Source organism: Acidovorax sp. SDU_ACID1, assembly GCF_045291395.1.
Classification (GTDB): domain Bacteria; phylum Pseudomonadota; class Gammaproteobacteria; order Burkholderiales; family Burkholderiaceae_C; genus MR-S7.
Genome location: NZ_CP152342.1, coordinates 5,094,493 through 5,151,279, shown reverse-complemented (window position 1 = coordinate 5,151,279; position 56,787 = coordinate 5,094,493). Strand labels below are relative to the sequence as shown.

General features: G+C 69.2%; 53 protein-coding genes and 2 pseudogenes (2 of these 55 cut by a window edge). 42 read left to right on the top strand and 13 right to left on the bottom strand.

The window, feature by feature from the left end; translation table 11 throughout:
• The 6 genes and pseudogenes from AAG689_RS24980 to fliF form a co-directional block, all read right to left on the bottom strand.
• Positions 1-276: the 5' portion of a flagellar hook-length control protein FliK gene (locus tag AAG689_RS24980; protein WP_406624247.1), read on the bottom strand. Its footprint begins 1,086 nt before the window's first position; 276 of the gene's 1,362 nt are visible here — the first part of the coding sequence; the start codon lies at positions 274-276; its stop codon lies beyond the left edge, outside the window.
• A 2-nt stretch (positions 277-278) separates the two neighbouring features.
• Positions 279-752, bottom strand: a complete 474-nt coding sequence (gene fliJ / locus AAG689_RS24975; RefSeq protein WP_020230938.1) for a flagellar export protein FliJ — start codon at positions 750-752, stop codon at positions 279-281.
• Positions 753-768: 16 nt separating this feature from the next.
• Entirely contained in the window at positions 769-2,175 is a 1,407-nt protein-coding gene (gene fliI / locus AAG689_RS24970) for a flagellar protein export ATPase FliI (protein WP_406624246.1), read from the bottom strand.
• Positions 2,165-2,893 (bottom strand): FliH/SctL family protein, encoded by a 729-nt coding sequence (locus tag AAG689_RS24965; protein ID WP_406624245.1) that lies wholly within the window; start codon positions 2,891-2,893, stop codon positions 2,165-2,167. The genes fliI and AAG689_RS24965 overlap by 11 nt, the downstream gene beginning before the upstream one ends.
• A gap of 18 nt (positions 2,894-2,911) precedes the next feature.
• Complete coding sequence (gene fliG, locus AAG689_RS24960) at positions 2,912-3,907, bottom strand: flagellar motor switch protein FliG (protein ID WP_406624244.1); 996 nt, start codon at positions 3,905-3,907, stop codon at positions 2,912-2,914.
• Positions 3,908-3,937: 30 nt separating this feature from the next.
• Positions 3,938-5,634: pseudogene (fliF, locus tag AAG689_RS24955) on the bottom strand (flagellar basal-body MS-ring/collar protein FliF).
• Between the two features lie 177 nt (positions 5,635-5,811).
• On the opposite strand from fliF, the gene fliE reads away from it, so the two are divergent.
• The gene (fliE, locus tag AAG689_RS24950; protein ID WP_406624243.1) at positions 5,812-6,126 is read left to right on the top strand and encodes a flagellar hook-basal body complex protein FliE; all 315 of its coding nucleotides are present in this window, start codon (positions 5,812-5,814) and stop codon (positions 6,124-6,126) included.
• A gap of 123 nt (positions 6,127-6,249) precedes the next feature.
• Here the strand turns inward: fliE and AAG689_RS24945 are convergent, their stop codons facing one another.
• A complete protein-coding gene (locus tag AAG689_RS24945; protein WP_406624242.1) occupies positions 6,250-6,567 on the bottom strand; it encodes a flagellar protein FliT in 318 nt (105 codons plus the stop codon).
• Between the two features lie 16 nt (positions 6,568-6,583).
• Positions 6,584-7,030, bottom strand: a complete 447-nt coding sequence (gene fliS, locus AAG689_RS24940) for a flagellar export chaperone FliS (RefSeq protein WP_406626404.1) — start codon at positions 7,028-7,030, stop codon at positions 6,584-6,586.
• Positions 7,031-7,307: 277 nt separating this feature from the next.
• Between fliS and AAG689_RS24935 the strand changes: the two genes are divergently transcribed.
• From AAG689_RS24935 to AAG689_RS24815, 25 genes are all read left to right on the top strand, one after another.
• Positions 7,308-8,177: a flagellin gene (locus tag AAG689_RS24935; RefSeq protein ID WP_406624241.1), complete on the top strand. Its 870-nt coding sequence runs from the start codon at positions 7,308-7,310 to the stop codon at positions 8,175-8,177.
• 143 nt (positions 8,178-8,320) lie between these two features.
• Positions 8,321-9,700 carry a flagellar filament capping protein FliD gene (gene fliD / locus AAG689_RS24930; protein ID WP_406624240.1) on the top strand — a complete coding sequence of 460 codons (1,380 nt, stop codon included), beginning with the start codon at positions 8,321-8,323 and terminating at the stop codon, positions 9,698-9,700.
• A gap of 169 nt (positions 9,701-9,869) precedes the next feature.
• Positions 9,870-10,745, top strand: a complete 876-nt coding sequence (locus AAG689_RS24925; RefSeq protein WP_406624239.1) for a flagellin — start codon at positions 9,870-9,872, stop codon at positions 10,743-10,745.
• Positions 10,746-10,852: 107 nt separating this feature from the next.
• Positions 10,853-11,668, top strand: coding sequence for a hypothetical protein (locus tag AAG689_RS24920; RefSeq protein WP_406624238.1), 816 nt, complete (start codon positions 10,853-10,855; stop codon positions 11,666-11,668).
• Positions 11,669-11,739: 71 nt separating this feature from the next.
• On the top strand, positions 11,740-14,493 hold the full coding sequence (locus tag AAG689_RS24915) for a glycosyltransferase (RefSeq protein WP_406624237.1): 2,754 nt from the start codon (positions 11,740-11,742) through the stop codon (positions 14,491-14,493).
• A 24-nt stretch (positions 14,494-14,517) separates the two neighbouring features.
• A complete protein-coding gene (rfbF, locus tag AAG689_RS24910) occupies positions 14,518-15,291 on the top strand; it encodes a glucose-1-phosphate cytidylyltransferase (RefSeq protein ID WP_406624236.1) in 774 nt (257 codons plus the stop codon).
• Entirely contained in the window at positions 15,276-16,364 is a 1,089-nt protein-coding gene (rfbG, locus tag AAG689_RS24905) for a CDP-glucose 4,6-dehydratase (protein ID WP_406624235.1), read from the top strand. The genes rfbF and rfbG overlap by 16 nt, the downstream gene beginning before the upstream one ends.
• A gap of 61 nt (positions 16,365-16,425) precedes the next feature.
• Positions 16,426-17,745, top strand: coding sequence for a lipopolysaccharide biosynthesis protein RfbH (gene rfbH, locus AAG689_RS24900; protein ID WP_406624234.1), 1,320 nt, complete (start codon positions 16,426-16,428; stop codon positions 17,743-17,745).
• A 10-nt stretch (positions 17,746-17,755) separates the two neighbouring features.
• The gene (locus AAG689_RS24895) at positions 17,756-18,865 is read left to right on the top strand and encodes an N-acetylneuraminate synthase family protein (RefSeq protein ID WP_406624233.1); all 1,110 of its coding nucleotides are present in this window, start codon (positions 17,756-17,758) and stop codon (positions 18,863-18,865) included.
• Between the two features lies 1 nt (position 18,866).
• Positions 18,867-20,672: a thiamine pyrophosphate-binding protein gene (locus AAG689_RS24890; protein ID WP_406624232.1), complete on the top strand. Its 1,806-nt coding sequence runs from the start codon at positions 18,867-18,869 to the stop codon at positions 20,670-20,672.
• Positions 20,669-20,992, top strand: coding sequence for a hypothetical protein (locus tag AAG689_RS24885; protein WP_406624231.1), 324 nt, complete (start codon positions 20,669-20,671; stop codon positions 20,990-20,992). The genes AAG689_RS24890 and AAG689_RS24885 overlap by 4 nt, the downstream gene beginning before the upstream one ends.
• A complete protein-coding gene (locus tag AAG689_RS24880; RefSeq protein ID WP_406624230.1) occupies positions 20,992-21,783 on the top strand; it encodes an FkbM family methyltransferase in 792 nt (263 codons plus the stop codon). The genes AAG689_RS24885 and AAG689_RS24880 overlap by 1 nt, the downstream gene beginning before the upstream one ends.
• 61 nt (positions 21,784-21,844) lie before the next feature.
• A complete protein-coding gene (locus AAG689_RS24875) occupies positions 21,845-22,798 on the top strand; it encodes an NAD-dependent epimerase/dehydratase family protein (protein WP_406624229.1) in 954 nt (317 codons plus the stop codon).
• Complete coding sequence (locus AAG689_RS24870) at positions 22,795-23,664, top strand: class I SAM-dependent methyltransferase (RefSeq protein ID WP_406624228.1); 870 nt, start codon at positions 22,795-22,797, stop codon at positions 23,662-23,664. The genes AAG689_RS24875 and AAG689_RS24870 overlap by 4 nt, the downstream gene beginning before the upstream one ends.
• On the top strand, positions 23,661-24,422 hold the full coding sequence (locus tag AAG689_RS24865; protein ID WP_406624227.1) for an HAD family hydrolase: 762 nt from the start codon (positions 23,661-23,663) through the stop codon (positions 24,420-24,422). The genes AAG689_RS24870 and AAG689_RS24865 overlap by 4 nt, the downstream gene beginning before the upstream one ends.
• Positions 24,304-26,295, top strand: coding sequence for a hypothetical protein (locus AAG689_RS24860; protein WP_406624226.1), 1,992 nt, complete (start codon positions 24,304-24,306; stop codon positions 26,293-26,295). The genes AAG689_RS24865 and AAG689_RS24860 overlap by 119 nt, the downstream gene beginning before the upstream one ends.
• Positions 26,296-27,808: 1,513 nt before the next feature.
• Complete coding sequence (gene motA, locus AAG689_RS24855; protein ID WP_406624225.1) at positions 27,809-28,669, top strand: flagellar motor stator protein MotA; 861 nt, start codon at positions 27,809-27,811, stop codon at positions 28,667-28,669.
• Positions 28,670-29,608, top strand: a complete 939-nt coding sequence (motB, locus tag AAG689_RS24850; protein WP_406624224.1) for a flagellar motor protein MotB — start codon at positions 28,670-28,672, stop codon at positions 29,606-29,608. It abuts the gene before it with no gap.
• Positions 29,609-29,672: 64 nt separating this feature from the next.
• Complete coding sequence (gene cheY, locus AAG689_RS24845; RefSeq protein ID WP_024001779.1) at positions 29,673-30,059, top strand: chemotaxis response regulator CheY; 387 nt, start codon at positions 29,673-29,675, stop codon at positions 30,057-30,059.
• A 2-nt stretch (positions 30,060-30,061) separates the two neighbouring features.
• Positions 30,062-30,691 (top strand): protein phosphatase CheZ, encoded by a 630-nt coding sequence (locus tag AAG689_RS24840; protein ID WP_406626403.1) that lies wholly within the window; start codon positions 30,062-30,064, stop codon positions 30,689-30,691.
• Between the two features lie 154 nt (positions 30,692-30,845).
• The gene (locus AAG689_RS24835; protein WP_406624223.1) at positions 30,846-32,006 is read left to right on the top strand and encodes a flagellar biosynthesis protein FlhB; all 1,161 of its coding nucleotides are present in this window, start codon (positions 30,846-30,848) and stop codon (positions 32,004-32,006) included.
• Positions 32,003-34,084 (top strand): flagellar biosynthesis protein FlhA, encoded by a 2,082-nt coding sequence (gene flhA / locus AAG689_RS24830; protein ID WP_406624222.1) that lies wholly within the window; start codon positions 32,003-32,005, stop codon positions 34,082-34,084. Before AAG689_RS24835 ends, flhA begins: the two co-directional genes overlap by 4 nt.
• Positions 34,081-35,619, top strand: a complete 1,539-nt coding sequence (flhF, locus tag AAG689_RS24825; protein WP_020229435.1) for a flagellar biosynthesis protein FlhF — start codon at positions 34,081-34,083, stop codon at positions 35,617-35,619. Before flhA ends, flhF begins: the two co-directional genes overlap by 4 nt.
• A complete protein-coding gene (locus AAG689_RS24820) occupies positions 35,609-36,403 on the top strand; it encodes a hypothetical protein (protein ID WP_406624221.1) in 795 nt (264 codons plus the stop codon). Before flhF ends, AAG689_RS24820 begins: the two co-directional genes overlap by 11 nt.
• Positions 36,404-36,407: 4 nt before the next feature.
• On the top strand, positions 36,408-37,124 hold the full coding sequence (locus AAG689_RS24815; protein ID WP_020229433.1) for an RNA polymerase sigma factor FliA: 717 nt from the start codon (positions 36,408-36,410) through the stop codon (positions 37,122-37,124).
• A gap of 224 nt (positions 37,125-37,348) precedes the next feature.
• On the opposite strand, the gene AAG689_RS24810 is transcribed toward AAG689_RS24815, so the two are convergent.
• The 3 genes from AAG689_RS24810 to flgA all read right to left on the bottom strand — a co-directional run bounded on the left by AAG689_RS24810 (position 37,349) and on the right by flgA (position 38,860).
• Positions 37,349-37,711, bottom strand: coding sequence for a hypothetical protein (locus tag AAG689_RS24810; RefSeq protein WP_406624220.1), 363 nt, complete (start codon positions 37,709-37,711; stop codon positions 37,349-37,351).
• 41 nt (positions 37,712-37,752) lie between these two features.
• Positions 37,753-38,073, bottom strand: coding sequence for a flagellar biosynthesis anti-sigma factor FlgM (gene flgM / locus AAG689_RS24805; protein ID WP_020229431.1), 321 nt, complete (start codon positions 38,071-38,073; stop codon positions 37,753-37,755).
• Between the two features lie 82 nt (positions 38,074-38,155).
• Positions 38,156-38,860, bottom strand: a complete 705-nt coding sequence (gene flgA, locus AAG689_RS24800) for a flagellar basal body P-ring formation chaperone FlgA (protein ID WP_406624219.1) — start codon at positions 38,858-38,860, stop codon at positions 38,156-38,158.
• Between the two features lie 175 nt (positions 38,861-39,035).
• Here flgA and flgB point away from each other — a divergent pair, with 175 nt between their 5' ends.
• The 12 genes and pseudogenes from flgB to AAG689_RS24740 all read left to right on the top strand — a co-directional run bounded on the left by flgB (position 39,036) and on the right by AAG689_RS24740 (position 50,827).
• The gene (gene flgB, locus AAG689_RS24795) at positions 39,036-39,452 is read left to right on the top strand and encodes a flagellar basal body rod protein FlgB (RefSeq protein ID WP_020229429.1); all 417 of its coding nucleotides are present in this window, start codon (positions 39,036-39,038) and stop codon (positions 39,450-39,452) included.
• Between the two features lie 20 nt (positions 39,453-39,472).
• Positions 39,473-39,877 (top strand): flagellar basal body rod protein FlgC, encoded by a 405-nt coding sequence (flgC, locus tag AAG689_RS24790; protein ID WP_020229428.1) that lies wholly within the window; start codon positions 39,473-39,475, stop codon positions 39,875-39,877.
• An 18-nt stretch (positions 39,878-39,895) separates the two neighbouring features.
• A complete protein-coding gene (locus AAG689_RS24785) occupies positions 39,896-40,558 on the top strand; it encodes a flagellar hook assembly protein FlgD (RefSeq protein ID WP_020229427.1) in 663 nt (220 codons plus the stop codon).
• A gap of 34 nt (positions 40,559-40,592) precedes the next feature.
• Positions 40,593-41,873, top strand: coding sequence for a flagellar hook protein FlgE (gene flgE / locus AAG689_RS24780; protein WP_406624218.1), 1,281 nt, complete (start codon positions 40,593-40,595; stop codon positions 41,871-41,873).
• Positions 41,874-41,898: 25 nt separating this feature from the next.
• Entirely contained in the window at positions 41,899-42,639 is a 741-nt protein-coding gene (locus tag AAG689_RS24775; protein ID WP_406624217.1) for a flagellar basal body rod protein FlgF, read from the top strand.
• 12 nt (positions 42,640-42,651) lie between these two features.
• Positions 42,652-43,434 carry a flagellar basal-body rod protein FlgG gene (gene flgG, locus AAG689_RS24770; RefSeq protein WP_020229424.1) on the top strand — a complete coding sequence of 261 codons (783 nt, stop codon included), beginning with the start codon at positions 42,652-42,654 and terminating at the stop codon, positions 43,432-43,434.
• Between the two features lie 17 nt (positions 43,435-43,451).
• A pseudogene (locus AAG689_RS24765) lies at positions 43,452-44,137 on the top strand (flagellar basal body L-ring protein FlgH).
• 141 nt (positions 44,138-44,278) lie between these two features.
• A complete protein-coding gene (locus tag AAG689_RS24760; protein WP_406624216.1) occupies positions 44,279-45,424 on the top strand; it encodes a flagellar basal body P-ring protein FlgI in 1,146 nt (381 codons plus the stop codon).
• Positions 45,424-46,371, top strand: coding sequence for a flagellar assembly peptidoglycan hydrolase FlgJ (gene flgJ / locus AAG689_RS24755; protein WP_406624215.1), 948 nt, complete (start codon positions 45,424-45,426; stop codon positions 46,369-46,371). Before AAG689_RS24760 ends, flgJ begins: the two co-directional genes overlap by 1 nt.
• 11 nt (positions 46,372-46,382) lie before the next feature.
• Positions 46,383-48,311 carry a flagellar hook-associated protein FlgK gene (flgK, locus tag AAG689_RS24750; RefSeq protein WP_406624214.1) on the top strand — a complete coding sequence of 643 codons (1,929 nt, stop codon included), beginning with the start codon at positions 46,383-46,385 and terminating at the stop codon, positions 48,309-48,311.
• A gap of 2 nt (positions 48,312-48,313) precedes the next feature.
• A complete protein-coding gene (flgL, locus tag AAG689_RS24745) occupies positions 48,314-49,582 on the top strand; it encodes a flagellar hook-associated protein FlgL (RefSeq protein ID WP_406624213.1) in 1,269 nt (422 codons plus the stop codon).
• Positions 49,583-49,621: 39 nt separating this feature from the next.
• Positions 49,622-50,827, top strand: coding sequence for an HDOD domain-containing protein (locus AAG689_RS24740; protein ID WP_020229418.1), 1,206 nt, complete (start codon positions 49,622-49,624; stop codon positions 50,825-50,827).
• A gap of 49 nt (positions 50,828-50,876) precedes the next feature.
• Here the strand turns inward: AAG689_RS24740 and AAG689_RS24735 are convergent, their stop codons facing one another.
• Positions 50,877-51,734: a LysR family transcriptional regulator gene (locus tag AAG689_RS24735; protein WP_406624212.1), complete on the bottom strand. Its 858-nt coding sequence runs from the start codon at positions 51,732-51,734 to the stop codon at positions 50,877-50,879.
• 80 nt (positions 51,735-51,814) lie between these two features.
• On the opposite strand from AAG689_RS24735, the gene AAG689_RS24730 reads away from it, so the two are divergent.
• A complete protein-coding gene (locus tag AAG689_RS24730) occupies positions 51,815-53,269 on the top strand; it encodes a nitronate monooxygenase (protein WP_406624211.1) in 1,455 nt (484 codons plus the stop codon).
• Between the two features lie 26 nt (positions 53,270-53,295).
• Here AAG689_RS24730 and AAG689_RS24725 read toward each other — a convergent pair whose 3' ends face one another.
• Positions 53,296-54,735 (bottom strand): PLP-dependent aminotransferase family protein, encoded by a 1,440-nt coding sequence (locus AAG689_RS24725; RefSeq protein WP_406624210.1) that lies wholly within the window; start codon positions 54,733-54,735, stop codon positions 53,296-53,298.
• Between the two features lie 113 nt (positions 54,736-54,848).
• Between AAG689_RS24725 and AAG689_RS24720 the strand changes: the two genes are divergently transcribed.
• The 3 genes in view from AAG689_RS24720 to AAG689_RS24710 are tightly spaced (at most 24 nt apart) and all read left to right on the top strand, a layout consistent with a single transcriptional unit that may run on beyond the window.
• Positions 54,849-55,448 carry a LysE family translocator gene (locus AAG689_RS24720; RefSeq protein ID WP_406624209.1) on the top strand — a complete coding sequence of 200 codons (600 nt, stop codon included), beginning with the start codon at positions 54,849-54,851 and terminating at the stop codon, positions 55,446-55,448.
• Positions 55,445-56,368 (top strand): DMT family transporter, encoded by a 924-nt coding sequence (locus AAG689_RS24715; RefSeq protein WP_406624208.1) that lies wholly within the window; start codon positions 55,445-55,447, stop codon positions 56,366-56,368. The genes AAG689_RS24720 and AAG689_RS24715 overlap by 4 nt, the downstream gene beginning before the upstream one ends.
• A gap of 24 nt (positions 56,369-56,392) precedes the next feature.
• Positions 56,393-56,787, top strand: the 5' portion of a protein-coding gene (locus AAG689_RS24710; RefSeq protein WP_406624207.1) for a PLP-dependent aminotransferase family protein. Its footprint extends 787 nt past the window's final position; the window shows 395 of its 1,182 coding nt (coding positions 1-395); it begins with the start codon at positions 56,393-56,395; its stop codon lies beyond the right edge, outside the window.

Genomic DNA, 56,787 nt, shown 5'->3' with positions numbered 1-56,787 from the left:
TGCCGCTTCCACCGTTCCCGCCGGATCAGGGGCTTCCCCCTGCGGGTCGGGCAGCGCGGTGAACACCTCTTCCGCCAACCCATCCTCCTCGGCTGGCGCCGCAACCAGCCCCTCGACCTCTCCCAAGGCCGCCAGCAGCAGCGCGAAGCCGGCGCCCTGCGCCGCCGCGTGCTGCGCGCCATCCTGGCCTGCTGCGGACTTGGCCCCGGCGCCGCGCGCTGCGCGCGCTTCATGGGTGCCGTGCTGGCCCGGGGAAGAAATGCGGTTCTGTTCCATGGTCATTGCTCCTGATGCGTTTCCCCCATGCCCGCACGGCCCATGCGGCCAAAGAGCAGGGAGGCACGCTCGTCGGTTTCCTTTTGTTCACGGCGCTGCTGCTGCAATTCCAGCGCGCGGCGGCGGTGCTCCAGCGCCTTGCGCAGGCTGGACAGGCGCAGTTCGGCCTCCAGCAGCGCCTGTGCGGCCTTCTCCACGCGCTGCTCCTGCCCGCCCACCACGCCGGTCTGCAGGCCGATGGCGTGCTCCAGGCGGCCCATGAAGTGGTAGTGGTGGAACATCACCTCGGGCTGCACGGCCGTGTCGGCGCGCATGCCCCAGCGCCCCTGCGTCTCGGCGGCATAGCCTTCGAGCTGGTCGAGCTGCGCCTGCGCGGCTTCGCGCGCACCGCGCACGTCCTGCAGGGTCTGGCGGGCCGCGTCGCGGCGGCGCTCGGCCATCTCGACCGCGACCAGGAAGGCGTTCAATGAGGCCATGGCGCCCTTGCCTCCGTCAGCCCGCAGGCTCCAGGGCCGCGTCCATGGCCTCGATGCTCGATTCCATCGGCGCGGCCTCGAACATGTCCTGCTGCAGGAAGGCCTCCATGCCGGGCTGCAGGCGGATCGCTTCGTCGAGCTGCGGGTCGGAGCCGCTCATGTAGGCGCCCACCTGGATCAGGTCGCGGCTCTTCTGGTAGCGCGAATAGAGCGCGCGGAAGCGCCGCGCCAGGTCGAAGTGCTCGCGCTGCACCACGTTGTGCATGACGCGCGAGGCCGACTGCTCGATATCGATGGCCGGGTAGTGCCCACTCTCGGCCAACGCTCGCGAGAGCACGATGTGCCCGTCCAGAATGGCGCGCGCCGCATCGGCGATCGGGTCCTGTTGGTCGTCGCCCTCGGACAGCACGGTGTAGAACGCGGTGATCGAGCCCACGCCGTTCAACCCGTTGCCGCTGCGCTCCACGAGCGCGGGCAGCTTGGCGAAGCAGCTCGGCGGGTAGCCCTTGGTGGCCGGCGGCTCGCCGATGGCCAGGGCGATCTCGCGCTGCGCCATGGCGTAGCGGGTGAGCGAGTCCATGAGCAGCAGCACGTGCCGCCCCTGGTCGCGGAAATGCTCGGCGATGGCCGTGGCGTAGGCCGCACCCTGCATGCGCAGGAGCGGCGGCGCGTCGGCCGGCGCGGCCACGACCACGGCGCGGCCGCGGTCGCTCTCGCCCAGGATGTCTTCCACGAACTCCTTGACCTCGCGGCCGCGCTCGCCGATGAGGCCGACCACGATCACGTCGGCCTGGGTGTAGCGCGCCATCATGCCCAGCAGCACGCTCTTGCCCACGCCGGAGCCCGCGAACAGTCCCAGGCGCTGGCCCCGGCCCACGGTGAGCAGCGCGTTGATGGCGCGCACGCCGGTGTCGAGCGGCTCGCGCACCGGGTCGCGCTCCATGGCGTTGATGGGACTGCGGTCCAGCGGTTCGGCGCTCACCTGCGCAAGCGGGCCGCCATGGTCCAGCGGCTGGCCCTGCGAATCCACCACGCGCCCCAGCAGGCCGTCGCCCACCGGCAGGCGCAGCACGCCCGCGCCCGATGCCGTGCCCGCGGCCGGCCCGCCGCCCAGGCGCAGCGGGGGCACATAGGCCTCCGCCGGCGTGACGCTGGCACCGCTGGACAGGCCATGGATGTCGCCCGCGGGCATCAGGAAGGCCTTGTCGCCCGCGAAGCCCACCACCTCGGCCAGCACCGGCTCCTGCCCGTCCATGCGCACCTGGCACTGCGAGCCCACGGGCACGCGCAAGCCGGCGGCCTCCAGCACCAGACCGGTCAGGCGGGTGAGCGTGCCGCGCGACTCCAGCGGCAGGTCCTGCGCCAGGCGCCCACGCGCCTCGGCAACGAAGCCACCCCAGGCGTCGCGCCCTTCAATCGCCATGGCCGCTCTCCGCCCAGGCCGACGCCAGTCCCAGCGCCGCGATGGCGCGGCGCCAGCGTTTGTCGAGCGAGCCGTCCACCACCGCACCGCCGGACTCCACGCTGCAGTCGCCGGGCTGCACGGTGGCGTCCGGCAGCCACTGGATGCGCGCCGCGCCGAACTCGCCGCGCAGCGGCTGCTCCAGGGCGGCCCAGTCGGCGGGGTTCAGCCGCACCGTGGCCGGCCGCCCCTCGCTCACCAGCATGTCGAGCGCCTCGCGCACCACGGGCAGCATGGCCCGGGGATTGCCCGTGATTTCCTGGCGCACCACCTGGCGCGCGATGTCGCATGCGAGTTGCAGCACTTCCTGGGCCAGGCCCTGCTGCAGGCCTGCGAGGCTGGCTTCCACGGCCTGGGCCAGGCCCGCCAGGCGTTCGGCGGTCTCGCGTCCCTGGCCGGACACGTAGTCGTCCATGCGCTGCTGCCACTGCAAATGGGCCTGCTCCTGCCCCTCGGCCAGGCCGCGCGCATAGCCTTCTTCGCGCGCCTGCTGCACCAGCGACTGGTGCTCGGCCTCGTCGACGCCCGGCGGTGCGGGCGGCACCTCGGACGGCCCCGCGTCGGGCTCGGCGATGGCGGCATGCAGCACCTCGGACCCATCGACGGAGCCGAACTGCCAGCGCGTGACGTCGCCGATCTCCTCACTCGGGATGAAGCGGGTGTAATGGCGCGCCGTCATGGCCGCGCCCCTTCATGTTCAGACGAACGCATCGTCGCCTCCCCCGGCCAATGCGATCTGGCCCTCGTCGGCCAGGCGGCGCACCGTCTTGAGGATTTCCTTCTGCTGCGCCTCGACCTCGGACAACCGGATCGGCCCGCGCGACTCCAGGTCCTCGCGCAGCGCCTCGGCGGCCCGGCTGGACATGTTGGAGAGGAATTTCTCGCGCAGCTCGGGCTGCGCGCCCTTGAGCGCCACCACCAGGGTTTCGGACGCCACCTCGCGCAGCACCGTCTGGATGGCACGGTCGTCGAGCTTCATCACGTCGTCGAACACGAACATCTTGTCCATGATCTTCTGGGCCAGGTCCACGTCGTAGCCGCGGATGCTCTCCAGCACCACCCCGTCCACGCCGGAGCCCAGCAGGTTGATGATGTCGGCCGCCGCCTTGACGCCGCCCAGCGAACTCTTGCGGATCTTGTCGCCGCCGGCCAGCACCTTGAAAAGCACCTCGTTCAGGTCCTTGAGCGCCGTGGGCTGGATGCCCTCCAGCGTGGCGATGCGCAGCAGCACTTCGCTGCGCTGGCGGTCGGTGAGCTGCATCAGGATGGCGGAGGACTGCTCCGGGTCCAGGTGCACCAGGATGGCAGCCACGATCTGCGGGTGCTCGTTGCGCAGCAGCTCGGCCACGGAGAGCGGGTCCATCCACTTGAGGCTCTCGATGCCCGACACGTCGCCGCCCTGCAGGATGCGGTCGATCAGCAGCGCAGCCTTGTCGTCGCCCAGGGCGCGCTTGAGCACCGCGCGCACGTAGTTGCTGGTGTCGGACACCAGCAGGCTCTGCGCCGCCGCGTCGTTGGTGAAGCGGTTGATGACTTCGTCCACCTTGTCCTTGGAAATGGTGCGCATGCGCGCGATGGTCTCGCCGAGCTTCTGCACCTCCTTGGGGGACAGGTGCTTGAAGACCTCGGCCGCTTCCTCCTCGCCGAGGGACATCAGCAAAATGGCGGCGTCGTTCAGGCCCTGCTCATCCATACCAGACTCGTTCTCGGTTGCGGGCCGGCATCAATCGCCGTTGACCCAGGTTTTGAGAATGTTGGCCACGGCCACGGGGTTTTCCTTGGCCAGCACGCGCGCCTCGTCCAGGCGCTGCTGCTCGACCGTGGGCGGCAGCTCCTGCACCTGCGCCGGGGCGGGCAGCGCGGGGCGCTGCAGTTCCTCGGACTCGATAGCGTTCACCTGGCCGCCCGGCTGCTGCGCCGTCGCGGCGGGGGCACGCGACTTCAGCGCCGGCCGCACCAGGCCCAGCAGCAGCAGCGCCACCGCCAGCGAGATGCCCACGGGCCAGCCCAGGGTCTTGGCCAGCTCGACCACCTCGGGCTGCTTCCACAGCGGCAGGTCGGCCTGCACCACTTCTTCCACCAGGAACGGCGCGTTCATCAGGTTCACCGAGTCGCCGCGCTCCTTGCTGAAGCCGATGGTCTCGCGCACCAGGGCCGTCATCTGCTCGACCTGCTCGGGCGTGAGCGCCTTGTTCACCGTCGGCTTGCCCGGCCCCTCGCTCGCGGGCTGGTAGTTGACCACCACGGCCGCGCTCACGCGCCGGATGGCACCGCTGCCGCCGCGCGTGACGCGCGTGGTCTTGTCCACCTCGTAGTTGGTGATGGACTCGCGCTTGCCCAAGGGCTGCCCCTGCGCACCCTGTTGCTGCTGGCCGTTCACGGCGGTAGGCGGGGGTTGGCGCCGTTGATGGGCGCGGTGGAATTCTGCGGTGGCTGGTTGCTCACGGCGCCAGGCACGCCGGCGGGCGGCTGCGCGCCCTGCACGCCCGTGCTCTCCACGATCTGCTGGCTGCGCACGGCGCTGGAGTCAGGCGTCAGGTTGGGACGGTGCTGCTCCACGGTGGATTCGGTCTGGCTGAAGTCCACCTCGGCCGTGACCTGCGCCTTGACGTTGTTCTTGCCCACCACGGGCTCCAGGATGTCCAGGATGCGGCGCGTGTACTGCTGCTCGATCTGCTGCACGTAGGCGAGCTGCTGCGCGTCCGCGCTGGCGCCGGCGGCGCCGTCGGGCGACTGCGACAGCAGCTTGCCCGTGTCGTCGAGCACGCTCACTGCCGAGGGTGCGAGCTCGGGCACGCTGGAGGCCACGAGGTGCACGATGCCGGCGAGCTGCGTGCGGTCCAGAAAGCGCCCCGGATACAAGCTCACCAGCACCGAGGCCGAAGGCTTCTGCTGTTCCCGGAAGAAACCGTTCTGGTTGGGCAGTGCCAAATGCACGCGCGCGCTCTGCACCGAGGCCAGCGCCTGGATGGAGCGGGTCAACTCCCCCTCCAGTCCGCGCTGGAAGTTGAGCCGCTCCTGGAACTGCGTCATGCCGAAGCGGTTGGCTTCCATCAGTTCGAAGCCCGTCACCGAACCCTTGGGCAGGCCCTGCGTGGCCAGGCGCAGGCGCACGTCGTGCACGCGCTCGGACGGCACCAGGATGGCGCCGCCCCCCTCGGCGTACTTGTAGGGCACGTTCATCTGCGACAGCTGGGCCACGATGGCCCCGCCATCCTTGTCGTTCAGGTTGGCGAACAGCACCCGGTAGTCGGGCTGGCGGCTGAAGAAAATCGCTGCCACCACGCCGGCCACGAGCAGCGCCGCTGCGGCGCCCAGGCGCAGGCGCGCGGACCGGTCGAGGGACGCGAACCGCTGCGGCCAGGACGGCGCGGCAGCGGCAGGCGGAGCGACGGGAAGTTCGGCAACGGCGGAGGACATCGTGTTTTCCATGCAAGGCGGACGCCGGGCAGGATGGCGGCGGTGCGGCGATTATTGAATAGCCCCCCTCCCCCGTTCACCGGATAAGGCGCGCCTTTGTCCATCATTTCCCCCGGCCGCGCCGCGGCCCGCCCGCCTACGATCGCACCATTCCTGAACCCTTGCCACACCACCGCCATGGATCTGCGCATCGCAAGCACCAACCTCCCCCTGACGGGCACGCAGGTGGCGCGCCGCGCCACCGCGCCGCAGGAAGGAGGCACGCAGGACGTCGGCTTCTCCCACGCCTTCAAGAGCGCCCTGCAGTCCGTGAGCGCCGCCCAGGACCGTTCCAGCGACCTGCAGCGCGAGGTGCAGCTGGAAAACCCCAACGTGAGCATCGAGGAAACCATGGTCGCCATGCAGAAGGCGCAGATCGGCTTCCAGGCCACGCTGCACGTGCGCAACCGCATGGTGCAGGCCTATACCGACATCATGAACATGCAGGTCTGATGCTACTTTATTGATAGCTGCCAGCGCTTGCCACATAAGCGCCAGAGCCATTTTTCATCTATAAAATAAAAGCCGGCCACCTCGCGGTGCCGGCTTTTTTCACAGGCATACGCCCGGGCGCCCTCAGTGCATCACCTGCGGTTGCCCGTCGAACATGTGCTCGAACTGCGCCATCCACGGCTCGGCCAGGATGCGGATCTGCGCGTCGTTGCGCAGGATGCGCTGCATGATGCGCGCCTTTTCCTTGCGGTGCTCGGGCAACAGTTCCTGTTGCTGCGAGGTATAGCGCAGCTGCTCGATCAGCACTGCGCAGGCCCCCTCGTAGCGCACCACCCCGTCCCAGTCGCGCAGTTTGGCGGCCTCCAGCATCTTGGCGCTGCTTTCCTCGATGGCCTTGTAGAAGTCGATCAGCATCCCGGGGTCTGCCTTCCTGGTGGTCATTTCCATATCTGTGCGGTCAGGCACGCGCCTGCCCCCCGATTTCGTTCCAGCCATCCATGACCGGCTGGAGCACCCGCAGCACTTCCTCGACGATGGCGGCGTCGCCCTGGGCGTTGGCCTGGGTCAGGCGCAGCAGGCAGTAGGAATAGAGCCGGTGCAGGTTGGCGGCCAGCTCGCCGCCGGCGCGCATGTCCAGCCCGGCCAGCAGCCCCTCGTCGAGCAGACGCATGGACTTGTCGATCAGGCGCACCTTGGTGTTCACGTCGCCCCGCTCGATCGCACCCTTGGCGCCGACCAGGCAGGAGCGCAATTCGGCATACAGAAGACCGATCAGGCCATGCGGCGATGCGCTCAAGACCTGGGAATTCAAGTCCACCTGCCGGTAAGCGGCGGCGGAGGCCCTGGCGCCGGGGGGTGTACATGCGAGATCCTTCCATTGTCTTGTCCGTGTTCTGTCTCTTATCGGCCATCTCGCTTCCAAATTAAGCCCCGCAAAGCAAAAAAGTGAGCAAGGCATGCCCGGGCATCGAAGGCATCCCCAATGATGGCCTATCCGGGCCGCTTCCAAGGGGACGATAAGCCCGCCAAAACGCCGACAAGTCCACGCTTTGGAGCGGGACTAAAGTTTTTCCTGTAACACCCGATAACAGGAACAACGAGCTCAACGGCTCGTCGCCAGAGGCGCAGAGAAGCACCCCTGGCACCGGGCAAACCCCTGATCCACTGCCAAGGAGCTTTTTATGTCGATGATCATCAACTCCAACATCGCTTCGCTGAATGCCCAGCGCAACACCATCCAGTCGTCCAACAGCCTGAGCACGACGATGCAGCGCCTGTCCTCGGGCCTGCGCATCAACAGCGCCAAGGACGACGCCGCCGGCCTGGCCATCGCCGACCGCATGAACACCCAGATCCGCGGCATGAACGTCGCCATCCGCAACGCGGGCGACGCCATCTCCATGGCGCAGGTGGCAGAAGGCGGCCTCTCGGCCATGAACGACATGCTGCAGCGCATGCGCGACATCGCCGTGCAGGCCTCGAACGCGCCGAACTCCACCGGCTCCGGCGCCGTCTCCGGCGGCGACATCCAGAAGCTGAGCAACGAATACGAGCAGCTGGGCAAGGAACTCAACCGCATGCTGAGCGCCACCCAGTTCAACGGCGAGCAGATCCTGCAAACCACCGGCAACTACACCTTCCAGGTGGGTGCCAATGCCGGTGCCGAGAACCAGATCACCATCAACAGCGGAGACATCAGCCTGAACGGCGACACCGCCTTCAGCGGCGTGACGCAGGGCACCAATTCCGCCCTGGTGACCAGCGCGGCCAGCGGCAACATCGCAGTGATCTCGGCGCTGGACAATGCCCTGTCCGCCGTGAACGGCCGCCGCGCCACGCTGGGCGCGCTGCAAAGCCGCTTCGAGAACACCGTGAGCTACCTGCGCACGGCGGTGGAAAACCAGTCGCAAGCCCGCAGCCGCATCATGGACGCCGACTTCGCCGCCGAAACGGCCAACCTGAGCCGCACGCAGATCCTGCAGCAGGCCGGCACCGCCATGATCGCCCAGGCCAACCAGTTGCCCCAAGGCGTGCTGTCGCTGCTGCGCTGACCGCCGCCCTCCGGGCCGCGCAGTCCGAAGAAGCCGGGGGGCCAGCAGGCCCTTCGGTTTTTTCCGCTTTTCGGGCTTTTGGCCTTCTTCAACGTGTGGCATAACGGCAAAATCACATCCAACCACCGGCAAAGGACCAGGACATGGCAGGCTTTTCATCCCTCGGCATCGGCAGCGGTCTGAATGTCGACAGCATCATCACGCAGACGATGAAGCTGGAGCGCCGCCCCCTGGACCTGCTCCAGGCCAAGATCAACGGCACCAGCACCCAGATTTCCTCCTACGGGCAGATCAAGTCGGCCATGTCGGCGCTGTACGACGCGGCCAAGGGCCTGACCGATCTCGACACCTGGCGCGGCAAGCAGTTCACCACCGGCGACAAGAGCTTCGTCACCGGCTCGGCCACGAGCGCGGCCACGGCGGCCGGCTTCTCGCTGGAGGTCAACAGGCTTGCCAAGGCGCAATCGCTGGCGTCGGGCAGTTTCGCCAGCGGCAGCGCGATGGGCGCCGATGGGCAGATCACCCTGCAAAAAGGCCGCTGGGACGCGGCGGGCACCAGCTTCGCAGCAGACAGCAGCGGCGCGGTGAACATCGCCATCTCCGCCACCGACACGCTGGGTGACGTGGCGGCCAAGATCACCCAGTCGGGCGCGGGCATCACCGCCGTGGTGGTCAAGGACGGGCAGGGCGAGCGGCTGCTGGTGCGCAGCACCGAGACGGGTGAGGAGAACGGTTTCTCCATGTCGGCATCGGGCGGCGGCGCGCTGTCCAGCCTGGACGGGCAGGCCATGGAGCGCACCGCAGCCGTCGATGCCGAATTCGTCATCAACGGCATGACCGTCACCTCTGCCTCCAACACGGTCAAGGACGTGGTGCCGGGCGTGACGCTGAACCTGCTGAAGCCCACCACATCCCCCGTCGAGATTTCGGTCGGCTCCGACAAGGACGCCATCAAGGGCAAGCTCAAGTCCTTCCAGGAAGCCTTCAACAAGCTCAATTCGCTGCTGCGCAACCTGACGGCCTACGACACGGACAGCAAGACCAGCCAGCCCCTGCAGGGCGACAGCACCGTGCGCAGCCTGCAAAACGCGATGAGCAGCCTGATGCAGCAATCCGGGCTCGATGGCGCGACCCTCGCCTCGCTGGGCCTGGAGATGAAGCTCGACAGCAGCTTCAAGAACCCCACGCTGTCGCTGAACGACTCCAAGCTCGATGCCGCCTTGAACGACCTGCCCAAGCTGGAGCGGGTGCTCACCGGCGACGGCGCCACCGACGGCCTGATCACGCGCATCCGCGATTTCGCCTTCGCCGCCAACGGCGTCAACGGCGACATCACCACCCGCACCAAGGGGCTGGAAGCGCTGAAGAAGAGCAACGAGAGCGCGGTGGAGGCCATGGAGCTGCGCCTGACGCAGCGCGAGCAGAACCTGCTCAAGCAGTACCAGGCGCTGGACGCCAAGATGTCCAGCATGAGCTCGCTCAGCTCCTTCCTGAGCGCCCAGGTCGGCCAGTGGAACAAGTGATGCCGCAGCCGAACTAGCCCCAAAAAGCCCCGTTCATCGGGGCTTTTGTTTTTTGGGCCCCCTTCAGAATTTGCTCCAACACCCGGCAGACATGGTGCATGGCACTGCAGCCGCACAGCGCATGCGCCCGAGTGGAAAAAACCTCTTTCGCATCTGAAGGAATCCGCCCATGTCCATGATCATCAACACCAACATCCCGTCGCTGAACGCCCAGCGCAACACCGTCGCCAACTCCAACAGCCTGAGCACGACGATGCAGCGCCTGTCCTCGGGCCTGCGCATCAACAGCGCCAAGGACGACGCCGCCGGCCTGGCCATCGCCGACCGCATGAACACCCAGATCCGCGGCATGAACGTCGCCATCCGCAACGCGGGCGACGCCATTTCCATGGCACAGGTGGCCGAAGGCGGCCTCTCGGCCATGAACGACATGCTGCAGCGCATGCGCGAGCTGGCGATCCAGGCGTCGAACGCGCCGAACTCCACCGGCTCCGGCGCCGTCTCCGGCGGCGACATCCAGAAGCTGAGCAACGAATACGAGCAGTTGGGCAAGGAACTCAACCGCATGCTGAGCGCCACCCAGTTCAACGGCGAGTCCATCCTGCGCACCACGACCGACTACACCTTCCAGGTGGGCGCCAACGCCGGCGCCGAGAACCAGATCACCATCGGCAGCGCGGACATCAGCCTGGACGGCGACGCCGCCTTCAGCGGCGTGGCGGCGGGCGGCGCCAACTCCGGCCTGGTGACCAGCGCGGCCAGCGGCAACATCGCCCTCATCTCGGCGCTGGACGGCGCCCTGTCCGCCGTGAACGGCCGCCGCGCCACGCTGGGCGCGCTGCAAAGCCGTTTCGAGAACACCATCTCGTACCTGCGCACGGCGGTGGAGAACCAGTCGCAGGCCCGCAGCCGCATCATGGATGCCGACTTCGCTCAGGAGACGGCCAACCTGAGCCGCACGCAGATCCTGCAGCAGGCCGGCACCGCCATGATCGCCCAGGCCAACCAGTTGCCCCAGAATGTGCTGAGACTGCTCCAGAGTTGATACAAGCCAAAATGGCATCCAGCGCTTGATGGATAAGCGCAAGGGGCTATCAAACCAGGAGCAATACCACTCACCGACCCGTGTTCCGCCAGGGCACGCCCCACGCCATGCATCCACCCGCATCCGCCCTGCCCTCGCCCTATTACATCCACGCGCCGCACCTGCTCACCGACGGCGCCCCGCATGCGGCACAGTTGCACATGCTGTGCCACCAGCTCAACCGGGCGGGTTACCCGGCGTATCTGGTGGATACGGTGGCGATGCATGGCGGGTGGTGGACGCCGCTGCTCACGCCCCCGGCGATGGCCTCGCACTACCTCGCGGGGCTGACGCCGATCAGCATCCAGATGCAGGCGGGCGAACGCTCGCTGCCCGGTCTGCAGGTGCGCTTCACGCCCACCATCCAGCAGCCGGATGCGCCGGACCTGCTCGCCCGGCTGGACTTCACCCTGCCCACGGGCGAGGCGCAGACCCTGGGCGCCGCGCTGCCGTGGTTCGACCCGGCGCTGCTGACGCTGCCATGGCAGGGCCCGCGCCCCATCGCCGCGCTGGTGTATTCGGGCCACTTCCCGAGCCGCCACTACCGGCTGCGGCCGGAACACGTGGCGCTGCAGGACATCTCCCCCTTCGCCGAGCAGCCCGTGGGCACGCACGAGCGCTGGCACCTGCTGAGCCAGGCGCAGGTGGTCTACGCCTACGCGGGCGGCAGCGTCGCCACCGAAGCGCGGCTGCTGGGCTGCCAGGTGGTCTACGTGGCCAACGACCACCAGTTGCAAACCCCGCCCCAGCACCCGATGGACACCTGGGGCACGCACCTGAACACCCTGGGCGCGCCGCTGGATGCGCGCCCCTACGGCACGCAGGCGTTCCGCGATGCGCTGGACGCGCTGACGCCGCAGGCCCCCCGCTGCTGGCCCGCCTGATCGAGACCACGCAGGCCGCCGCCGCCGCGCTGCCCCAGCGGCAGTCGTGGAACGCGCAGCAACTGCATTCCGTGGAGCCCTGGCTGCCCACCTCGCCGCACAGCCGCGCCGCCCGTGCCGACGAACTGGCCATCGACCGGATATGCCGCGACTACGAAGCCTGGAAAGCCAAGGCCACGCCGACCGAGATCTACAGCGACATCTGCGCCGAGCTGGTGGCCAAGGGCCAGGTGCGCCCGCCCACCGTGCACATCTTCGGCCACGGGCGTCCCACCGATGCACTGGCCGACGCCATGGACGATCTGGGCAAGAGCTGGCTGCCGCCCGGCCGCGTGGTGATCCACGCCGACCTGCCCGCCCCCGGCGAACTGGGCGAGGGCATGCAGTGGGTCGGCCCCGGCGATGCCTGGCCTGCCGCGCCGCGCAAGGAGGAATGGGTGGTGCTGCTCGAAGCCGGCACCCGGCTGGAGCCCTATTCGCTGATCGAGCTGCTGGCGGCCGCCCGCCGCCACCCCGGGGCCCAGATGGTGTATGCCGCGCACGACGTGGCGCTGGCCCCCGGCCGGACGCTGCCGCAATTCACCGGCGGCGCCAACGTGGAATGGCTGCGCGGCACCAACTACCTGGGCGGAGTGGCGGCCGTGCGCGCCGCCGCCTGGCAGGACGTGCCCGGCCACGGCCGCTATGCCAGCGCCTACCGCCTGGCGCTGCGCCTGGGCGCGCGCCAGGGCGCGGCCAGCGTGCATTACGTGGACAAGGTGCTCTCCCACGCGGCCCCGCAACTGGCTGAAGGACAGGAAGAAGAAGAATTCACCGCCGCCCAGGCCGAGCTGCAACTGCTGCACCCCGGCACCACGCTGCAAGCCGGCGACCTGCTGGGCTGCTGGCGCGTGCGCTACCCCGACGACGGCGCTCCCGTCTCGCTGCTGGTGCCCACGGGCAAGCAGCAGGGCTACCTGCGCTCGCTGCTGCTGTCGTGCGTGCAGCGCGCCCCCGGCAGCATCGGCGAGGCGCTGCTGGTGGTGCAGGACGAAGACCTGCCCTCGATGGAGCAGTTCGTGCGGCAATGGCCCCACGCCGCCGAGCTGCCGCTGCGCCTGATCGCCAGCGGCGGCGGAGCCTACAGCCACGCGCGCGGCATCAACCTGGGGATGGCTGCCGCAGCCCATGACCTGGTGCTGGTCTGCGACGACGACATCGAGTGGATGGATGCCGACGCCGTGCCCGAGCTGCGCCGGCTGTTCGCCGAGCGCAGCGTCGCCATCGCCGCGCCGCGCCTGGTGGTGCAGCAGGAGGACAACCCGCTCGTCGTGGCCGGGCCCCACCTGGCCGGGGCCGACGGGCTGCTGCTGAACTACACCGGCGAGCGCCAGGGCGTGCCCGAGCGCGGCTGCCTAAACCGTCTGCAAATGGCGCAGGACGTGGCCGGCGTGCATGGCTCGTGCTGGATGGCGCGGCGCTCGGCCGTGCTGGCCGTCGGCGGGCTGGACGAGGTGCACACGCCGCTGTTCCAGCCCGTGGCCGACCTGGGCTACCGTCTGCAGCAGGCCGGCTGGCGGCTGGTCTGGACGCCCCACGCCAACGCCGCGCACATGGGCGGCATGACGCTGAAGGCGCTGCGGCGCGACCCGGTGCAGGCGCTGGCGCTGTCGCAGGCCGCCGTGGACGAGTCGCGCTACATGCAGACCCGCTGGGTTGGCTTCGCCGGCCAGCACCCGCTCTACAGCAAGCACCTGTCGGGCCACCGGCCCTACGCGCTCGACACCGACATGGTGAACACCTGGAGCCTGGACATCCCGGCCCGCCCGCGCGTGCTGGCGCTACCGCTGCGCAGCGGCTCGGGCCAGTATCGCGTGATCGAGCCGCTGGACGCGGTGCAGCTGCACAGCCTGGCCGAAACCTGCGTGGTCGAGCCCGAGAAGCCCGGCCAGACCACGCGCCGGGTGCTCACGCCGCTGGACGTGGCGCGCTTCCAGCCCGACCGCATCGTGGTGCAGCACTCCACCTCGGACCAGGACATCGACAACCTGCGCGCCATCCGGCGGGCGCACCCGCAGGCCTTCATCGTGCAGCTGATGGACGACCTGGCGTCGGACCTGCCCTCCTCGCACCCGTCCTACCGCAGCGGCCAGCGCGAGGGCCACACCCGCACGGTGCAGGCGCTGGCGCTGAGCGACCGGCTGATCGTTTCCACCCAGCCGCTGGCCGACTACTACGCGCCCTACTGCAAGGACATCCGCCTGGTGCCCAACGCGCTGGACATGCGGCATTGGAGCGGGCTCCAGCGCCCTGCGCGCACCGGCGAGCGCATCCGCATCGGCTGGGCCGGCGCGGCCCAGCACCTGGGCGACCTGCGGCTGGTGCAGCGCGTGGTGCAGGCGCTGGCGGGCGAGGTGGACTGGGTGTTCATGGGCATGTGCCCGGACGAGCTGCGGCCCTACGTGAAGGAATTCCACGGCTTCGTCTCGTACAAGGACTACCCGGCCAAGCTCGCCAGCCTGGATCTGGACATCGCCATCGCGCCGCTGGAGAACAACCCCTTCAACGCCTGCAAGAGCAACCTGCGGCTGCTGGAGTACGGCGCGATGGGCTGGCCGGTGGTGTGCTCGGACGTCTACCCCTACCAGACCGACGACCCGCCGGTGCTGCGTGTGCCCGACGACGACGGCGCCTGGCTCGACGCGCTGGGCCGCCTGATCGCCGATGCCGGCTTCCGGCACACGCAGGGCCAGGCGCTGCACGGCTGGCTGCAGGCCCGCTACACGCTCGAACGCCATGCCGAGGACTGGTTCCGCGCGATCTTCGCGCCGCCGGCCGGCCAATAATCGGGCCCAGCAACGAGGCAACACATGGTCAAAGCGGTCATTCTGGCGGGCGGCCTCGGCACCCGCATCAGCGAAGAAACGATGTCCCGGCCCAAGCCCATGGTGACCATCGGCGGCAAGCCCCTGCTGTGGCACATCATGAAGAGCTACTCCACCCACGGCGTGCATGACTTCGTCATCTGCTGCGGGTACATGGGCTACATCATCAAGGAGTATTTCGCCAACTACTTCCTGCACACCTCCGACGTCACCTTCGACATCGCCCACAACCGCATGGAAATCCACGAACGCCATGCGGAGCCTTGGCGGGTCACGCTGGTCGATACGGGCGAGGAAACGCAGACCGGCGGGCGCCTCAGGCGCGTGCGCCGCTACGTCGAGGACGAGGAGCTGTTCTGCTTCACCTACGGCGACGGCGTGTCCGACATCGACATCGGCGCGCAGCTCGCCTTCCACCGCGCGCACGGGCGGCTGGCTACCATCGCCGCCGTGGCGCCGCCAGGGCGCTTCGGCGCGCTGAACATCGCGGACCAATCCGTCACCGCCTTCGTGGAAAAGCCCATGGGCGACGGCGGCCTCATCAACGGCGGCTACTTCGTGCTCTCGCCCCGGGTGATCGACCTGATCGACGGCGACGCCAGCGCCTGGGAAGACCGCCCGGTGCAGCGCCTCATCGCGCAAGACCAGCTCATGGCCTGGCAGCACGACGGCTTCTGGCGCCCCATGGACACGCTGCGCGACAAGATGACGCTGGAAGACCTCTGGAGCAGCGGGCAGGCGCCATGGAAAACCTGGTGAACCCCGCGTTCTGGGCCGGCAAGCGGGTGTTCCTGACCGGGCACACCGGGTTCAAGGGCGCATGGCTGGCGCTGTGGCTCACGGGCATGGGCGCGCAGGTGCACGGCTACGCGCTGCCGCCCGAGCACCCCGGCAGCCTGTTCGAGCGGTTGGCGCTGGGCGAGCGCATCGCCCGCTCCACCCTGGCCGACATCCGCGACAGCGCTCCGCTGCACCAAGCCCTGCAGGCGGCCGATCCGGACATCCTCTTCCACCTGGCCGCGCAGGCCCTGGTGCCCGCAGGCTACCGGCAGCCCGTGGAGACATTCGCCGTCAACGTCATGGGCACGGCCCAGGTACTGGAGTGCGCGCGCGCGTGCCGCGCGCTGGCGGCCATCGTCGTCGTGACCAGCGACAAGTGCTACGAGAACCACGAGTGGCCCTGGGGCTACCGCGAAACCGACCCCATGGGCGGGCACGACCCCTATTCGGCCAGCAAGGGCGCCGCCGAGCTGGTGGCCGCCAGCTACCGCCGCAGCTTCCTCGCGGCCCAGGGCGTCGCTGTGGCCACGGCGCGCGCGGGCAACGTGATCGGCGGCGGCGACAACACCCCCTCGCGCCTCGTCCCCGATGCGCTCGCGGCCTTCGCCGCCAACACCGCACTGCACCTGCGCAACCCCGTGGCCACCCGTCCCTGGCAGCACGTGCTCGACCCGCTGCACGGCTACCTGCAGCTGGCCGAACGGCTGTGCCAGCCGCAGCACGGGCAGGCCTGGGCCGAAGGCTGGAACTTCGGCCCGCAGGCCGACGATGCATTGAGCGTCGAAACGGTCGTGGGCCTGCTCGCGCAGTACTGGCCCCGCCCGGTGCAATGGAGCGCCGACCCGCCCGGCACCCATGCCCACGAAGCCCAGCAACTGCGCCTGGACTGCAGCAAGGCGCGCCAGCGGCTGGGCTGGCGCCCGGTATGGAACGCCCGCGCCGCGTTGCAAAGAACCGTGGAGTGGCACCTGTCCCAAGCCCCGGCCCTGGACACCTGCCGCGCGCAGCTCGCCGGATTCCTCCAGGATGCCGGGCAGGCCGGAAACTCCTGATTTAATAGCTGCTTGCGCTTGATGGATGGGCGCTGCAGTCCAATTTGGCTAATATCCCTCCATGGACAACGCACACATGCTGAGAGAGCAGATCGCCCGCCTGGTGGAGCAGTACGCGGAGCAGGCCCTGGCGCCTGCGCCCTTCGTGCCGGGCACGACCGCCGTGCCGCCCTCGGGCAAGCAGATCGACGCCAGCGAGCTCAAGCTGATGGTGGAAGCCGCGCTCGACGGCTGGCTGACCACCGGGCGCTTCAACGCCGAATTCGAGCGCCGCCTGGCGCAGTTCATCGGCGTCAAACACCTCATCACCGTCAACTCCGGCTCGTCGGCCAACTTGGTCGCCTTCAGCACCCTGACCAGCCCCCGCCTGGGCGAGCGCGCCATCCAGCCGGGCGACGAGGTGATCGGCGTGGCCGCGGGCTTTCCCACCACCGTCAACCCCATCCTGCAGTTCGGCGCCGTGCCGGTGTTCGTGGACGTGGAACTGGGCACCTACAACATCGACGCCAGCCGGATCGAAGCAGCCATCGGCCCCAGAACGAAGGCCATCATGCTGGCCCACACGCTGGGCAACCCCTTCAACCTGGAGGCCGTCACCGCGCTGTGCAGAAAGCATGGCCTGTGGCTGGTCGAGGACTGCTGCGACGCGCTCGGCTCCACCTACCAGGGCCGCATGGTGGGCACCTTCGGCGACATCGGCACGCTGAGCTTCTACCCCGCGCACCACATCACCATGGGCGAAGGCGGCGCGGTGTTCACCAACGACGCCGAGCTGAAGGCCATCGCCGAGAGCTTCCGCGACTGGGGCCGCGACTGCTACTGCGCGCCCGGCAAGGACAACACCTGCGGCCAGCGCTTCTGCCAGAAGCTGGGCCGCCTGCCCGCGGGCTACGACCACAAGTACACCTACAGCCACCTGGGCTACAACCTCAAGATCACCGACATGCAGGCCGCCTGCGGGCTGGCGCAGCTGGACAAGGCCGAGCGGTTCGTCGCGCAGCGCAGGCGGAACTTCACCTACCTGCACGCGCAGTTGGCGGCGTGCGAGGAATTCCTCATCCTGCCCCGCGCCACGGAACATGCCGACCCGTCCTGGTTCGGCTTTCCCATCACCTTGCGCGAAGGCGCCCCGGTTTCGCGCCTCGACCTGCTGACCTACCTCGACCAGAACAAGGTGGGAACCCGCCTGCTTTTCGCCGGAAACCTGACGCGCCAACCGTATATGGTCGGCAGGAACTATCGCGTGAGCGGCAGCCTGGACAACACCGACACGGTGATGAACGACACGTTCTGGATCGGGGTGCAGCCCGCACTGACGCAGGACATGATGGACTTCTCGGCGGCCAGGATCAGAGCCTTCCTGGGCGTCGATTTCGATTAGGAGCAATGTGATGGGACCCATCAGCCAACGGGACAAGGACCTGTTCGAGAACCTGTTCGTTCTGGAACTGGCCAACAACCACTGGGGCAAGCTGGAGCGCGGCCTCAAGATCATCCGCGACCACGGGGCCGTGACCCGCTACAACAACGTCAAGGCCGCCATCAAGCTGCAGTTCCGCGACGTGGACGAGTTCATCCACCCTGACTTCAAAGGCAACACGGAGCTGCGCTACGTCAAGAAGACCGAGGACACCAAGCTCTCCAGGGCCGATTTCGCGCGGATGGTCGAGGAAATTCGCAACCTGAGCTGCATCCCCATGGCCACGCCGTTCGACGAGGCATCGGTCGACCTGTGCGTGGAGTTCGACATGCCCATCATCAAGATCGCCAGTTCCGACATGAACGACTGGCCCTTGATCGAGAAGATCGCTTCCACGCGCCGTCCCACCATCATCTCCACCGGCGGCGCCTCGGAGAAAGACCTGGACGACATCGTCCGCTTCTTCGAGAAGCGCGACATTCCCCTGGCCATCAACCACTGCGTATCCCTCTACCCCAGCGAGGACGACGAACTGCATCTGGACCAGATCGACTACCTGAAGAGCCGCTATCCGCGCCACATCATCGGCCTGTCCACGCACGAGTACCACGACTGGCATTCGTCCATGCTGATCTCCTACGGCAAGGGCGCGCGCACCTGGGAGCGCCACATCGACATCCAGTACGAAGACGTGCCGGTGTCCAACTACTGCTCGCTACCCGAGCAGTGCGACGCCTGGTTCAAGGCTTTCCACAAAGCCAAGGAGATGTGCGGCGGCGTCAGCACGCGCCGGCGCAACATCTCGCGCAAGGAGACCGAATACCTCAACGCCCTGGTGCGCGGCGCCTATGCGCGCCGCGACCTGGCGCCCGGCTACGTCTTCGACAAGGACCAGTTCGAGAAGGACTTCTACCTCGCCATACCGCTGCACAAGGGACAGCTGTCGTGCCGGGAGGTGATGAACGGCGAACGGCTGCTGCAGCCGATCCAGGCCCACGAACGCCTGACCATCGACCACATCGACGGCCCTTACAGCGAAAGCCCCGCGCTCAAGAGCCTGATCCTGAACCGGGGCCTGTGAAGTGAAGCGCATTTCCGAACAGATCGCCGACTGGCTTGCCGCCCAAGGGGTGGAGCAGGTCTTCACCGTCACGGGCGGCGGCGCCATGTTCCTCAACCAGGCCCTGGGCGGGCACGGGCAACTGCGCTGCACCTTCATGCACCACGAGCAGGCCTGCGCCATGGCGGCCGAAGGCTACGCGCGCATCACCGGCAAACCCGCCGTGGTGATGCTGACCACCGGGCCGGGCTCGGTAAACGCGCTCAACGGCGTGTATGGCGCCTTCACCGACTCGATCCCGATGATCGTCCTCTCGGGCCAGATCAAGCGCGAGACCTGCATCGACTTCCATGACGTGCCCAGCCTGCGCCAGCTCGGCGACCAGGAAGGCCCGACCATCGCCATGGCCAGCCCCGTGTGCAAGTTCGCGCGGCTGGTGCGGTCGGAGAAGGAGCTGGAAACCCTGCTGCCCCAGGCGTATGCCGAGGCCAGGGGCGGCCGCCCCGGGCCCGTGTGGCTGGACATTCCGCTGGACATCCAGCAGTCCACCGAAGCGATCCAAATCCCTGCGCCCCCGGCGCCCGCCGCCAAGCCGCCGTCGGACGCGCTGCGCGCCGCCTGCCGCGCCATCATCGACCGGCTCCGGCAGTCGCACCGCCCGCTGATCCTGGGCGGCACCGGCGTGCGGCTCTCACGCACCGAAGGGCGCCTGCTGGCGCTGGTGGAGCGCCTGGGCATCCCGCTCGCCACGGCCTGGACGCACGACCTCATCGCCTCCGACCACCCGCTGTTCGCGGGCCGCCCCGGAACCATCGGCACGCGCGCGGGCAACTTCTGCCTGCAGGCCGCCGACTGCGTGCTGGTGCTGGGCTCGCGCCTGAACATCCGCCAGACCAGCTACAACTGGGACGCCTTCGCCAAAAACGCCTGGCTAGCGCAGGTGGACATCGACGAGGCCGAGCTGCGCAAGCCCACGCTGCGGCCCGACCTGGGCGTGGCGGCAGACCTGAACGACTTTCTGGACGTGCTGGAGGACGAGCTCTCGCGCACCCAGCTGCCTGGCTACCAGACCTGGGCGACGTGGTGCCAGCAGACGGGCCAGCGCTACGACGCAGCGGAGGAACACCAGCAGCAGCCCGGCGCCCCGCTGAACCCCTACGTCATGGTCAGCCGCATCTTCGCGCGCATGCGGCCCGACGACATCGTGGTCTGCGGCAACGCATCGGCCTGCATCCTGCCCTTTCAGGTGGGCGCGCTGCAAACGGGCCAGCGCCTCTTCAGCAACTCCGGCTCGGCCTCGATGGGCTACGACCTGCCCGCCGCCCTGGGCGCGGCCACCGCAGCGCAGGGCGCGCGGCGCGTGATCTGCTTCGCGGGCGACGGCAGCCTGCAGATGAACATCCAGGAGCTGCAGACCCTCAAGACCACGGGGCTAGACGTGATCGTCGTCGTGCTCAACAACCGGGGCTACCTGTCGATCTGGCAGACGCACGAGAACTTCTTCGGCCGCGTCATCGGCGCCACGCCCGAATCGGGTGTGGACTTCCCCGACTTCACCGCCGTGGCCCGCGCCTACGGCCTGCGCGCCGAAAGCATCGCCACCGAGGCCGACCTGCCCCGGCTCGACGCGCTGCTGCAGGGCGGCGGCCCGCTGCTGATCGACCTGCACGTCGATCCCCGGCAGGAGTTCGCGCCGCGCATCAAGTCGCGCGTGGACGAACAGGGCAAGTTCGTCACGCCCGAGCTGGACGACATGCACCCCTTCCTCGACCCGGCCACGCTGCAGCAGATCCGCAGAGAAGCGCTGGCGATCCGCTCATCGCCATGACGGACACGGCGGACTTCCCGAGCCTGCGCGAACAAGCCGCCGCGCCCGGCCTCGACCCCGGCCGCCCCTGCTGGATCTTCGGCGCGGGCAGCTTCGGCCGCAGCCTTGCCAGCGCCATGCAGGCGCAGGGCATTCCCGTCGCCGGGTTCGTGGAAACCGCCCCGCGCACCGGTTCGGCACTGGGCCTGCCGGTGCTCGACTGGAGCGCGCTGGCGCGCGAGGCGCCCCAGGCCCAGCTGGCCCTGGGCATCTTCAACCGCGACACGCCCTACGACCAGCTGCTGGCCCTGCCCGCAGCGGCGGGGCTCCCCCGCCGCTGATGCCGTGGACGCTCTACGAACCGCTGGCCCACGCGCTGGGCTGGCGCTTCTGGCTCAGCCCCCGCGCCGTGCTGCTGGACGGGCTGGAGCGCATCGCCCAGGTGGCGCAGCAGCTCGCCGACGCCGAGAGCGTGCGCACGCTCTACCGCATCTGCGCCTTCCGACTGGGGCTGGACATGGGCTACGCCAGCTTCCGCTCCGCCGATCGGCAGTATTTCAATGCGCTGACCCTGCCCGCCCTCCAGGGCCGCACCATCACCTACGTGGACTGCGGCGCCTACGACGGTGACAGCTTCGGCGAGCTGCTCGCCCAGCCCGGCATTACCTGTGCGCAAGCCTTTCTGCTGGAGCCAGACCCTGCCAACTACGCGCGGCTCACGCAACGCGCTGCCGCCCAGGCCGTCTGCCTGCCGCTGGCGGCGGCGGACGCACATGGCAGCCTGACGTTCAACGCCGGGCAGGGCGAAGCCTGCACCGTCGTGCAAGAGGGGGCGGGCACCACCGTCACCGCCGTGGCGCTGGACGCGCTGCTGCCGGGCACCCCGGTGGACCTCATCAAGCTCGACATCGAGGGCGCAGAGGCCCAGGCGCTGCGCGGCGCGCGGCAGCTCATCCGGCGCTGCCGCCCGGTGCTGGCGGTGTCGCTCTACCACAACCCCCAGGATCTCTGGGAACTGCCCGAACTGCTGTTCGCGCTGTGCGGCGAGGGCTACCGCTTCCACATCCGCCAGCATGGGTTCAACTCGTTCGAGTCCGTGCTGTACGCCGTGCCCCGCCAGGGTTTTGTATGAAATCGGCCTCCAGCGCTTATGTATCAAGCGCAAACAGCTATCAAAACAAGAGTAACAACCCATGGATTTGCTGCTGACGGGAGGCACCGGATTCTTTGGCAAGGCTCTGTTGCGGCACTGGCAGGCAACGCCTGCCGCGCCGCGCGTCACCGTGCTCAGCCGCGACCCGGAGGGCTTCCTGGCGCGGCACCCTGAATTCGCCGCGCTGCGCTGGCTGCGCTTTCACGCGGGCGACATCCTCGACCCCGCCAGCCTGCCCGCCACCGCATCGTTCACGCACCTGCTGCACGCGGCGGCCGATTCCACGCTGGGGCCCCAGCTGACGCCCTTGCAGCGCTACACGCAGATCGTCGATGGCACCCGCCACCTGCTGGACTACGCCGTCGCCCACGGCATCCCGCGCTTCCTGCTCGCCAGCTCCGGCGGTGTCTATGGCGCGCAGCCGCAGGACATGTCCCATATGCCCGAGGATTACCACGGCATGCCCGACCCGCTGGACGCGCAGAGCGCCTACGGCGTCGCCAAGCGCTGCGCCGAGCACCTGTGCGCGCTGTACGCGCAGCAGCACGGCCTGCAGACCGTGGCGGCGCGCTGCTTCGCTTTCGTGGGGCGCGACCTGCCGCTGGATGTCCATTTCGCCATCGGCAACTTCATCCGCGACGCGCTCGCCCGGCCCAGGATCAGGGTGAACGGCGACGGCACGCCCGTTCGCTCCTACATGGACCAGCGCGACCTGGCCCGCTGGCTGGAGGCGCTGCTGCAGCGCGGGCGCGCGGGCCAGGCCTACAACGTCGGATCGGACGCGGCCCTGACCATCGCCGAGCTGGCGCACGAGGTACGCGACCTGCTCGCGCCGGGCAAGCCCGTCCACATCGCCGCACAGGATACGGGCGGCCCGCGCAGCCGCTACGTGCCCTGCATCGCCAAGGCGCGCGCCGAGCTGGGCCTGGACCTGCGCCACACGCTGCAGGACGCGGTGCTGGAGACGGCGCGCCATGCGGAGGCCGTGCGATGAAGGTGCTGCAACTGGCCGATGCCTGCATCTGCTGCGGCGGGCGCGATCTGGCGTCGTCGCCCGCCGTGCTCATGCCCTTCGTCGCCAGCCGCGCGCTGGGCCAGGCGCCGCTGGAGATCACGGCGGACTGGGGCCTGCATGACCTGCGGCCCGGCATGGCCTACACCCTGTGCCATTCGCTGCAATGCCGCGACTGCGGCGCGCTGTTCCTGGACATGCGCTTCACGCCCGCGCAGATGGCGGCGCTCTACGAAGGCTATCGCGGCCCGGCGTATACGCAGCAACGCGATCGTTTCGAGCCCGGCTACGCGGCCACGGTGGCGCGGGACTACACGCGCCGCCACACCTACATCGCCGAGGTGGAGGCCTGGCTCGCGCCCCGCCTGCCCGCACGGCCGCGGGTGCTGGACTGGGGCGGCGGCGACGGCAGCAACACGCCTTTCCTGGGCCGCGCGCGGGTGCGGGTGCACGACATCTCCGGCGCCGCGCTGGCCGAAGGCGCCGAACGCGCCGCCCTTCACGCCGCGCCAGACCACGACCTGCTGGTGTGCATGCAGGTGCTGGAGCACGTGGCCGATCCCCTGGCCGTGCTGCAGGAGCTGCTGCCCCTGATGGCCCCGCACACGCTGCTGTACCTGGAGGTACCGCACGAGGCGCTGGTGCGCCAGCACCCGCCCGGCACCGGCCTGGCGCCACACAAGCGCCACTGGCACGAGCACGTCAACTTCTTCACCCCCGCCGCCCTGCACCGGCTCGCGGCACGCGCCGGGCTGCGCGTGGCGGATACGCTGTTCCTGCCCATCGACAACGGCGCCCGCCAGGGCGAGGTCATGGGCATGCTGCTCACCAAAGAAACCCAACCATGACCGTGCGCGACATCGTCTTCGACCTGGACGGAACCCTCATCGACTCCGCGCCATCCATCCTCGCCTCCATGCAGGCGGCGTTCGACGCGGCGGGCATCGCGCCCGGCGCGCCGCTCACGCCCGCGCTCATCGGCCCGCCGCTGGCGCAGACGCTGCGCTCGCTGCTGCCCGATGCCCAGGCGCACGCGCTGCCAGAGCTCGTCGAAGGGTTCAAGCGCCACTACGACGACGCCGGCTACCGCGCGTCGCACGTCTATCCCGGCGTGCCCGAGATGCTGGCCGCGCTGGGCCGCATGCCGCTGCGCCTGCACATCGCCACCAACAAGCGCATCGCGCCCACGCGCCGCATCGTCGAGCACCTGGGCTGGGGCGGGTTCTTCACCGGCGTCTACGCGCTGGACTTCTACACCCCGGCCCTGGCGCACAAGACTGCCATGCTGCAGCGCCTGCGCGCATCATTGGCCGACCCCGCCCCCATCTACGTGGGCGACCGCGCGGAAGACGCCGAGGCCGCTCAGGCCAGCGGCATGCCGTTCCTGTGGGCGCCCTGGGGCTATGGCGGGGACAGCGTTGAGGTGCCTGCAGACCGCGTGCTGCGCTCCCCCAGCATCTGGCGCAATGTCGCCTGGAGGCGCTGCAATGAGCCGCCCGCTCCACGCCCCACCCCAGCGGCCTTACTACATCGAGGCCCCGGCGTACCGCCGCACGTCGGCGGGCATCCGCGTCATGCACCTGCTCTGCCACCTGCTCAACCGTAGCGGCCATGACGCCTGGCTGTACCCCACGGCCGCGACCAATCCGCTGTGGCACACGCCCATTCTCACGCCCCAACTCGCGCAGCAGCACGCCCAGGCGGGGCGCCAGCCGATCACGGTGTACCCGGAGGTGATCCCCGGCAACCCGCGCCATGGCGGCTCGGTGGTGCGCTACCTGCTGAACCGGCCGGGGCTGATCGGGGGCGATGCGGAGTTCCCCGCCTCCGATCTGATCTTCGCCTACACGCAGCATCTGCTGCCCGCTGGCGAAAACCCGGAGCATGTCCTGTTCATGCCGCCCATCGACAGCTCCATCTTCCACAACCGGGACAACCCGCACGAAGAGCAGCGCCAGGGCTGGCTGATGTACCCGGGGCGGCACGCCGCCGCGCTGGAAGAGCGCCAGGAGCTGGCCGCGCGGTGCACCCTCATCACCAGCACCTGGCCCGCCTCGCCGCAGGAGATGGCCGAGGTCTTGCGCCGCAGCGAGCGGGTTTTCTGCTTCGAATCCACGTCCATCGCGCTGGAGGCCGTCCTGTGCGGCTGCCCGGCCACCATCCTGCCCTCGCCTCTGTTCAATGGCACGCCGCTGGGCATCGAGGAGCTGGGAACGCATGGGCTGGCATTCGACGACACACCACAGGCCCTCCAGGACGCCATCGCCGGCATTCCCATCGCCCAGGAAAAGTACGCGGCCGCGGAAAGCCGCTTCTGGGACCAGCTGGAGGTTTTCATCCGCGACACCCAGGCCATGCCCTACACGCCCGTGGCTGCCTCGCGCCCGGAGCAAAGCATCGCGCAAAAGAATGCGCCCATCCAGCACTGGCTGGACCAGCGCCAGCTCGGCGAAGCCCAGTCCCGACTAATCGCCCAGCGCCTTGAGGCACACGCGCCCTGCGCACCGCGCATCGACTTCATCGTCCTGCCTGGCACGGACCCCTCGGCCGCGCGCACCACCTTGCACAGCCTGAAGGCCCAAGGCTATCCCCACGTGGGGATCCACATCGCTCCCAGCACGGACGTGGATGCGCTCAACGCACTGGCCACGCAAAGTGCGGCCCAGTGGCTGTGCTTCGTGCAGGCCGGCACGAAGCTCACGCCGGCGGGCATCACGCACCTGGCCCTGGAGCTGATGGATGCGCCCGGCTGCCGCGCAGCCTGCGCGGACGAGATCGTCCACGAGCCCACAGGCGAGATCAGTACCCTGCTGCGGCCGGACTTCAACCTGGACATGCTCCTGTCCTGGCCCGCCGGCATGGCGCGGCACTGGTTCTTCCGGCGCGACGCCTTCCTGGAGGCCGGCGGTTTCGACGCAGCCTTTGCCGGCGCGCGCGAGTTCGCGCTGCTGCTGCGCCTGATCGAGACGGGAGGCCTGGCCGGGCTGGGCCATGTGCACGAGCCCCTGTTCATCGCCGCCCCCCGCCGCTTGCCAACAACGCGCACGAAGTGGCCGCCATCGAAAGGCACCTGCGCACCCGCGGCTACGAGCAGGCGGTCGTGGACACCCGCCTGCCCGGCCGCTACCGCCTGCTGTACGGGCACGCGGCGGAGCCCCTGGTGTCCATCGTCGTGGCCCAGGACCAGCCGGCCCTGGCGGAGCGCTGCGTGCGCTCCATCCGCGAGAAGACCGGCTACCCGAACTACGAAATCGTGCGGACGCCCAGCGAGGCGCGCGGCGACTACCTGGTGCTGCTCGGCGATGGCGTCACCGTCCTGCAGGAGGGCTGGATCGACGCGCTGCTCAACCATGCGCTGCGGCCCGAGGTGGGCGTCGTGGGCGCCAAGCTGCTGCGCGCGGACGGCACCGTCCAGCACGCGGGCGTGGTGCTGGGGCTGCGCGGCCCGGCGGAGCATCCTTTCATGGGCGCCGATGTGAACGATCCGGGCTACATGCAGCGGCTGCAGATCGACCAGAACTACAGCGCCGTGACCGGCGCCTGCCTCATGGTGCGCCGCTCCCTCTACGAGCAGGTGGGCGGGCTGGACACGCAGGACCTTGCGGCGGGCTACGGCGACGTGGACCTGTGCCTGAAGATAGGAAAGACAGGGCACCTGGTCGTCTGGACGCCGCACGCGGTGCTGCTGAACGAGGCGGGCACGGCCCCGCAGCACAGCGCCACCATCGTGTCCGCGCAGGACGCCATGTACCGCAAATGGCTGCCCGAGATCGCGCGCGACCCGGCCTACAACCAGAACCTGTCCCTGCTGGGCCAGGGCTTCGCGCTGGAGACGGCGCAGGACCTGAACTGGAACCCGCTGCCCTGGCGGCCGCTGCCGACGGTGCTGGCCCTGGCGGCCGACGGGCAGGGCAGCGGCCACTACCGCGTCATCCACCCCGCGGTGGCGCTGTCCGCGGCGGGGCTGGCGGACGTGCGCCTGAGCCAGCGCCACTGGCTGCCCGCGGAGATGGAGCGCCTGCGGCCCGACGCCTGGATCCTGCAAAGCCAGGTGCGCGAGCCGCAGATCGCCATGCTGCGCCGCCAGGCGCAGTTCACGCAGGCGTTCAAGGTGGCGGAGCTGGACGACTACCTGCCCGGCTTGCCGGCGGCGCACGCCCACCGCCCCGACCTGCCCCAGGACGTGCTGGGCGCGCTGCGGCGCTCCGTGGCGCTGGCCGACCGGCTGGTGGTGCCCACCGCGGCGCTGGCCGAAGCCTTCACAGGCCTGCATCCCGACACCCGGGTGCTGCCCACCCGCCTGCCGCCCGTCTGGTGGCGCGGGCTGGGCGGACAGCGCCGCGCAGGCCGGCGCCCACGCATCGGCTGGGCAGGCAAGGCCGTCCACGCAGAGGATCTGGCGCAGATCGCCGAGGTGGTGCAGACGCTGGCCGGCGAGGTGGAATGGGTGTTCCTGGGCGCCTGCCCCGCGCCGCTGCGGCCCTTCGTGCACGAGCTGCACGACGCCGTCTCCATCGACCAGTACCCGCGCAAGCTCTCCGGCCTGAACCTCGACCTGGCCGTGGCGCCTTTGGCGCCGGGCTTGTTCAATGAATGCAAGGGCAACCAGCGCCTGCTGGAATACGGCGCCTGCGGCGTTCCCGTGGTGTGCAGCGACCTGGCGCCCTACCGGGGCACGCTGCCGGTCACGCGGGTGTCCAATCGCTTCGACGACTGGATGGAGGCCATCCGCGCCCACACCAGCGACCTGGACGCCAGCGCCCGCCTGGGCGACCGCCTGCGCGATGCCGTGCTGGCGGACTGGATGCTGGAAGGGCGGGCGCTCTCGGAATGGGTGGACGCCTGGACTCCCTCATGAAAACAGGCCCTAGCGCTTATCCATCAAGCGCAAGAAGCTATCCTTATGATAGTAAATCACCCCTGAAAAGGCGCGCTTTGCCGGCGCTGATCGTTCCTTAGGCGTTTGAAAGACTCTGACACAATCCGCGCACCATGTTCGTCATCCTCGGCTACATCATCACCTTCGGCTGCGTCTTCGGCGTGTTCGTGGCGCACGGCGGCAACATCCATGTGCTGCTGGAGGCGCTGCCGTTCGAGATGATCACCATCGGCGGCGCGGCGCTGGGCTCGTTCATCGTCACCAACCAGCCCAAGGTGCTCAAGGCCACGATGGCGGCGCTGCCGCAGGTGCTCAAGGGCAACAAGTACACCAAGGCGCGCTACATGGAGCTGATGGCCATGCTCTACGAGATTCTGCAGAAGGCGCGCAAGGAAGGGCTGATGGCCATCGAGAAGGACGTGGACGCGCCCCAGGAATCGGAGATCTTCAAGAAATTCCCCGCCGTGGGCAGCGACCACCACGTGATCGAGTTCACCACGGACTACCTGCGCATGATGGTTTCGGGCAACCTCAACGCCCACGAGATCGAGGCGCTGATGGACAACGAGATCGAGACCCACCACCAGGAGGCGCACGCGCCCGTGGCGGCGCTCGCCCGGCTGGCCGGCGCGCTGCCGGCCTTCGGCATCGTGGCGGCCGTGCTGGGCGTGGTGAACACCATGGGCTCGGTGGGGCAGCCGCCGGCGGTGCTGGGCGGCATGATCGCGTCGGCGCTGGTGGGCACGTTCCTGGGCATCCTGCTGGCCTACGGCGCGGTGGAGCCGCTGGCCGGCCTGCTGGAGCAGAAGGCCGAGGACGCCGCCAAGGAATACCAGTGCATCAAGTCCACCCTGCTGGCGAGCATGCAGGGCTACAACCCGGCCACGGCCATCGAGTTCGGCCGCAAGGTGCTGTTCTCGGGCGACCGGCCGGGCTTCGCCGAGTTGGAAGCCCACGTGAAGGGCAAGAAGTAAATGGCGGAGAAGAAGCTCCAGCCGATCATCATCAAGCGCGGCAAGAAGCGCCCCCACGCCGCGCACGGCGGCGCCTGGAAGATCGCCTACGCCGACTTCGTGACGGCCATGATGGCCTTCTTCCTGCTGATGTGGCTGCTGGGCTCCACCGCCAAGGGCGAACTGCAAGGCATCGCCTCGTACTTCGCCTCGCCACTGAAGGTGGCGATGCAGGGCGGCGACGGCGCGGGCAACAGCTCCAGCATCATTCCGGGCGGAGGCAACGACCTGTCGAAGGTGCACGGCCAGGTGCGGCGTTCCGACGCCGACGCGTCGACCAGCATGCGCACGAGCATCGAGAACGCGCGCGCCGAGCGCGCCCGGCAGGACGCGCAACGCATCAAGGCGCTGCAGGCCAAGATCGACGCGATGATCACCGAGAACACGCGCCTGAACGAGTTCCGCTCGCAGATCCGGCTGGACCTGACGCCCGACGGCCTGCAGATCCAGATCGTGGACGACCAGAACCGGCCCATGTTCGACAGCGGCAGCGCCCTGGTCAAGCCCTACATGCGCGACATCCTGCGCGAGATCGGCGCGGCACTGGGCGGCGTGGAAAACCGCATCAGCCTGGCCGGCCACACCGATGCCGTGCCCTACGGCAACGGTGACCGGGGCTACAGCAACTGGGAGCTGTCGGCCGACCGCGCCAACGCCTCGCGCCGCGAGTTGGTCTCCGCCGGCATGCCGGACGCCAAGCTCGGCCGCGTGGTGGGCCTGGCGGCCAGCGATCTGCTGGAGCCGGACAATCCGCGCGCCGCGGTGAACCGGCGCATTACCATCACCGTACTCACGCACGAGGCCGAGGAGCGGCTCATAGGCAAGCGCAATGTTGCATTCCCCTTGCCTCCGCCCTCAGCCGAAAAGCAGGACAATCCCGCATCCGCAGCCCCCCAGTAACACCTTGTCACGTTGCCGGGGGCCCATGACAATAGCCCCGTAATTTCGACCGAAAGGGTCCCTTGTGTCTTCCGCCCTTCGTTTTCTGATCGTTGACGACTTTTCCACCATGCGGCGCATCGTCCGCAACCTGCTCAAGGAAAGCGGCTTCGCCGATGCCGACGAGGCCGAGGACGGCGTGGCCGCGCTGAACAAGCTGCGCAACGGCCGCTTCGACTTCGTGGTCACCGACATCAACATGCCGAACATGAACGGCTTCCAGCTGCTCAGCGAGATCAAGAAGGACGACAAGCTCAAGCACCTGCCCGTGCTCATGGTGACGGCCGAGGCGCGCAAGGAAGACATCGTGATGGCCGCCCAGAACGGCGCGGCCGGCTACATCGTCAAGCCCTTCACCAAGGCCACGCTCGAAGAGAAGGTGACCCTGATCCTCAAGAAAATGGGGCTGTGACCATGGAGGCAGCGGATTCCCCCGCGCCGCCCGCCAATGCGGACGACGTTCACCTGAAGATCGGCCAGCTCACACGCCAGCTCCACAGCGCGCTGACCGAGCTGGGCTATGCGGACCAGCTGCGCGGCACCATGGGCGAGCTGCCGGACGCGCAAAGCCGGCTGTCCTACATCGCCCGGCTGACGGGCGAGGCGGCCGAGAAGGTGCTCAGCCGCGTGGAGCAGGCCAAGGCCCAGCACGACTACATCGCCAGCGAGACGCGCCGCGTGGTCACCTCGCTCGTGGCCGACCCGGTGGCGGCCGTGGCCAAGGGCGAGATCTACAACTTCCTCACCGACGTGGAGCGCGTGACCAAGGAGGCCGACACGCACCTCACCGAGATCATGATGGCGCAGGACTTCCACGACCTGACCGGCCAGGTGATCGCGCGCGTGGTGAACCTGGCCTCCACGATCGAGCAGCAGCTCGTGCAGTTGCTGATCCAGACCGCTCCGCCCCACACGGCGCCCCCGGCCGCGCCCGAGCCGCGCCGCGAGCACCTGCAGGGTCCGGTGGTGAACCCCGAGGCCACGGCCGACGTCGTGACCAGCCAGTCGCAGGTGGACGACCTGCTGGCCAGCCTGGGTTTCTAGTGGAATTGACCTCCAGCGCTTATCCAGAAAGCGCTGGCAGCTATTCAAACAATAGCATCCGCTGCCAGCCGAATAGAGGGGCCACCACCCCTTTATTCGGGCTTTAGCTTTCCCCCCGCTCCCGACAATGGCGTGACCCGCAAGTCACGCCACCATGAGCTCGAGCCAAGACAAGAACCTCCCCGCCACCGCGCGCAAGCTCCAGAAGGCGCGCGATGACGGCCAGACCGCCCGCTCGCGGGACTTGTCGCACCTGGCCATCCTGGGCGTGGGCGCGGTGGCCCTGCTGGTGCTGGCGCCCTCCCTGATCGACTACCTGGAGCGCGGTCTGCGCCAGAACCTGGTATTCGACGCCGCCACCGTGCGTGCCCCGGGCCACATGCTGGAACGCCTCAAGGCCCTGGCGACGGTCGGCGTGCTCGCCAGCGCCGCGTTCGCCTCCCTGACCGCCGGCGCCGCCCTGATCGGTGCCTTGGGCGCGGGCGGCTGGGTCTTCAGCCTCAAGCCCATCTCGCCGCAGTTCAACCGGCTCAACCCGATCCAGGGCGTGGCCAACCTGTTTTCCAAGCAGCAGCTCACCAACGTGGCCAAGATGGTGCTGATGACGGCGGTGCTCACCTTCGTCGCCTGGAAGTTCATGGGCCACAGCACCGAGAAGATGGCCCTGCTGGTGCTGCAGCCCTCGCCGCTGTCGCTGCGCCACGCAGGCGAGTGGGTCGTCTCGGGCGTGAGCCTGCTGCTGCTCGTGGTGTTCCTGTTCGCGCTGGTGGACGTGCCGCTGCAGTCCGTCCTCTTCAAGTCGCGCCTGAAGATGTCGCACGAGGAAGTGAAGAACGAGCACAAGGAGGCCGACGGCAACCCCCAGATCAAGAGCAAGATCCGCCAGAAGCAGCGCGAGATCGCCGACCGCGCCAGCATCGCCGCCGTGCCCAAGGCCGACTTCGTGGTGATGAACCCCACCCACTACGCCGTGGCGCTGCGCTACGACGAGGCCGCCATGGGCGCACCGCAGGTCGTCTCCAAGGGCACGGACCTGCTGGCCTTCCGCATCCGCGAGGTGGCGCAGCAGCACGGCGTGCCGGTGCTGCAGTCGCCCATGCTGGCGCGGGCGCTGTACGCCCACGCCGAGCTGGAGCAGCCCATCCCCGCCCAGCTCTACACCGCCGTGGCGCAGGTGCTGGCCTACGTCTACCGCCTCAAGGCCGCGCTGCGCGGCGCAGGCCCCATGCCCGGCACGCAGCCCGACCCGCAGGTGCCGCCCGAACTCGATCCGCACTCGCCCCAGGCGCAACGCGCCCGCCGAGGTAACGCATGACCCCGTCGATGAACTCCGTCCGGCAATGGGCCGGCGACAACCGCTCGGCCCTGCAGGGCCTGTCGGCCCCGCTGCTCGTGGTGGCCATCCTGGCGCTGATGGTGCTGCCCATCCCGCCGTGGATGCTCGACACCTTCTTCACGCTCAACATCGCCGTGGCGCTGATGGTGATGATGGTGGCGGCCTACATGGTCAAGCCGCTCGACTTCGCGGCCTTCCCCTCGGTGCTGCTGCTGACCACGCTGATGCGCCTGTCGCTCAACGTGGCCTCGACCCGCGTGGTGCTGCTCGAAGGCCACACCGGCCCGGGCGCGGCGGGCGCGGTGATCGAGGCCTTCGGCCACTTCCTGATCGGCGGCAACTTCGCCGTGGGCCTGATCGTGTTCGCCATCCTCGTGGTGATCAACTTCGTGGTGGTGACCAAGGGCGCCGAGCGCATCGCCGAGGTCTCGGCCCGCTTCACGCTGGACGCCATGCCCGGCAAGCAGATGGCGGTGGACGCCGACCTGAATGCCGGCCTGATCGACGACAAGGAGGCCAAGCGCCGCCGCGCCGAGGTGCAGGAGGAGGCCAATTTCTTCGGCTCCATGGACGGCGCGAGCAAGTTCGTGCGCGGCGACGCCATCGCCGGCATCCTGATCCTGGTCATCAACATCATCGGCGGCTTCGCCATCGGCATGCTGCAGCACGGCCTGTCGGCCAGCGACGCGGCCAACAGCTACATCCTGCTGGCGGTAGGCGACGCGCTGGTGGCGCAGATCCCGGGCCTGCTGATCTCCGTGGCCGCGGCCATGGTCATCTCGCGCGTGGGCAAGGAAGAGGACATGGGCCGCCAGATCGTGCAGCAGCTCTTCATGTCGCCGCGCGTGCTGGGCGTGACGGCGGGCATCCTGATCCTGCTGGGCCTCATTCCCGGCATGCCGCACGCCGTGTTCCTGGTCATGGGCAGCGGCATCGGCTACGGCGCCTGGGTGCTGATGCAGCGCCAGAACCGGCCCCCGCCCGTGGAGGAAGCCCCCGGGCCCGTCGCCGACGGCGAAGCGAGCTGGGACGATCTGCAGCCTGTGGACCTGCTGGGCCTAGAACTGGGCTACCGCCTGATCGCGCTGGTGGACAAGAACCGCCAGGGCGACCTGCTCACGCGCATCAAGGGCGTGCGCCGCAAGTTCGCGCAGGAGGTGGGCTTCCTGCCGCCAGCCGTGCACGTGCGCGACAACCTCGAACTCAAGCCCAGCGCCTACCGCATCACGCTGCGCGGCGTGGTGGTGGGCGAGGGCGAGGCCTTCCCCGGCATGTTCCTGGCCATCAACCCCGGCGGCATCAGCACGCCGCTGATCGGCACGCCCACGACCGACCCGGCCTTCGGCCTGCCCGCGCACTGGATCGACGCCGCGCAGAAGGAAGCCGCGCAAATGGCGGGCTTTACCGTCGTTGATCCGGAAACCGTGATGGCGACCCATTTGTCACACTTGATGCAAGTACAGGCCTCCAAGCTCCTGAGCCGCACCGAGACGCAGCAACTCGTGGAGCACGTGGCCCGCCTGGCTCCCAAGTTGATCGAAGAAGTCGTGCCCAAGATGGTCTCCATCACCACATTCCAGAAGGTGCTGCAGCTGCTGCTGGAGGAGTCCGTCCACATCCGCGACATCCGCACCATCATCGAAACGCTGGCCGAGCACGCCGGCAGCACGCAGGATCCGGTGGAGCTGGCGCGGCGCGTGCGCATCGCCCTCTCGCCCGCCATCGTGCAGCAGATCTACGGCCCCACGCGCGAGCTGAGCGTGATCGCCATCGAACCCGGCCTGGAGCGCCTCCTGATGCAGGCCCTGGGCAATGCCGGCGGTCCGGCGCTGGACCCCGGCGTGGCCGACCTGCTCACCCACAAGGCCGCCGAAGTCGCCATGAAGCAGGAGGAGCTGGGCATGCCCGCCTGCCTGCTCGTGCCCGACCAGATCCGCGGCGCCATCGCGCGCCTGGTGCGCCGCGTGGCGCCCCGCCTGCAGGTGCTCGCGCACAGCGAGATCCCTGAAACCCACACCATCCGCATCGGCCCGATCCTCAAAGGTGCAACGTCATGAACATCAAACGCTTCCACGCTCCCACGTCGCGGGAGGCCCTGGCCAAGGCGCGCATGGCTTTTGGTGAAGGCACGCTCATCCTGTCCAACCGCCCCACGGCCGGCGGCGTCGAGGTGGTGGCCACGGCGGAGGAAACCCTGTCCACGCTGGAGCCGGCCGCCGCCCCGCCGGTTGCGCTCGCCGGCAGCCGCCTGCAGGAGCGCGCCGACGACCTGGCCGCCAGCCCGGTGCGCCTGCAGCAGGCCCGCGCGGAACCGCGCGCCGATACAGCCCGCACCGCCGTCGCCAAGGACACCGAGCAGCTCGCCATGAGCACCCTGTCGTTCCAGGACTATGTGCGCGAGCGCATGCTGCGCCGCCGCCATGAGGCGCTGAACGGCGACGCACCTGCCCTGCCGCTGCCCGAGCGCGCCACCGAGCGCGTGCCCCTGCGCCCCTCCACACTGCCCGCCAGCGCGCCCGTGGCGCGCCACAACCCGCTGCGCCCCATGCACGCCGACCTGGGCGCCGAGCAGCTCACGCCCGCAGCACCGCGCCGCCCGGCGCCGGCCGCCGCCGCGCCCACGCTGGCCGCGGGCACCAGCCAGCAGAACCTGATGAAGGAACTGCAGGCCATGAAGGACCTGATCGAGGACCGCTTCAACACCCTGGCCTGGCTCGGCCAGGCACGGCAGAACCCGATCCAGTCCAACCTGATGCTCAAGCTCATCCGCGCGGGATATTCGCCCGCGCTGGCGCGCGCCGTGCTGGAACACCTGCCCGAGCACCTGCCCGCACCGGACGCCGTACGCTGGCTCATGGAAGTGCTGGAACGCAACCTCAAGACCGACGCGCACGCGCTGCCGCTGTACGAGGAAGGCGGCATCTACGCCATGGTGGGCGCCACCGGCGTGGGCAAGACCACCACCACCGCCAAGCTGGCCGCGCTGTGCGCGCGCGTGCACGGCCCGCAGAGCGTGGGCCTGATCACGCTGGACACCTACCGCGTGGGCGCCCACGAGCAATTGCGCTCCTACGGCCGCATGCTGGGCGTGGTGGCTCACCTGGCCCATGACCGCGCGGCGCTGCAGGACCTGCTGGGGCTGCTGTCGTCCAAGAAGATGGTGCTCATCGACACCACGGGCATCGCACCGCGCGATCCGCGCAAGCGCGACCTGCTCGACGTGCTCGACCTGCCCGGCGTGAACCGCCTGCTGGTGCTCAATGCCAGCGCCCACGGCGACACGCTGGACGACGTGCTCACCGGCTTCAAGACCACGGGCTCGCAGCAGGCCATCCTGTCCAAGGTGGACGAAGCCGTGAAGCTCGGCCCCGCCATCGACGCGCTGATCCGCCACCAGATGGTGCTGCGCGGCGTGACCAATGGCCAGCGCGTGCCCGAGGACTGGGAAGCCGCCGATGCGCACAAGCTCGTGGGCACCTCCATGCGCACCAGCGTGAAATCGGCTTTCGACCCCAAGGCGGCGGAGCTCAACTTCTTCTTCTCGCCCGCTACCGCCACCGCGGACGAGCAGGGGCTGGCCGATGTTGCTTGACACCGGATTCCACCAGGGCGCCGGCCTGCACGGCTACACGCCGCAGCGCGACCTGCGCCTGCTGCCCGTGCTCAGCCATCCTGCCCCCTCCATCGCACTGGAAACCCTGTGGCAGGTGTGCTCCAGCCTGCAGCGCCTGGGCTACCCCGTGGTCGTGCTCGACGGCACCGCGCACGAAAGCGCCGGCGCGCCCGGCCTGCTGCACCTGCTGGCGTCCACGGCCGCCGCGGCGGCGCTGGATGCCAGTGCCACGTCCTCCTCGCTGCCCGTGGTGCCCGCCGCGCTGGGCCTGCAGCGGCTGGCGCAGCAGGAAGGCCTTGCACACGATGCGCTGCAGTGCCTGCTGCCGCTGTTCCGCGCCTACGCGGCAGTGGTGCTGTTCGCCCCGCCGGAGCTGGCCGCGCCCTTGCTGCGCGGCAGCGCCAGCGTTCCGCTGGTCCTCACCGGGCCCGGCGCGCAGGGCATGGTGCGCGGCTACCTGCAGCTCAAGCACATGGCGCTGCACGCGGGCGTGCGCTGCGCCGTGGCCTCCATCCAGCCCCCGGGCACCCCCGTGCGCGCACAGCAGACGCAGGAAGCCCTCGGCGCGCTACGGCGCAACGCAGAGCGTCTGCTGGGCATGCAGGTGCACACCACCACGGTCTGGGCCGCGCGGCCCCAGGACGTGCAGCGCCTGGCCTTGCAACTGCTGGAAAACGCATGCACGATTGACGCTACCATGCCAATGCTGCCCGCGCACAGCCTCGCCGCTTCCAGCGCACCCTTGATGGACCGGAGCCACTGACCCGATGTACACCGCGAAAGGCCAGCTCGACCGGGACGCGCTGTTCCACCAGCACGTGCCCTTGGTGCGGCGCATCGCCCACCACATGATCGCCAAGCTCCCGCCCAACGTGGAGCTGGACGACCTCATCCAGGTCGGCATGATCGGCCTGAACGACGCGCTCTCGCGCTACGAGGTCACGCAGGGCGTGCAGTTCGAGACCTTCGCCACCCAGCGCATCCGCGGCGCCATGCTCGACGAGCTGCGCGAGGGCGACTGGATGAGCCGGAGCTCGCGCAAGAGCCAGAAGGAGATCGAGCACGCACTGCACCGCCTGGAGCAAAAGCTCGGGCGCAGCCCGATCGAATCCGAGATCGCCGCGGAGCTGGGCATGAGCCTGGCGGACTACCAGTCCCTGCTCTCCAAGGTGCGGGGCACGCAGCTCGTGTACCTGGAGGACTTCCACCACGGCGACGATGACGACGAAGGCTTCCTCGACCGCCACGTGGCCGACGAGGGCGCCGACCCCATGTCCATGCTGCGCGACCAGCGCCTGAAGTCCTCGCTGGTCGCTGCCATCCAGGCCCTGCCCGAGCGCGAGCAGTACATCATGGGCATGTACTACGAGCACGACATGAACCTCAAGGAAATCGCCGCCGTGCTGGGCGTGACCGAGTCGCGCGTGTGCCAGCTGCACAGCCAGGCCATCGCGCGCCTGCGCACCAAGATGCGCGGGCATTAGACGGCATCCCCCTGAGCGGCTGCGCCGCTTCCCCCTTCTCTCGTAGCGCTGCGCGCTACGGGAAGGGGGACGACGCCGGCGGCCTGGCGGAGCCAGCTCCGCGGCGTCCGCTGGCATGGCCTGCTCCGCGGCCCTCGGAACAATGAGCCGAGGCTGAAATTTTGGCAAAATCGGCCTCTAGCGCGCTCCAGGCAAGCGCAAGCAGCTCTTTTTTCAATAGCAAATCAACCCGGTGCGCGGTAGATGCGCGCGCCCGGGGCGGCGGGGGCGCTGCCGGCTTTGCCGTAGGTCACGCCCTGCACGGGCGGCAGCAGCGACGCGGTCTGCCGCTCGGTGAGCGCCAGCACGCGCGCGAGCTGCTCGCGCAGCAGGCCCAGCCGGGTGCCGATGGCCTGGATGCGGGCGGCCGTGCCCTCGGGCCATGTGCCCTGCCCGCCGGAACGCTCCAGGGCCTGCGACAACGCAAAGGCCGCCTCGCGCAAGCGCTGGGCGGCCTCTTCCAGGGTCAGGGGATCGGTGGCCATCAGGGCAGTCTCCACGTCCTGGAGCTGCGCTTCGATGGCGGAGAGGGGAGTGTCGAGGGACATGGGGCGAGTCTATGGCCGTTCGCCCCGGCGTGCGCGGAAGTTCAGCCCCGGGAGCGCAGCAGGGTTTCGGAGGCGTTGGCCAGCAGCTTGTCGGCGACCGCCTCGGCGTCCACCTTGAACGTGCCCTTTTCGATGGCGGACTTGACGGCCTTGACCTTGCCGGCGTCGAAATCGGAGGCGCCACGCGCCACGTCCATGCTGCGCGCTGCCTGCGACAGGGTCACGGGCACGCCTGCGGCCGCCGTGCGCGGCGCGTCCTTGGCCGCGTCCTGGGCTGCGGGCGCAGGCGCCTTGGCCTGCTGCTTGGCAGCGGCCGCCTGCGTCAGCGCATTGGCAGTATCCGGGTTGTGTCCTATCTTCATCGCACTCTCCACCACCCCTGTCAGTGTGGGGCCAGTAGCCATGTTTTCGGCCGGTGCGCGGCGGACTTGAGGGTTTTGTTGGCTACAAGGCGGCCTCTACCGTCCCATCATCTGACACAATACCTGCGATCACCCGTCCATTCGCCATGCGGATGCGCACATTCTGGCCCACGGCACCAGCGCTCATGGCCTGGCCGGAAGATGTTACCGAATACCCCGGACCCTGCACCACGACCCGCACGGAAGTGCCGGCCCTGAAGACCTCGGGGGGGCGGACCATGTTCTGGCGCAGCGCCTGCCCGGCCACGAGGTGGCGCGCCGCCACCTGGCCCACCCAGGCCTGGGGATTGGCCACGACGGGGGCCGTCTCGGCCGCCCAGTCCACCTCGGCCTCCACCGCGTCCTGCTCGGTCAGCACCGCGCCGGAGGCCACGTTGCCCGCCAGCACCCAGGCGGGGCCGAAGGCCTTGACGGTGATGGGCAGGAACACGTTCCAGCGCGTGGCCCCGTCCATGCAGCGCAGGCCCAGGCGGGTGCGGCCCCACAGGCGCGCGCCAGTGGGCAGGTAGGGCTCGACATGGTTGCACGGCGCCAGGCGCAGGCGCGGGTCGAGGACGCCCACGCTGACCTCCATGCGCAGCGGCAGCGTGGCGGACTGGGCCTGCAGCACGTCGTTCAGCCAGCGCTGGCCGACAGAGCCCAGGTCTTCCTGGGCCAGTGCCGGGCCCGCGAGCGCCATGCAGCCCAGGGCCGCGGCCAGCGAACGGATGAAGGGGAAGGAAGGCATGGCGTTTCTCCAAAAGGCAGGCCCCGGGGGCACTTTTCCACACCGGCCACTGTAGGCCGCCGCCGCCGCCCGAAAGCACCGAACAGCCGCCCGATCACCGCGTTCTTCGCGCTTTAGAAAACCAGGGCAGATTCCACAATCGCTCCACCGAATCCCTTCACCGCCCGAGGCCCCCATGCTCGACAAGATGACCCAGCGACTGGACTTCCACGGCAACGCGCTGCTGCTGCGTTCCGAGCGCCAGCGCGCCATCGCGAGCAACATCGCCAACGCGGACACGCCAGGCTACGTGGCGCGCGACTTCAAGTTCGCCGACGCCATGCGCGCCGCCAGCGAGGCCCAGGCGCCCGGCGCGATGCGCCAGCAGAGCGTGAGCGACCCGCGCCATATCCCGCTGCCCGCCGCCGGTAGCGGCACGTCGGACAGTGCGCTGGGCTACAGCCTGCAGACCCAGCCCAGCCTGGACCGCAATACCGTGGACATGGACCGCGAGCGCGCCGCCTTCGTGGACAACGCCGTGCGCTACGAGGCCACGCTGCGCTTCATCAACGGCGGCGCCAAAACCATGCTGAGCGCCATCCAGGGCCAGTAAGCCGATAAGGAGCCAACGCCATGTCGATGTTCTCGATCTTCAACGTCTCGGGCAGCGCGATCAGCGCGCAGTCGCAGCGCCTGAACGTCGTGGCCAGCAACCTGGCCAACGTGGACGCCGTGGCCGGCCCCGACGGCCAGGCCTACAAGGCGCGCCAGGTGGTGTTCCAGACCACGCCCATGGGCGCGGACAGCTCGGCCGGGGTGCGCGTGTCGACCATCCAGGAAAGCGACGTGCCCGGCCGCCGCGTGCACGACCCGGCCAACCCCATGGCAGACGCCGAGGGCTACGTCACCCACTCCAACGTGAACGCGGTGGAGGAGATGGTCAACATGATCTCCGCCTCGCGCTCGTACCAGAACAACGTCGAGGTCATGAACACAGCCAAGACGCTGCTGCTCAAGACCCTGCAGATGGGCCAGTAACCGCCCGGAGACACCGCCATGTTCATGAGCCCCATCGATACCAGCACACTCGACGCCGGTGCCGCCACCACGTCCAAGACGGGCGACAACAACGATCCCGCCGCAATGCAGGACCGGTTCCTGAAGCTGCTCGTGGCACAGCTGACCAACCAGGATCCGATGAATCCTCTGGACAACGCCCAGATGACGACGCAGATGGCCCAGATCAACACGGTGACGGGCCTGCAAACGCTGAATCTGACCATGCAGACCATGGCCGAGCAATTCGCCACGATGCAGACACTGCAAGGCATCACCATGATCGGCCGTTCGGTGCTCTCGGAAGGCAATCAGATGAGCATGGAAGACGCCAAGGGCAAAGGCTACTTCGACCTCGCCAATGCCGCCACCAGCGTCAAGGTGGAAGTGGTCACGCCAGGCGGCGTGGTCGTGGACACCGTGGAACTGGGAGCGCTGGACAAGGGCCGCGGCGAATTCGAATGGGATGCCAGCAAATACACCGCAGGCAACGCCGCCGACCTGCGCTTCCGGGTCGTCGCATCGAACAAGGAAGGGGCGGTCACCGCCACGCCGCTGATGCAGTCGAAGGTGGTGGCCACCGGCACCAACGCCGGCGCATTGACCCTGACGCTGGAAAACGGAGAAACCGTCAACTACGCCAACATCCGCGGCGTGGTCTGACTCCACGCACCTCAATACGCACCAGGAGAAAACCATGGGTTTCCAACAGGGCCTCTCCGGCCTCAATGCATCGGCCAGGAACCTCGACGTGATCGGCCATAACATCGCCAATGCCAACACCACGGGGTTCAAGGCGTCGCGCTCCGAGTTCGCCGCCATGATCGCCGCATCCATCGGCGCTTCGGGGGGCAGCAGCGCCGGCATCGGCGTAGAAACGGCGGCGATCGCCCAGCAGTTCAGCCAGGGCAACATCAGCGTTACGGGCAACAGCCTGGACGTAGCGATCAATGGCAATGGCTTCTTCACGCTGCAGATGCCTGACGGCTCGCGCGCCTACACCCGGGCAGGCAATTTCAAGCTGGACGCGAACACGGGTGACATCATCACCAACGATGGGGCCCGCGTGCTGGGCTACCCCACCAATCCTCTGACGGGCCAGCGCACCTCCAGCACGGCAGGGCCGCTGACACTGCCCACCGGCGCGCCCATCCCAGCGAAGCAAACCACGGAAATCAATGCCGCCTTCAATCTGGACGCGCGCGCGCCGGATGCCGCGGGCGACCCGGCCGCCACTCCGCCCATCCCCGCCACACCGCGCTCCACCTATGGCACGTCGATCAATGTCTACGACAGCCAGGGCGTAGCCAAGCCTCTGAACCTGTATTTCGAGAAGAACGGTGCCAACACCTGGGACGTCTATACAGAGCTGGACGACCCCAGCGCCACGCCGCCCGTGGTCGCCACCCCCATCGGCCAGATCACCTTCGACAACAACGGCAACATCACCGGTCCCGCCGCGACGCCGCCAGCAACGGGGTTCACGATGGATCTGACCATCAGCCCCTCGCCACCCAATCCCAACGGCCTCCCCGACTTCCAGGTGGAACTGAAGCTGGACGGCATGACGCAGTTCGGCTCCAAGTTCGCGCCTTCCGAACTCACGCAGGACGGCTACAGCTCGGGGCAGCTCACCGGGATCAACATCGGCGACGACGGCCTGGTCCTTGCACGCTACTCCAATGGCGTGACGCGTGCCGAAGGGCAGATTGCGCTGGCGAGCTTCCGCAACAGCCAGGGCCTGGAGCCCGTGGGCGGCAACAACTGGGTGGAAACCAGCGCATCGGGCCAGCCGATGCTGGGCTCCCCCACCGACGGCAACTTCGGCAAGCTGCGCTCGGGCGCATTGGAAGATTCCAACGTGGACCTCACGGCCGAGCTCGTGAACATGATGACTGCACAGCGCGCCTACCAGGCCAATGCGCAGACCATCAAGACACAGGACCAAGTGATGTCCACCCTCGTCAACCTGCGCTGACGCTGCCTGACCTGGAGACCACGCCATGGACCGCATCATCTACACCTCCATGACCGGCGCCAGCGCCGCTGCGCACCGGCAGGCGGTGCTGTCCAACAACCTGGCGAACGTCTCCACCAATGGTTTCCGGGCGGAAATGTCCAACTTCCGCTCGGTGCCGCTGCAGGGCGACGGCTCCAGCACGCGCGTGTTCGCGCTGGAAGCCACCTCCGGTCATGTGGACACGCCCGGTCCCGTGCAGCGCACCGGCCGCCCGCTCGACGGCATGGCCCTGGGCAACGCCTGGTTCGCCGTGCAGGGCCTGGACGGCACCGAGGCCTATACGCGCAACGGAGCCTTCACCGTCACGGCCGAGGGCCAGCTCGTCACGCACAACGGCCTGACAGTGCTCTCCGACGGCGGCGGCCCCATCGAGGTGCCTCAGGGCGCCGAGGCCATGCTGGGCAGCGACGGCACCATCACTGCGCGCGTGCCCGGCCAGGTGCCGCAGGCCATCGGGCGCATCAAGCTCGCCACGCCCACGGCCGAAGACCCGCTGCAGCGCGGCAACGACGCGCTGTTCCGCACCGCCTCGGGCGAGCCTATGCCCAACGACGCCAATGCGCGCCTGGCCTCGGGTGCGCTGGAAGGCTCCAACGTGAATGCCGTCGAATGCATGGTGGGCATGATCGCCGCCGCGCGCCAGTTCGAGCAGCAGATGCGCCTGCTGCAAACCGCCGAGAACGACGACAAGGCCGCCGCCCGGCTGCTCAGCACCAACGGCTAAAGGAAGAACGCCATGATCAATTCCCTGTGGATCGCCAAGACCGGCATGACCGCCCAGCAGACGCAGCTGGACGTGATCTCCCACAACCTCGCCAACGTCTCCACCTCGGGCTTCAAGCGCAACAACGCCGTGTTCGAGGACCTGATCTATCAGAACCTGCGCCAGGTCGGCGCGCAGACCACCGAGCAGAACCAGCTTCCCACCGGTCTGCACCTGGGCCTGGGCGTGAACGTGGTGGCCACCAGCCGCAACTTCACGCAGGGTCCGCTGCAGCAGTCGGGCAACAGCCTGGACGTGGCCATCAACGGCAACGGCTTCTTCGAAATCCAGCTGCCCGACGGCACCATCGGCTACACGCGCGACGGCTCGTTCAAGCTCGACGCGCAGGGGCGCATGGTCACGTCCAGCGGCCTGCCAGTGGCCAACGGCATCACCGTGCCGCCCAACGCCACCAAGGTGAGCATCGGCGAGGACGGCGTCGTCAGCGCTACCGTGCCGGGCAACCCCCAGCCGCAGCAGATCGGCCAGCTCGCCATGTCCAGCTTCGTCAACAACGCCGGCCTGGAGCCCGTGGGGCAGAACATGTACAAGGAATCGGCCGCCTCGGGCCCGCCGCAGCAGGGCCAGCCGGGCACCAATGGGCTGGGCATCATGCGCCAGGGCTTCCTGGAGTCGTCCAACGTCAATGTGGTCGAGGAGCTGGTCACCATGATCCAGACCCAGCGCGCCTACGAGATGAACTCCAAGGCCATCCAGACCTCGGACCAGATGCTGGCCAAGCTGTCGCAGCTGTGAAAGATAGGAAGGACGCCATGATGCCCCCCGCCCTGCGCCTGCTCGCAGCCTCCGCCCTGGCCATGCTTGCCACGGGCTGCGCCACGCTCAATCCGCCGCCGCCCGTGGACCTGCTGCCCACCGCCCCCCGCCCGTGGCTGCCATGCCGCGCCCCACCGGGCCTGCCACCGGCAGCCTGTTCCATGCGGCAAGCTACCGCCCTGCATTCGAGGACCGGCGCGCCCGCATGGTGGGCGATATCGTCACCATCCAGATCGTGGAGCAGGTAACGGCCAAGCAGAACTCCAGCTCCAGCATCGACCGCAGCTCGGACACATCGGCCGGCATCTCCGCCTTCCCCTTCGTGGGTGCAGGCAAGCTGGGCAAGCTCAACCTGGGCGCATCCAGCAGCAACGCTTTTGCAGGGAAGGGCGGCACCGAAAGCAACAACACCTTCACCGGCTCCATCTCCACCACCGTTATCGAGGTCCTGCCCAACGGCCACCTGCTGGTGGCGGGAGAAAAGCAGATCGGCGTGAACGAGAACGTGGATGTGCTGCGCTTCTCCGGCACCGTGGACCCACGCGCGCTGCACCCGGGCAGCGTGATCGCCTCCACCCAGGTCGCCAACGCGCGACTGCAGTCGCGCGGGCGCGGTGCGCAGAGCGAGGCGCAGGCCATGGGCTGGCTGTCGCGGGCCTTCAATTCCGTCGCCCCGTTCTAGCCATCAAAAACCATAGCTTCCAGCGCTTTCCTGTCAAGCGCTGGAAGCGTTTTTCATTGAAATCCGTGTTCCGCGAATAGGCGGCTTTTCGGGCGGCTTTTCGGTAATTCGCCTGGCGCGTGGCAGCCCACAATCATTGCCATGACCACCTTTGCCCTGCTCCCTTCATCGGCTGCTCTGCGCACGCTGCGGCGGCTGGCGGCGTTCGGGGCGCTCGCGCTCGCTGCGGCGCTGCCGGCGCATGCGCTGCGCATCAAGGAAGTGGCCGCCGTGCAGGGCGTGCGCAGCAACCAGCTCACGGGCTACGGGCTCGTGGTGGGGCTGGACGGCACCGGCGACCAGACCACGCAGATGCCGATCACCACGCAGGCCATGCAGAACTACCTGCTGCAGATGGGCATCAGCCTGCCGCCGGGCACCACGGCGCCGCAGCTCAAGAACGTGGCCACGGTGATCGTGACCGCGCAGCTGCCCGCCTTCGCCCAGCCGGGCCAGATGATCGACGTGAGCGTGTCCTCCATGGGCAACGCCAAGTCGCTCAAGGGCGGCACGCTGATCGCCACGCCGCTGCGCGGCGCCGACGGCGAGATCTACGCCCTGGCCCAGGGCAACGTCGTCGTGGGTGGCGCCGGCGCGTCGGCCGGCGGCAGCAAGGTGCAGATCAACCACCTGAGCGCGGGCCGCGTGCCCGACGGCGCGCAGGTCGAGCGCTCCGTGCCCACGCCGCTGCACGACGGCGACACCATCAACCTGGGCCTGAACGCCTCCGACTTCCAGACCGCGCGCAAGGTGGCCAATGCCATCAACGGCCGCCTGGGCGGCGGCACGGCCACCGCGCTGGACGGGCGCACCGTGCAGGTGCGCGCGCCGCAGGACCCCGGCGCGCGCGTGAACTTCATCGCCGAACTGGAAGAGCTGCAGCTGCCCAACACCACGCCGGCCGCCAAGGTGGTGATCAACGCTCGCACCGGCTCCATCGTGCTCAACCAGGCGGTGACGCTGGGCCCCTGCGCCATCGCGCACGGCAACCTGGCCATCACCATCAGCAGCACGCCCGTCATCAGCCAGCCCGCGCCGCTGTCGCAGGGCCAGACCGTGGTGGCGCAAAAGAGCGACATCGAGGTCAAGCAGGACGGCGGCAAGGTGATCGAGATGCCCGCCTCGCCCCAATTGGCCGACGTGGTGCGCGCGCTCAACACCCTGGGCGCCACGCCGCAGGACCTGCTGGCCATCCTGCAGGCCATCAAGGCCGCAGGCGCGCTGAACGCGGAGCTGGAGGTGATCTGATGACCTTCGACCTGTCCACCAGCGGCACCGCGTCCGCGCGCTCGGCGATGAACCAGGCGCTGGCCGTGGACGGGCGCTCGCTCAACGCGCTCAAGCTGCAGGCCACGCAAGGCGATGCACAGGCCGCCAAGGACGCGACGAAGGAAGCCGCCAAGCAGCTCGAATCGCTGTTCATGCGCGAGCTGATCAAGAGCATGCGCGAGGCCACCATGAAGTCCGGCCTGCTCGACGGCGCCGAAGGCAACCTGGCCAACGACCTGTTCGACCAGCAGCTCTCGGTGCAGATGGCGGGCCTGCCGGGCGGGCTGTCCGAGGCCATCCAGCGCCAGCTCTCCCGCCAGCTCGGCGGCGACGGCGAGGCCACGCTGGTGCCCGGCTCCACGCTGAGCCTGGACGCCACGCTGCGCAAGCCGGCGCGCGCCGACAATGCGCAGGCGCCTTCACCCAAGGGCCGCGACAACTTCGTGCAGCACCACCGCAGCGCCGCCGAGCGCGTGGCGCGCGAGAGCGGCATTCCCGCCAGCTTCATGTTGGGCCAGGCCGGGCACGAAACGGGCTGGGGCAAGGGCGAGATCCGCAACAAGGACGGCAGCAATTCGTTCAACCTGTTCGGCATCAAGGCCGGCAAGGGCTGGACGGGCAAGGTGGCCGAGGTGACCACCACCGAATACATCAACGGCGCGGCGCGCAAGGTCACGGCCAAGTTCCGCGCCTACGGCTCCTATGAGGAATCGTTCAAGGACTACGCCCGCCTGATCACCGAAAGCCCGCGCTACGAAAAGGCGCGCGCCAAGACCCATTCGGCCCTGGCCTACGCCGCCGAGCTGCAGAAGGCCGGCTACGCCACCGACCCGCAGTACGCCGCCAAGCTCAGCCGCGCCATCCAGAGCACGCAGGCCGTGGCGCGCAACCCCGTCGTGGCCCAGGCGCCCGGCACCCAGGCCTGAAGCACTGAACCATGAGCCTCCTCAACGTCGGCGCTCGCGCCCTCCTCGCCAACCAGGTGGCCCTGCAGACCACGGGCCACAACATCGCCAACGTGAGCGTGGCCGGCTACTCGCGCCAGAGCGTGGTCATGGAGACCGTGCAGGGCCAGTTCACCGGCGGCGGCTACATCGGCAAGGGCGTGAACGTGGCCACCATCCTGCGCAACCACAACGAGCTGCTCACCCGCCAGGCCGCGGCGGCGCAGGCCATGCAGGCGGGCGACACGACGCGCGCCGAGCGCCTCACGCAGATGCAGGACGTGTTCAGCGGCGGCAGCAGCGGGCTGGGCGCGGCCATCACCGACATGATGAACTCGCTGGGCGACGTGATCGCCTCGCCCACCGACATCTCGGCGCGCACCGTCACGCTCACCCGCATGGACGAGATGGCCGCGCGCATGCGCTCGTCGGCCGAGCGGCTGCGCGACATCGAGCAATCGGTGACCGAGCAGCTCAAGACCGATGTGGACCACATCAACAGCATCGCCAAGAGCATTGCCGATGTGAACGAGCAGATCGCGCGCGTCAAAGGCAACGGCCAGAGCCCCAACGATCTGCTGGACAAGCGCGACCAGCTCATCCGCGAACTCAACCAGTACGTGCAGACCACGCAGATTCCCGCCGACGATGGCACCATGGGCATCTTCGTGGGTGGCAGCCAGGCGCTGGTGCTGGGCAGCACGGCCTCGTCGCTGTCGGTCAGCGAATCCGCGCAGTTTCCGGGCAGCCAGCAGATGGCGATCTACTTCAACCGCGCCGGAAGCGCTCCGGTGGAACTGAACGAGGGCATGCTCGGCGGCGGCGAGGTCTCGGGTCTGCTGCGCTTCGCCAACAACGATCTGGCGGAAGGCCGCAACCTGCTCGGCCGCATGGCCCAAGCCATCGCCATCACCATGAACTCCCAGCAGAACCTGGGCCTCACGCTCGACGGCACCATGGGCAAGGACCTGTTCTCCGTCCCCATGAGCGCCACAGGCTATTCCAGCGGAGCGGCGGCAGGAACAGTCACATTCACCGACGCCACGCGCTTCGCCGCCTCCGACTATGAGGTGCGCTTCACCACTCCGCCCGCAGGCCAGGTGGTGCGCCTGTCGGACGGCAAATCCACGGCATTCACGAGCCTGGCCGATCCGGCGCTGCAAGACATCGACGGCCTCTCGTTCAACCTCACGACGGCGGGTGCCACGGGTGAGCGCATACTGTTCAAGCCCTTCGCCAACGCAGCAGCCAACATGCAGATGCTGGTCTACTCGCCGCGCGACCTGGCGGCAGCCAATCCCATCAACGCGGCCATGGGCACGTCCAACACAGGCACGCTGCAACTGGCAAGCCTGAAAGCCACGGACAGCAGCTTCACCCCGCCCCCCATCCCGGGCGGCGTGACGCTGGCCTTCAATGCCGGCTCGCCGCCGACTTTCACCGTGTCCGGCTCGACCACGCCGCCATCGGGAACGACACTGCCCTACACCCCCGGCGAGCCCATCGAGATCGACGGCTGGTCCATCACCCTGCAGGGCACGCCCAAGAACGGCGACACGGTCACCATCGGCAACGCGCTGGACCCGCAGTACGGCGACATGTACACGCGCAACGCCGGCAACGCCACGGCACTCAAGGACCTGCGCGACGTGAAGATGTTCGACGAATCCACGATGGCCGATGGCTACGCCGGCCTCATGGCCCAGGTGGGCACACGCACACAGAGCGCCATGTACGCCGCCAAGCTCTCGGATTCCATCGCCAGCAACCTGGAAGCCGACCGCACGGCCGTCTCCGGCGTGAACCTGGACGAGGAAGCCGCCAAGCTGATCCAGTACCAGCAGGCCTACCAGGCTTCTGCCAAGATGCTGCAGATCGCGCAGACCATTTTCGACAACCTCATCTCCACGATGGGACGCTGACCATGACCAGCACCTTCTACCGCGTGAGCACGGCCAACATGTACGACAGCGCCGTGCGCAACCTGCAGACACGGCAATCGACGCTGTCGGGACTGCAGGAGAACATGACCTCGGGCAAGCGGGTGGTGCGCGCGAGCGACGATCCCGTGGCCGCCGCGCAGGCCGAGCGCGCGCTCACACGCATCAGCCGCATCCAGGCCGAGCAGCGCGCGCTGGACACGCAGCGCAACTCCGTCGCGCAGGCCGAAGCCACGCTGGGCGACGCCGTGGACCTGGTGCAGCAGATCCGCGGACTGGTGGTGGGCGCGGGCAATGGCTCCTTCAAGAGCCCCGAAGACCAGAAGATCCAGGCCAACCAGATCCAGAGCCTGCGCGACCAGCTCACCGAGGTCGTCAACCGCAAGGACACCAACGGCCAGCCGCTGCTGGGCGCGCTGGGCAGCGCGCTCAAGCCCTTCCTGGGGCCGCTGCTGTCCTCGCCCGACTACACCTTCAACGGCCTGCCCGGCCAGGCCGGCAGCACCGGCACCGACATCGCCAGCATCCTGGACGGCCATGCGGCCTTCATGTTCGACCCCGTGCGCGACGGCGTCTACCAGGCCGACATTGCGCCGCGCGGCGCGGGCAGCACGCTCACCACCAGCGCCGTGACCACCTCCAACCGCGAGCTGCTCGACGGTGCGAGCTACGCACTGCAGGTCGATTCCTTCACCGTGGACCCGGTCAACGGCACCACGGTAACCTATACGCTCACCAAGACCGACAGGAACGGCGTGGTCACCACCACCCCCGGCCTGTCCGCCGGCCCGGCGGTGAACGGCCAGCCCGTCCCCATCCAGATCCAGGAAGGCGGCCAGACGGTCATGGCCTTCGATCTCAAGGGCTCGCCCGCCGTGGGCGACACCGTAGGCCTCACGCCCAGCACCAGCCTCATGGGCACCATCGACAGCGCCATCCGCGGCATCGGCGAGTCGACGAACAAGACCGACGCCACGCAGGCCGTCGAACAGGCGCTCGCCAACATCGACGCGGGGCTCGAGCGCGTGCTGCAGGTGCGCAGCTACGCGGGCGAGCTGCTCAACCGCGCCGACCGCATCAGCGACGACCAGGGCCAGCGCTCCGTGCAGCTGGAGGCCGACCGCTCGCGCGCCGAGGACCTGGACATGCTCAAGGGCATCTCCGACTTCCAGAACGCCCACACGGGCTACCAGGCGGCCCTGCAGTCCTACGCGCAGGTGCAGCGGCTCTCGCTGTTCGATTTCATGCGTTGATGGCACTGACAGCGCTGCCGCTTCGTTGACAATCCCGCCATGGTCCAATCCGTTCTTGGCAGCCTCGTCCTGGGCTACCGCCCCCTCTGGAACGCCGCCCGCAGGCTGGCCGGCGTGCAGCTCTACGTGCAAAGCGAAGGCGCGGCGCTGGTGGATGCGCCGCACCTGCTGCGCACCCTGCAGGAGCTGTGGACGGCCAGCTCCCCGCCGCTGCTGCTGTCGCCGCGCTCGCAGGCGCTGCTGGGCGAGCTGCTGGAGCATGCGCCGCGCGGCACGCCCTGGATCGAAGTGCCCGGCGCCTGGCTGGCCGACCCCGGCCTGCGCGCCCGCGCGCAGCAGGCGCATGCGCGCGGGCTGCGCCTGGTCTGGAGCGGCGCGCTGGACCACCTGCCCGACACCGACACCGCGCGCCTGTTCGACAACAGCCTGCTGCACCTGTCCAGCACCGACGCGGTGCTGGCCCTGCAAGCCGCCCGCGCGGCCCAGGGCAGCCCGCTGATCGCGGGGCAGCTCTACGACAACGTGGCCAGCCGTGCGCTGCTGGCGCACTGCCTGGACGGCAGCGGCGCGCTCGCCGTGGCCGGCTGGCCGCTGGAGGACGTGCTGCACAGCCTGCGCCACCAGCCGCTGCAGCCGGCGCACGACGTGGTGTTCGCGCTCATGAAGGCCATCGACGAGGAGCAGTCCATCGACAGCTTCGAGCAGCACCTGGGCGAAGACCCGCTGCTGGCCTACCGTTTCCTGGTCTACACCAACTCCGCCGCGCTGGGCCTGCGCACGGGCGTGGATTCGCTGCGGCGCGGCCTGGTCATGATGGGCTACGGCTCGCTCTCGCGCTGGCTGTCGGACCAACTGCCCCATGCCGCCACCGAGCCCGACCTGCGCCCCATCCGCGAATCCATGGTGCTGCGCGCGCGCCTGACCGAGCGCCTCATGGACGCGGGCGTGGGCAAGGACCTGCGCCGCGAGGTCTACCTGAGCGGCCTGTTCTCCCAGCTCGACGAGCTGCTGCGCGAGCCGCTGGGCGCCATCCTGCGCCGCCTTCCGCTGTCCGAGCGCATCTACGACGCCGTGGTGCTGCGCACCGGCCCCTACGCGCCCAGCCTGGAGATGGCCTGCGCGCTGGAGAGCGACGACGCGGCCGCCATCCGCCAGCTCTGCGAGACGCACGAGCTGGGACTGGAGCACGTCAACCGCTCGCTGCTGCGCGTGCTGAGCGAGCTGGCAGTGGAACGGCCGCACTGATTTCCCAAGCCTTTTCGGCCTCCAGCGCTTGCTGGTAAAGCGCGAGCAGCTATTCTTTTTGAACAGCTGCCTGCCCCGCCACCATGCGCAGCCCCTCGCGCGCGCGGGCCAGCACCTCGCCGCCATGCGCCGCCGCGTAGACCACGCAGGCCGCGTGCGAGAACTGCGGCGCCCCGCGCACCAAAAACAGCGCCCCGCGCGCGATGTGCGGCGCCACGATGGCCGCTCGGAAATAGCCCGCGCCGCCCACGCCCAGCAGGTAGCCCAGCGCCAGCGGCCCGAGCGACACCGACACCGGCGCATTCGACAGCTCCGCGAATGCCGCCTGGTGGCTGGCCGCGAAGCTCGGCCCCCAGTCCACGTAGAGGTAGCGCCGCGGGTCCAGCCCGCCGTCGGGCGCGGTGGTCACCATGACCAGCTTTTCCTCCAGCAGCAGCTCGCACACCAGCCCCGGGCGCGGCGGCGGGTTGTAGAGCACGGCGAGGTCCAGCGTGCCGTCCTCCACGCGCTCCAGCAGGCGCTCTCGCGGCTCCACGTCGGCGCGCAGCGCCACCTCGGGGCAGACGTGGTGCATCCACACCAGCCAGTCGGACAGCAGCGGCTGCCAGATGCTGGGCTCCGCCCCCACGCCGATGCCGTGCGCGCGCCCCGGCGGCAGCGCCACCTGCTGGCGCGCGCGCTCCCAGCCCTGCACCAGGCCCGTGGCGTGGCGCACGAAGCGCTCGCCCGCGGGAGTGAGCCGCGCCCCGGCCTTGTTGCGCACGAAAAGCGGCCGGCCCAGGTGCTGCTCCAGCGAACGCACGCGCGCGCTCACCGCCGTCTGCGTCAGGTGCAGCCGCTCGGCCGCCGCGGCGAAGCTGCCGCAGTCGGCAATGGCCAGGAAGGTGCGCGCCAGGTCGATGTCCATGCGATGAATGCAAAACTTTTGCAGGCAAATCCCATGATATTTCGTTTGCCTGCACTGAACCGCCGCCGCATCATGGCCCCATGCACGACAGCCTCCCCGCCACGCCCCTGTGCCGCCTGCTCGGCTGCCGCCACCCGCTGCTGCTCGCGGGCATGGGCGGCGTGTCGCGCTCCGAGCTGGTCGCCGCCGTCGGCGAGGCCGGCGGCTTCGGCTTCCTGGGCATGGTGCGCGAGCCGCTGGCCCTGATCGAGCGCGAGGTGGCCCAGGTGCGTGCGCGCACCGATGCCCCTTTCGGCGTGAACCTGATCCCCGCCGCCACGCCCGCGCCGCTGCTGCAAGGGCAGATCGACCTGTGCATCGCCCTGCACGTGCCCGTCGTCGGCCTGTTCTGGGACGTGGACGCGGATGTGATCGCGCGGCTGCGCGCGGCGGGCATCACCGTGGTGCACCAGGTGGGCACGGTGCAGGACGCGCTGCAGGCGCAGGAGGCGGGTGCGCAGGCGCTCATCGCCCAGGGCGTGGAAGCGGGCGGCCACGTGCGCGGCCGCCTGCCGCTGGCCGAGCTGCTGGCCCAGGTGCTCGCCGTGGCGAGCGTGCCCGTGGCCGCAGCCGGCGGGCTGGCCGACGGGCGCGGCGTGGCGCGCGTGCTGGCCCAGGGCGCGCAGGCCGCCGTGCTGGGCACGGCCCTGATCGCCACGCACGAATCCTTCGCCCACGACTTCCACAAGCAGCGCCTGGTGGCCGCCCAGGCGGGCGACACGGTGCTGACGGAGGATTTCCACATCAACTGGCCGCCCCACGCCGCCGCGCGCGTGCTGGCCAGCAGCGTGACGCGGCGCGAACGCGGCGACCCTTTCACCGGCGCACGCACCGTGGTCGGCGACGAGGAGGGCCGGCCCATCTACCTGTTCAGCACCGATTCGCCGCTGCGCTCCATGACCGGCGACTTCGAGGCCATGGCGCTCTACGCCGGGCAGGGCGTGGGCCAGGTCCAGGCCGTGGAGCCCGCCGCCGGCACCGTGCGCCGCATCCTGGCCGAGGCGGCCGCGCACGCACGGCTGCTGGACGATGCGCCGGTGGCGGTGGCCTCGCCCGTCTGCTACGCCGCCGATGCCGAGCGCGAGCGCAACGCCCCGGTCATCGCACGCCTGGACGAACTGCTGGAGGCCGAGCGCGCCGGCGCCCGCGTCACGCTGCGCAGCAGCGCCGAGGCGCAGGACCAGGCGCTGCGCGCGCTGATCGACGCCATCCACCGCGACGAGGTGCGCTGGTGCGGCCTGCTGATGCAGGCCATCCGCACGCTGCAGGGCACGCCCAGCGCGCGCACCGGCGACTTCTACGACAAGGCCATGGCCGTGGCCGACCTGCGCGAGCGCATGGCCTTCCTCAACCGGGGCCAGGGCTGGGTGGCGCGCAAGCTGCGCGAGCTGCTGCCGCTGGTGGAGGACGCGGGCATCCGCGCCGGGCTGCAGGAGATGCTGCGCTCGCACGAGGAGAACCTGGACAAGGTGAACGCGCAGCTACGGAAAGAGTAGCTGCTCGCGCTTTTCAGACAAGCGCTTCAGCCCGTTTTGACCACTTTCTGCCAGGAGCGCCAGAACGCCGGCTCCTGCGTGTTGCCGAAGTTGATGCGCATGAGCGTGCAGGGCTGGCGCGTGGCGTGGAACAGCGCGCCGGGAGCGATCAGGTAGCCCTCGTCCAGCATGCGGTGGGCCAGCATGTCGGTGTCCACACCCGTCTCCACCCAGCCGAACATGCCGGCAGGCTCGGCCGCGAAGGTGCAGCCCGCCTCCAGCGCGAGCTGCACGCTGCGCGCGCGGGCCTGGGCCACGCGCTGGCGGATGCGCTCGGCGTGGCGGCGCAGCTGGCCCTGGTCGATGCACAGCGCCAGCGCCTTTTCCAGGATGGAGGGGGTGGTGAGGGTGGTCAGCAGCTTGGTGTCCAGCATGCGCTCGACCAGCTCGGGTGGCGCGGCCATGTAGCCCACGCGCCAGTTGGGCGCGAGGATCTTGGCGAAACCGTTCACGTAGATGGTGCGGCGCAGCCCGTCGAGCGTGGACAGGCGCGTGGCGTGGTCGGGCGCGATGTGGCCGTAGGTGTCGTCCTCGACGATGTGGAAGTTGTGCCGCTGGGCGAGCTGCAACACCTGGTGCGCGCTGGCCGGCGACAGGCTGTAGCCCGTGGGGTTGTGCAGCACGCTCACGCTCACGAACAGCTTGGGCGCGTGCAGCTCGCAGTAGCGCGCCATCACGGCGAGGTCCGGCCCCTCGGGGCCGCGCGGCACGGGCAACACGCGCATGCCCAGGGCGTCCAGCCGCGCGAATTCCACGCTCCAGCCGGGCTCCTCCACCATCACCGGGTCGCCCGCCTTGAGCAGCGTGCGGCTCACGATGTCCAGCGCGTGCGTGGCGCCCACGGTGGTCATGATCTGCTCGGGCTGCGCGGAGATGCGGATGTCGGCCATGCGCCGCGCCAGCGCCTCGCGCAGGCCGGCATCGCCCATGGGCTCGCCGTAGCTCAGCGAGCCGCCCTGCAGCGCCGGGCTGGCGGTGATCTTGCGCACGGCGGCGGGCAGGAAGCGCGCCTCCTCCAGCCAGCCCACGGGCAGCACGCCCGAGCCGGGCTGGGGCTTGTCCGACGCCTGGTAGAACATGCCGCGCATCAGCGCCGTGGCGTTGATGCGCGAACCCGACAGGCGCACGCCGATGGTGCCCAGCGGCGAGGCCGCCCTTGCTCCTGAAGGCATAGCTGCCAGCGCTTGCCCCTCCTGCGCTGGAGCCGTTTTTTGCACGATGTCGCGCACATAGAAGCCGCGCTGGCGCCGCGCCTCCACCAGCCCCTGGGCCAGCAGCTTGTCGTAGGCCGCCACCACGGTGTAGGGGCTCACGCCCTGCTGGCGCGCGCACTCGCGCACCGAGGGCAGGCGCGCCCCGGCGGGCAGCAGGCGGGTGCGGATGCGCTCGGCGAAGCGCTCGGCGAGCTGTTCGGTCAGGGTCAGCATGGCTGTGTCAGTGGGTTGGCCTGTACAGTTGGTGCGTGTGTGGGGTTAACTGTACCGGTTCTGTAATGGCATTCACCCTACAGTGCGGCTTCCACCCTACCGCCGACGCTCCCATGCCACTGGTTGAATTCACCGCCCTGCTGGTGCTGGCCACCGCGATGAGCTTCACGCCCGGCCCGAACACCACGCTGTCCACGGCCCTGGCCGCCAACCGCGGCCTGCCCGCCGCGATGCGCTTCGTGGTGGCTGTGCCCGTGGGCTGGAGCGCGCTGCTGCTGGTGTGCGCGGCGGGGCTGGGCGCGGTGGTGATGGCCGTGCCCGCGCTGCGCTGGGCGATCAAGGCCGTGGGCATCGGCTACCTGCTGTGGCTGGCGCTGCGGCTGGCGCGCTCGGCCCGCCTGTCGGAGGCCGACGCCGCCCGCCTGTCCGTGGGCTTCTGGGAAGGCGCGGCGCTGCAGTTCGTGAACATCAAGGCCTGGCTGCTGGCGCTGACCATCGTGGCCGGCTGGATCGTGGGGCGCGAGGACCACCTGCAGCGCCTTGCCATCGTGGTGCCGGTGATGGTGGCCTTCGCCTTCACCAGCAACCTCACCTATGCCGCCATGGGCGCGCTGCTGCGCCACTGGCTGGCGCACGGCCGGCGGCTGCTGTGGTTCAACCGCGCCATGGCCGCCGTGCTGGTGGCGACGGCGGTGTGGATGGTGGCCGCATGACGGCCCGCGCCGCTGCGACGGAACCCTCCGCCCAGGAATCGCGTGGCCTGCTGCTCGGCCTGCTGGGCGTGGCCATCTTCGCCCTCACGCTGCCCATGACGCGGCTGGCCGTGGGCACGCCCGAGGCGCCGCTGATGTCTGGCCTGTTCATCGCCATGGGCCGCGCGGCCGTGGCAGGGCTGCTGTCGGCCGCGCTGCTGCTGACGCAGCGCGCCCCGCTGCCCGCGCGCACCGACTGGTGGCCGCTGGCGGTCACCGCGCTGGGCGTGGTGTTCGGCTTCCCGCTGCTCACCTCGGTGGCCATGCGCCACGTGGGCGCGGTGCACGCAGCGGTCATCATCGGCCTGCTGCCGCTGGCCACCGCCGCCGTGGGCGCGCTGCTGCACCGCCAGCGGCCCAGCACGGCGTTCTGGGCCTGTGCGCTGCTCGGCTCGGCGCTGGTCGTCGTCTTCGCGCTGCTGCGCTCGGGCCAGGACGGGCTGGCGCTGCACCCGGCCGACCTGCTGCTGATGGCGGCCGTGGCATGCGCCGCCGTGGGCTACGGCTATGGCGCGCGGCTGTCCCAGCGCATGCGCGCCGACGCGGTGATCTGCTGGGCGCTGGTGCTGTCGCTGCCTGTCACGCTGCCGCTGGGCGCGCTGTCGTGGCCGCGCACGGCGCTGCCGGCGGCGGCCTGGGTGGGGTTCGCCTACGTGGCGGTGTTCTCGATGTGGCTGGGCTTCTTCGCCTGGTACCGGGGCCTGGCCCTGGGCGGCACCGTGCGCGTGAGCCAGGTGCAGCTCGCCCAGCCCTTCATGAGCATGCTGTTCGCCGTGCCCCTGCTCGGCGAATCGCTGGACGCGGTGAGCGTGGGCTTCGGCCTGGCGGTGCTGGCCACCGTTGCCCTCGGTCGGCGCATGCCCGTGGCCCGCGGAAAATAGTGGATTGTTGATGGAGATGACTGAATGACGAACTGGACCCTGGCCGCACGCGCCGAGAAGATGAACCCCTCGGTGATCCGCGAAATCCTCAAGGTGACCGAGAAGCCCGGCATCATCAGCCTGGCGGGCGGGCTGCCCTCGCCCAAGACCTTCCCCGTGCGCGAGTTCGCCGAGGCCTGCGCCGCCGTGCTGGGGCAGGACGGCGCCTCGGCCCTGCAGTACGCGGCCAGCGAGGGCTACGGCCCCCTGCGCCAGGCCGTGGCCGACTTCCTGCCCTGGCAGGTCGACCCCGACCAGGTGCTGATCACCACCGGCTCGCAGCAGGGCCTGGACCTGGTGGCCAAGGTGCTCATCGATTCCGGCAGCCGCGTGCTGGTGGAAACGCCCACCTACCTGGGCGCGCTGCAGGCCTTCACGCC

Coding starts and splice junctions, on each gene's coding strand:
- AAG689_RS24835 (WP_406624223.1), top strand. CDS start 30,846: ATGAGCTCGAGCCAAGACAAGAACCTCCCCGCCACCGCGCGCAAGCTC.
- AAG689_RS24925 (WP_406624239.1), top strand. CDS start 9,870: ATGTCCATGATCATCAACACCAACATCCCGTCGCTGAACGCCCAGCGC.
- flgE (WP_406624218.1), top strand. CDS start 40,593: ATGGGTTTCCAACAGGGCCTCTCCGGCCTCAATGCATCGGCCAGGAAC.
- AAG689_RS24935 (WP_406624241.1), top strand. CDS start 7,308: ATGTCGATGATCATCAACTCCAACATCGCTTCGCTGAATGCCCAGCGC.
- AAG689_RS24715 (WP_406624208.1), top strand. CDS start 55,445: ATGACGGCCCGCGCCGCTGCGACGGAACCCTCCGCCCAGGAATCGCGT.
- AAG689_RS24720 (WP_406624209.1), top strand. CDS start 54,849: ATGCCACTGGTTGAATTCACCGCCCTGCTGGTGCTGGCCACCGCGATG.
- AAG689_RS24810 (WP_406624220.1), bottom strand. CDS start 37,711: ATGTCCCTCGACACTCCCCTCTCCGCCATCGAAGCGCAGCTCCAGGAC.
- AAG689_RS24860 (WP_406624226.1), top strand. CDS start 24,304: ATGAGCCGCCCGCTCCACGCCCCACCCCAGCGGCCTTACTACATCGAG.
- AAG689_RS24775 (WP_406624217.1), top strand. CDS start 41,899: ATGGACCGCATCATCTACACCTCCATGACCGGCGCCAGCGCCGCTGCG.
- rfbG (WP_406624235.1), top strand. CDS start 15,276: ATGGAAAACCTGGTGAACCCCGCGTTCTGGGCCGGCAAGCGGGTGTTC.
- motA (WP_406624225.1), top strand. CDS start 27,809: ATGTTCGTCATCCTCGGCTACATCATCACCTTCGGCTGCGTCTTCGGC.
- AAG689_RS24875 (WP_406624229.1), top strand. CDS start 21,845: ATGGATTTGCTGCTGACGGGAGGCACCGGATTCTTTGGCAAGGCTCTG.
- fliJ (WP_020230938.1), bottom strand. CDS start 752: ATGGCCTCATTGAACGCCTTCCTGGTCGCGGTCGAGATGGCCGAGCGC.
- flgK (WP_406624214.1), top strand. CDS start 46,383: ATGAGCCTCCTCAACGTCGGCGCTCGCGCCCTCCTCGCCAACCAGGTG.
- flhA (WP_406624222.1), top strand. CDS start 32,003: ATGACCCCGTCGATGAACTCCGTCCGGCAATGGGCCGGCGACAACCGC.
- flgG (WP_020229424.1), top strand. CDS start 42,652: ATGATCAATTCCCTGTGGATCGCCAAGACCGGCATGACCGCCCAGCAG.
- flgC (WP_020229428.1), top strand. CDS start 39,473: ATGTCGATGTTCTCGATCTTCAACGTCTCGGGCAGCGCGATCAGCGCG.
- AAG689_RS24870 (WP_406624228.1), top strand. CDS start 22,795: ATGAAGGTGCTGCAACTGGCCGATGCCTGCATCTGCTGCGGCGGGCGC.
- fliE (WP_406624243.1), top strand. CDS start 5,812: ATGGATCTGCGCATCGCAAGCACCAACCTCCCCCTGACGGGCACGCAG.
- fliI (WP_406624246.1), bottom strand. CDS start 2,175: ATGGCGATTGAAGGGCGCGACGCCTGGGGTGGCTTCGTTGCCGAGGCG.
- AAG689_RS24865 (WP_406624227.1), top strand. CDS start 23,661: ATGACCGTGCGCGACATCGTCTTCGACCTGGACGGAACCCTCATCGAC.
- AAG689_RS24760 (WP_406624216.1), top strand. CDS start 44,279: ATGACCACCTTTGCCCTGCTCCCTTCATCGGCTGCTCTGCGCACGCTG.
- AAG689_RS24725 (WP_406624210.1), bottom strand. CDS start 54,735: ATGCTGACCCTGACCGAACAGCTCGCCGAGCGCTTCGCCGAGCGCATC.
- AAG689_RS24815 (WP_020229433.1), top strand. CDS start 36,408: ATGTACACCGCGAAAGGCCAGCTCGACCGGGACGCGCTGTTCCACCAG.
- AAG689_RS24965 (WP_406624245.1), bottom strand. CDS start 2,893: ATGACGGCGCGCCATTACACCCGCTTCATCCCGAGTGAGGAGATCGGC.
- AAG689_RS24895 (WP_406624233.1), top strand. CDS start 17,756: ATGGGACCCATCAGCCAACGGGACAAGGACCTGTTCGAGAACCTGTTC.
- AAG689_RS24840 (WP_406626403.1), top strand. CDS start 30,062: ATGGAGGCAGCGGATTCCCCCGCGCCGCCCGCCAATGCGGACGACGTT.
- flgA (WP_406624219.1), bottom strand. CDS start 38,860: ATGCCTTCCTTCCCCTTCATCCGTTCGCTGGCCGCGGCCCTGGGCTGC.
- AAG689_RS24920 (WP_406624238.1), top strand. CDS start 10,853: ATGCATCCACCCGCATCCGCCCTGCCCTCGCCCTATTACATCCACGCG.
- fliD (WP_406624240.1), top strand. CDS start 8,321: ATGGCAGGCTTTTCATCCCTCGGCATCGGCAGCGGTCTGAATGTCGAC.
- fliG (WP_406624244.1), bottom strand. CDS start 3,907: ATGGATGAGCAGGGCCTGAACGACGCCGCCATTTTGCTGATGTCCCTC.
- AAG689_RS24740 (WP_020229418.1), top strand. CDS start 49,622: ATGGTCCAATCCGTTCTTGGCAGCCTCGTCCTGGGCTACCGCCCCCTC.
- AAG689_RS24885 (WP_406624231.1), top strand. CDS start 20,669: ATGACGGACACGGCGGACTTCCCGAGCCTGCGCGAACAAGCCGCCGCG.
- AAG689_RS24820 (WP_406624221.1), top strand. CDS start 35,609: ATGTTGCTTGACACCGGATTCCACCAGGGCGCCGGCCTGCACGGCTAC.
- AAG689_RS24785 (WP_020229427.1), top strand. CDS start 39,896: ATGTTCATGAGCCCCATCGATACCAGCACACTCGACGCCGGTGCCGCC.
- rfbF (WP_406624236.1), top strand. CDS start 14,518: ATGGTCAAAGCGGTCATTCTGGCGGGCGGCCTCGGCACCCGCATCAGC.
- AAG689_RS24730 (WP_406624211.1), top strand. CDS start 51,815: ATGCACGACAGCCTCCCCGCCACGCCCCTGTGCCGCCTGCTCGGCTGC.
- motB (WP_406624224.1), top strand. CDS start 28,670: ATGGCGGAGAAGAAGCTCCAGCCGATCATCATCAAGCGCGGCAAGAAG.
- flgB (WP_020229429.1), top strand. CDS start 39,036: ATGCTCGACAAGATGACCCAGCGACTGGACTTCCACGGCAACGCGCTG.
- AAG689_RS24880 (WP_406624230.1), top strand. CDS start 20,992: ATGCCGTGGACGCTCTACGAACCGCTGGCCCACGCGCTGGGCTGGCGC.
- AAG689_RS24945 (WP_406624242.1), bottom strand. CDS start 6,567: ATGACCACCAGGAAGGCAGACCCCGGGATGCTGATCGACTTCTACAAG.
- AAG689_RS24735 (WP_406624212.1), bottom strand. CDS start 51,734: ATGGACATCGACCTGGCGCGCACCTTCCTGGCCATTGCCGACTGCGGC.
- flgJ (WP_406624215.1), top strand. CDS start 45,424: ATGACCTTCGACCTGTCCACCAGCGGCACCGCGTCCGCGCGCTCGGCG.
- flgL (WP_406624213.1), top strand. CDS start 48,314: ATGACCAGCACCTTCTACCGCGTGAGCACGGCCAACATGTACGACAGC.
- flhF (WP_020229435.1), top strand. CDS start 34,081: ATGAACATCAAACGCTTCCACGCTCCCACGTCGCGGGAGGCCCTGGCC.
- rfbH (WP_406624234.1), top strand. CDS start 16,426: ATGGACAACGCACACATGCTGAGAGAGCAGATCGCCCGCCTGGTGGAG.
- flgM (WP_020229431.1), bottom strand. CDS start 38,073: ATGAAGATAGGACACAACCCGGATACTGCCAATGCGCTGACGCAGGCG.